A 57,671-nucleotide genomic window follows, 5' to 3' on the forward strand; every position below is an offset into this window, starting at 1 on the left:
TCCAAATTCAAACCCTCGGTCATCCTGCGCACGTGCCACGTGTTTGTTTTTAGCGATGTCGATTCCTACAATTAATGTTTCTGGTGTGATTTGCGATAGTTTGTGATTTTGATTATAATTCATAGTGGGTCCTCTCCTTGGTATTTATTAATTTCGGGGTCAATGCGCATTGACACCCTGTACTATACCAAGGGGGCTCTTTTTTGTTCAACCCTCAAATTTCTTCATTACAGGAATGCTCCTATGAAGCAGTATCTACTTTTTCTGCATCCCAATACATCTCACTAAATACGTCTGCTAGAGCATCAGCCGAACGATATAGCTCGTCCAGTTTGTTTTCTACTCCCCCGAATTCAAACAGCAATGCGTTATTAGATAAATCTTGATTAAATACTCCATTTGTTCCTTTACCTTTTCTCGGAAATACCCCTCTGCTTAAACCAGGATATTTTTCTTCTAACAGATAATGCAGCTTAGCTGCTAAGTCAAGGTTCTTCTTATAAGAGTTATGCTCAGCGCCAACAACTATCATAATGCGGGCATAGGATTTTCCGTTTATTTGCTTCGTCGTTTTTTCCTTTTTGATAGCATCACGATGTAAATCAAAAGCATATTGAATATCCTTATTAGTGGATAGTGTGTCAGCAACTACCTCCCTAGATGCATCATACGACCTGCCAAACCCCCAGCCCTTTTCATGCAATTTTTTGGTTATATCTGTATCATCAACTACAGTTCCGATTCCATTTGCCTGCAATGATTTAGCTAGTCGATTACTCACCTTTGAAATATTCACTTCCTTATGATAAGCCTTATCAGGGTCCTTTACGTCAGGTAAATAAGGAAGAAAGGACTCTCGATTATGTGAATTATAAATATAAACAACCTCTTTATTCCCTGTCGTTGGCGTATTTTTTTCTTTGTTCGTTTCTAATTGTTCTGTTGCGCTTTCCTCATCTTCAATTATTGCTTCTCTCTCTTTTAGAACTTCTTGTAGTGGTGGAGAAGATTCAATTGGTAGGTTTGTATAATTTGTACCTTCACCAGCAATTAATATGTGGTTATCAAAAACCTTAAATCCAGGTAATTCATTGCCTAACAAGCTTCTAATATCATTTGGTTTTAGACTTGTTGCAATGCGAAACAGAGTTGTAGACAAATCAAGGAATTTGTGATCTTCAGGTACAGCTTGCTGAAATGCCCGATTTTCAATTCCTAGCAAGTATAAAAAAGTAGAGCTATTAATATCAGTTGTCCATTCCGTAATTACTTCAGAAGAAAGGCGATAAGCGGGCTTTATCGTTGTTAGAATACCGATGCAAGTAAAAAGTATTAGAGCACCGATAATGTATAAGCTACTTCGCTTATATAAAAGACGAAGCCCGCTATGTTTATGCAGATCCATGGTTCCACCCTTTCTGAATTCACGCTATAGTTAACTCTATGACACAAATCCAGAAGCTAGAACCTAATCTTTTATTTTTTGGAATATTGATAGAAAGGTTAACGAGAATAAGATGCGAAATTATCTACATTGACAGTTTCATGCATAGCAGCATTAACGCCGTTTGCTATTAGGCTAGCCATATCAATCATAAAACCATCTACTTCTTTAGGTGTTACCATTAAATTATGACCAATCGGCGTTAATACTTCTGTTATTAGTTTTCGCTTTTCATCGTCAGATAGATTCCCTACTATACCAAGGAATGTTTGACGTTTTTCTTCATCTGGTAAATCTTCATCCGTTAAACGTTTCTCACCAAATGACATACCAGCAGGTGTTAATGACTTGGAGGGATCATCCTTTTCTTCCCACTCTCTACCAAAATGCTTCAATAAAAAGTCGATGGTATCACTTGTGATGGTAACAGCATCAACAACTGTCGGAACTCCAATAGCCATCACAGGAATGCCTAACGTTTCTTTACTTATTTCTTTTCGTTTATTTCCTACACCAGATCCAGGATGTATACCAGAGTCGGATAACTGAATGGTTTCATTAACTCGTTCAATGGACCTTGAGGCAAGTGCATCAATACAAATAACAAAATCTGGTTGATATTTCTCCACAATTCCGAAAATGATGTCACTTGTTTCAATACCAGTAACCCCCATTACGCCAGGTGTCACAGCAGCTACTGGCCGGTAACCTTTTGAAACCGTTTCATGTTCCATTTGGAATAAATGACTAGTTACTAGCACTTTCTCTACGGTCATCGGACCAAGTGCATCGGGTGTAACATTCCAGTTTCCTAATCCTACAATTAAACCTTTACTATCGACTGGAATATTGTTTTTAGCAATTAATTGTTCCAGTTCTTTAGCTAACACCTTTGCAGCTTGCTCCTGTCTTTTTGTATCTTGTCGTTTTACACCATCAGCATAAATGGTAATATAGGATCCCGGTTTTTTACCTAGAAGCTCAGCACCAGTATCATCGATCTCTACATAAGAAATATTAATTCCTTCATCATTTCTTTCTTTTATAGTGACTCCTTTTATTTTTTTCTGATCAGTTGCCTCTTGATTTTCAACATACATATCCTTTGCTTCAATGGCTAGATCTGTCCTAACTTGATATGGTACAATATCATTCTTTTTGTTTTCCATAGCTCGCTCATCCTTTCTTCATCTGTTAGTAATAGATTTAACAAAATAGCGAAACTCATACATTTGATAACAAAGCTATTGAAAACAAACCGTTCCTCTGGTAAAATGACTTTTGTCCATAGACAAAAAAAGCAAATACAAATCACTTTACATTTGTTGGGATGAAAACAAATACATTCATAATTGTGATGATATTTCAGGAGGTGAAAAACTTATGGCAAATATTAAATCTGCAATTAAACGTGTAGAAACAAATAATAAAAAACGCACAAACAATGTTATGCAAAAATCTGAAATGCGTTCACAAATTAAGCGTGTAGAAAAATTAGTTGAAGCTAACGATAAAGAAAACGCAATCGTTGCTTTAAAAGATGCGAATAAATCAATTGATAAAGCTGTTCAAAAAGGGATTATTCATGCTAACAACGGTAATCGCCAAAAATCACGTCTAGCTAAGAAATTAAATCAATTAGGCGCATAATAAAAAACGATCCCTTAGGATCGTTTTTTTGTTTGTTAGCTCAAGTGGATAAATATGGGCGTGTTGAGCTACGTCCAACTCCAGTTCCCAGAAACGAGGCAACTTCACGAATCACCCCTAATCTAAGTCATTATCGGCTCGCAAGCTCACCGTGCTTCCTTTATTTCCGTTAACTCGCTCCAGTCGCTACGTTTTAATCGGACGCTTACGCTTTTGTTCTAGCAATTTTTCCTTTCGTTAAATGATATAGAAGTATTTCAAATGCTAATTCTTTCTCCATAGATCCTTGCTTCATTGCTGCATCAGCATCTGCTAGTTGATCCATAATATATTCTAAAGTATCTATAGAAAATTGCTTTTCTCGTTGCATAGCTATTTTAATAACATAGGGATGCACCCCAAGTTGTTTTTGCATATGAGATTGACTGTAGCCTTTTTGCTTTAATAACTTCACTCGAAAAATCGTACGAAATTGGAAGGCAAGTAAACCAATCAATGCAATGGGTTCTTCCTTCATTTTTTCTAAATCCTTATATATAGCAATTGCCTTATGTAAATCACGATTCATGACAGCATCCACTAATTTCAATGAAGAATTTGTAGTAGTATGCGATAAGAGCGCTTCAGCAATTTCCCTTGTAATTTCACCATTCTCCCCAACATACATTGCTAATTTTTTCAATTCGCTTTCCAATAAGTGCAAATTCGTGGATAATTCCGATTCTAATAAATCATAAACATCATCACCAATTGTAACATGAAGCTGATCAGCCAATTGCGAAATCCACTTCTTTAGCTCATATTCCTTTATAGCGTTACATGCCACTACAGATGCTTGCTTTTTTAATTGTTTCGTTACTTTTTTCCGTTCGTCAATTTTTTCATATGGCGCAATCAAAACAAGTACGGAAAAATCAACTGGTGCAGACAGATAACGTTGTAGCGACTCAAGATCATGCTCAAACGAAAGTTTATCCGGTTTTGCTTTTAAGAAAACAGCGTTAGTAGCTATGATCAATTTACGCTCACCAAATAAAGGGAATGTTTCCGTATCTGCAATAACATCCTGTATAGATGTTTCTTCTAAATCATAGCTCGATAAATTATCTTTATCATCATCAAGAATGGCTTCCATTAAACGTGTTTTAAGTGATTGTATAAAATAGGGCTCGTTTCCATATAGTAAAAATACTGAGGATATTTGATTTTTTTTTATTTGTTTTACCGCTTCCAAATAGGACATGCAATTCACTCCAACCTTTTTTGCTGTACCTTTATATGGTAAAACGTTAATAGAAGAATGGCAAGGAATAATGAGAGGGAAAAGACTGGCATCTTCTTCCCTCTCCAATCTATATTAACGCTTGCATAACTGCTCTAGAAACAGTCATGTCAAACGATATTTGATCTTATCTATAGATTTTCCCGTCTAAGTAAAAGTATAGATGTTAAGTCTTTCTAAATTTGGGATCCATTCAATTCGATATAAATTTATTGCAAAAGTGGATTTTTTAAAAAATATAATTTATACTAATGGTGATATAGGAGGGGTAATTGTGAACGAATTTGAAAAAGATATTCAATCTAAAAATAATGACGTTGTTGACTCCATCAAAGGTTTTGCATTTTCTTTTATTTTCTTTCTTGTGCTATTTGCAATCGGAGTTATAATTAGTGTAGCAGGAGCCTAAATCCTCATTCGTTTACATAGGTTAGACATGTGAACGTAAGTAAAGAGACTGTGTCACAGTCTCTTTTTTGTTTGGATGAATCATGATATATTACTATGGTAAAAAACGATAAAACGTTCCCCGGTCTTTTATAAATTTAAACTGTATCGCACCATCTCTATCTGTACGCAAAACAATTGCACCACTTTCTCGTAAATTACGGATAACTTCATCTGACGGATGACCATATGAATTGTCCTCACCAACAGAAATTAATGCGTAATGAGGTGCTAATTGTGTTAAAACCTCTTTATCTGTAGATGTTTTACTGCCATGATGTGCTACTTTAAGGACATCAACGTTTATATTTGGGTATGATTTCACTATTTCTTTTTCCTCTTTTTTACTTATATCGCCTGTAAAAAGCCAATTCATTCCCCCAATATTAGTAAATAGAACAAGTGAATTGTCATTTGCTGATTTTCTATCTTCAAATGGTGCCAACACTTTAAAAAGTGTATTTCCTACTACAATTGTATCATTTCTTTTTACAGTAACTACCTCAGAATAGTTCCATACAATCTCCTTGCTATCAAAAAAATCACTTATAAATATATTATTTACTTCTATATCCTCCAGTATATAATCCACACTTCCAATATGATCCAAATCCTCATGCGACAAAAAGATAGCATCTATTTTGTGAATACCTTTTGCAAATAAATACGGCTGAATAACCTGATTATATACACTAGCCGATGGCTGCTGGTTTGTGTTTGTAACCTTTGAACCAGCATCTATAAGTATCACACCTTTACGATAAGGTAATTCAATAATAAAAGCATCACCTTGTCCGATATCGAGCATTGTTACTGTCCCTATGGGAGAAAAAAATGGTCGGCTTATATCGACTAAAATTATCATTACGATGATAACTCCGCAATAAAATGACTTTACTTGCTTTCCCCTCTCCAAGTAACCCATAAAGAAGAAGAGAAAGAGGTAATATAATATAACAGCAACAAATGACATAGAGCCTGCAACCAAAGGATAATGTAGATAGTTATCTATTTTTCCAATACCAAGCAACACCTGTTCATGAACGACAATAAACAACTGATCGATAATTGAGGATATGGTGGATATAGGAGACGTAAATAAAAGCATTAATAAAGTGGGAATAACAAAGAATGTAAAGTATGGAACAATGAAAAGGTTGAGTAAAATGGATAATGGTTGGAGTATGTGGAAGTAATGAAATAGTAGCGGAATTATCATCATTTGCGCAATGAAACTAATAAGTAGCATCTGTTTGATTGAAGATTTTGTTCGGGATAAGCATTTCCTCGAAAGCAATAATCCAAAGGTTACCATAAATGAGAGTTGAAATCCCACATGATATATAATCAGCTTATCAAATAGAATTAGCACAATAAATGTAATACTAAGTACATCTGTAACACTGATTTTCCATTTGGTTTTATGGAGGATGATAAAAAATATAGCCATGATACTGGCTCGCCATACAGAGGGTTCCCCTCCAGCCATCAGCGCATAGACAGGCAGAAATAGCAGCATTCCCCATTGCGCGTACTCTTTTGTGAAAAGGTTTGTCCTAACTAAAAGAAAATAAGTAATGGTTATCATTAATCCAACATGCAGGCCTGAGATTGCCAATAGATGACTTAATCCCCATTGTCGAAACAATTCAATCGTATCTTTAGCTAAAAAAGATTTATCTCCAAATAATAATGCAAGTATCCAGGCAGCAGTTCCATCACTTATATTTCCGTTAACGTAATCAAGCATGGATGCTCTTATTTGATATATATGATGTAAAAATCCCGTACCTTCTAGACAATCTAACTCGTCTAAACTTGTGATAATGGATTGATAAGAAATCCCTTGCTTATTCGCATATCCTTGATAATCAAATTGACCGGGATTCGTCGCTGGCTTAGGGATATCCAGTAACGTAGAAATCCGACAGGTGGATCCATATGCTATGTGCGGATAGTTGCTGGCCACATGCACTGGATTGTCTGGGAAATACAACATAGAAACTTTGCTATCTGTATTTGCAATTTGAAAGATAAATGATATTTTTTCGGGTTCTACTTGAATAGGAGTAATGATTGTACCTGTTAATTCTTTATCTTGAGGAGGCTGTTTATGGTTAATTTCAGTGGTTTCTATTCGAGGGATAAAAAAGGAAAAGAATATAAGGGAGATGAGGGATAGTACAAACGGCATTGCACATATCCTTCTCCTATAAAATAAATAAAATAACCAAACAAGAAATACTGCAGCAATAATCGGGTGATTCATCCATTTCATCAAGCTACTTACAACGACAGCCAATGCAGGAAAATGCCAGAATCCTTTCACATGATTCTCCTTTATCGTAAATTAAATAAATCAAATGCTTTATTTTTCCATTTCTGCAATTCATTACGATCAATTTCTTCATTTTCTAGCTTCTGTATTAAATTTTGAATGTAATGCTGTTTTTCCAGATAATTTGTATCAACTGTCAAATAATCAAGCTCTACCTTCTTGGTAATAACTCCAGCCTCAGCAAACAACTCGATAGCATAATCATTATTATGATAATCCTCTGCATAATAAACAGTATTGATTCCTGCTTGAATTAATTGCTTACAGCATTGCAGGCATGGGAAGTGTGTTACATAGATATCTGCATTCTCGGTAGGAACACCAAATTTAGCGCATTGCAATAATGCATTTGCCTCAGCATGAATCGTACGTACACAATGCCCGTCGACAACATAACAACCTTCATCAATACAATGAACACTTCCCGAGACACTTCCGTTATAGCCTCCAGCAATAATTCGTTTATCTCTTACAATTGTTGCCCCTACCATTAGTCTAGTACATGTACTGCGTAATGAGAGTAAATGACTTTGCGCCATAAAATATTGATTCCATGAAATTCGTTCCATCATTATTCCCCTTTATGTATTTTTTGAAATCATTCATTTTCAGTTATGGAATTTGAATCTCTTCCTGAAATACTTCAATTGTTTTCTCGCCAATTCCAGAAACGTTTAGTAGATCGTCTATTGTGGTAAATGGCCCGTTTTCTTCTCTGTATCTTACAATTGCCTCTGCCTTTGCTGGTCCAATCCCACTCAAACTCTCAATTTCTTCTACCGAGGCTTGGTTTATACGCAATTTCTCGTTCGTCTCCGTACCTGACAATGACGATGAATAATCACTTTCACTATCTGCAACTGAAATAACCATTTCGTCCTGTACTTTTTGCGCAAGGTTTACTTGGGACTCATCTGCATTTTTAGTAAACCCTCCAGCTACTTCTATTGCATCGATCACACGATCTTCCACTTCCAACTCATAGACACCTGGTTTATTTACTTCACCTTTTACATCCACAACGACAGTACTTGTGTCCTCTACCTGATTCGTACGATTACTGTTCACCGTATCTGTCGGATCAATCGGCTCGCTAGTATCAATGATTTTTGCATCTTCATCACCTGTATCTTTATCTCCGATCATAAGAAGTAAAATGATTATGACGACTGGAATACCAATAAAGAAAAGTACTTTTTTTAATATATTAGAGTACAAATGTTCACCTCCTTTTTGAGGAATAGAAGGAATTTATTTCATTTCTCCTACTTAAAATTCGACATGCTTAACTTGTTTTCCTTTTTATGAAAAAAAACCGGAAATACAGATTATTCCGGTTTCTTCTCAGCTGAAAAGAAAATTCTTGCTGTATTATTATTTAAACTATCTGCTTTTAATGAAAAATCACCATATACTTTAATATTTTCAAAACCTGACTCATTCAATATTTTTTTATAAATTTCTACAGGAAATGTTCGTTGATGATGTTCCTCTTCAAATCGATGGTATAAATTGTCCTTATCCCTTACAAAAAAAGTTAACTGATGGAACATTTCACCAGGCTGTGTTCCTTCTGCACAAAACCAAATATAAGAAGCATCTTCCGTAACATCAGCGAATGTTTCCCCAAAATAATTATCAGTAATATAGCTAAGCGCGTGAACATCAAATAAAAATAGCCCACCTGGATCGAGTGCTTCGTTTATATTTATAAATGTATCTCTTAAGGAAGCTTCTGACGTAATATAATTAATGACATCACAGTAACTGACTATAGCATCAAGCCCCTGAAGGCCTACAAGACTTCGCAAATCTTGACAAATCCACTGGATAGACATATTTTCTGTAGCAGACTTATGTGCTGCATATGTTAACATATCTGCCGCATAATCTACTCCTGTGACCTGATATCCCTTTTTTGCCAATCGGATTGCTATTTCTCCCGTACCACATCCTAAATCAGCGATCGTCCCAACTTCTCGTTGTCTTGATTTAAACTGAGCTTCCGTAAATGCTACCCATTGATCATAAGGGGCATCTTCCATTAACAGGTCATAAACATTCGCCATTTTTTCGTAAGCCATTACTATTTGTTGTCCTCCAATTGCAATGAGACTGGAGCTGCATCTCCCCAAAGACGCTCTAAATTATAGTAGCTTCTTTCATCCTTATGAAATATATGACAAACGACATCACCTATATCCACTAAAATCCATCTAGCCTGTTCAAATCCCTCTAAACGTTTCAAGGAAATATCGTTCTCTTCCATCTTATCCTTAATCCCCCTTGCTATTGCTTGCACTTGTCGTTCATTACTTCCATGGCATATTAAAAAATAGTCCGCTACTAATGATACTTCGTTCATATCAAGTGCAATAATGTCCTCAGCACGTTTATCATCACACGCTTCGGCTGCAAGTTGTATAATTGTCTTATTTTCCATTAATGGTTACCTCCGTTAACTCTTCTTATTAAATCATTGTACGTATGAAAGGTGTCAGGATAAATGGCAGTATTCTTGTTCATTAAGAATCGAATCGTATTTGCTGATGCCATTAAGCACGCATGTACCAAGTCGACCTTTGCCATCTCCCGCACCTTATCTATACCTGGAAATTTTCTACCGGGTTCTATATAATCAGCTAAAAATATTATCATTTCTAGGTTACTCATATGAGCTCTTCCTGTTGTATGGTAATGAATAGCATTTTGGATATCTATATCCTTTACACCGAATTCTTTCTCAATAAGCAATGCTGCTACTGGACCATGCCATAATTCATGATGATAATCTAATAAGTCTTTAGGTAAATAGGACGTTACTATCCATCGCGCAAGCTCATCCCTCGATCGATATTTCGCGTAATCATGGAAGACGGCTGCAAGTTCTGCTTTTTCAACTTTTTCACCATATAACAAAGCAAGCTCTTTTGCTGTTTCCGCCACGCGTAACGAATGCTCATAGCGAGCTGTTGTTAAGTGTGGCTTCACGATGTCCTTTGCTATCTCAATTTTCATATAAGTGATTCTCCTTAATATAGTTATAAACGGAGTCAGGTAGTAAATAGTGAATGGTTTCACTACGTTCTAACCGTTCCCTTAATAACGTAGAGGAAATCTCTATTAATGGGATGTCTACTTCCACTATTGGATAATGTGTTTGTAAAGAATGAGTAGACCGTTTAACACCAACAAATTGGATTAGTTGCATTAACTCATCAATTCGTTCCCATTTTGGTAAATATTCAACCATATCCGCGCCAATAATGAAATAAAATGTTTTATGAGGATGATTTTTCTTTAATTCCTTTATCGTATCAATTGTATAAGACTTTCCAACACGGTTGATTTCGACTGGATTCACCTTAAAATACCTATTATTCTCAATAGCTAAATGTACCATTTCCAGTCGATTGTTCGGGCTTGTTTTAACATCTTCTTTGTGCGGAGGTGTATAAGATGGGATAAACCACACCTCATCCAATTCAAGCGAAATCCGAACCTCTTCAGCAATGATCAAATGACCAATATGCGGTGGGTCAAACGTTCCTCCTAAGATACCAATACGCTTCATCAATAAACACCTTTTACGGAAGACGAATCTGTTTGTTTTCTGTAGATTCTTTATACAATACGATATTATTCCCAATTATTTGCACGATCTCTGCGTCCGTTCCAGTTGCTAATTGCTCAGCAACGGTGTCTTTATCATCCATACAATTTTGTAAGATACTCACTTTTAACAGTTCTCTTTTTTCTAGTGCATCCTCAATTTGATCAATCATATTTTGATTCACACCTATTTTACCAACTTGGAAAATAGGCTTCAGTTGATTTGCTTGTGCTCGTAAAAAACGTTTTTGCTTACCTGTTAACATATTATCTTCCTTCCAGTATAATTTGTAATTCTTGATCCATGCGTTCCATTGGTGGCTTTATGCCTGTCCATATTTCATAAGCATATTGTGCCTGATATAGCAACATCGTATGTCCAAAATGCAGAGAAAAACCATAACACTTTGCCTGTGTCAGCAAATTTGTTTCGATCGGTTGATAGATAATATCACTAACAATCGTGTCGTTTGGCTTTGTGTTTTTAATTTCAATGATTGATTTATCAGCATACGGTTTCATGCCTACAGAGGTGGTTTGAATAACTACATCATATTGATCAATTTGTTTTTCAACGCTTTCCAATGGCATTACCTGTGACTGCACCTGATATAATCTTATTATATCAAGCGCTTTTTCCTTTGTACGGTTTGCTATGTCTATCGTTGTAAAGCCAGCATCCTGCAATGCAGCATAAATTCCTCTTGCAGCACCACCTGCCCCTAAAATAAGCGCACGTCTATCTGCTTTAGAAAAAAGGCGTGGATATTTACTTTTAAGAGATCGTACATATCCAATACCATCCGTATTATATCCAATCCATTTCCCATTCTTATTACGTACCGTATTTACAGCACCAATTGCCTTTGCCGTATGATCCACTTCGTCAAGAAATGGGATGATTTTTTGTTTGTAAGGAACAGTAATGTTAAATCCATGTAGTTCTTTTTGTCTAAACGCATTTATTTTTTCGCTAAATGACCCTTCAGGATTAATTTCGTAAATCTCATATTCTCCATCTATATGGGTTCGTTTCATAAATTCTTTATGAATCCACGGTGATAATGAATGGGCAATTGGATAACCAATCAATCCAAACCGATACACATTATTTCTCCCCTTCCTAGTTAAACGAATTTCTAATTGATACAGATACACCCTTCGGACTATGGGCTGTTACAGAGGCACCATTTCCTTGAATAGACACCCACCCAAGCCCCGGAAACACAATATCCTTCTTATCTGCTGAAATCCGAAAATCGCTTGGTGTTAAATTAGGAAGTTTTTCTAATGTTTTTTCATTTGGTGGCGATAACAGCTCGCCTAAATGATTTTCATATAAATGCTCGGCATTTTCAAGCTTTGTACGATGAATGGGCAATTGATTGGAAAAGTAGCAAACGAATGACTGCCGCGCTCCTTTGATAAAGTCCAATCTAGCGAGTCCACCAAAAAACAATGTTTGACCGGCATTTAATTGATAAACCCTTGGTTTGATTTCTTTATTAGGAGAAATTGCTTTTAAATCAGGCGGAGATATATAGTGCGCCATCTGTTGTTTATTAACAATTCCCGGAGTATCTATTAATGTAGAATGATCATCTAATGGTATCTTAATGAATCCTAACGTTGTACCTGGAAAATAAGAGGTAGTAATAACCTCACTGTAGCCAGTAGATTGCTTTATTAAGCGATTAATAAATGTTGATTTTCCAACATTTGTTGTTCCAACAATATACACATCCTTATTTTGTCGATAGGCTTCTATTTGATTTGTCAGCTCTTCCATACCATGGCCTTTTGTAGAAGAAATCAAGAATACATCTTTTATGCGAATCCCATTCTCTTTTGCTTGTGAACGTAACCACTGCATTAATTTTCGCTTATTTACCGATTTTGGAAGTAGGTCCATTTTATTTCCAACTAAAATTATAGGGTTATCGCCAACAATACGAGGCAGGCTATTAATCAAGCTGCCATCCACATCAAATATATCAATAACATGTACGATCAGCCCATCTGTTTCTCTTATAGTACTAACCATTGATAGGAAATCATTATCTGTCATCGCGACATCCTGTATTTCATTATAGTGCTTTAAACGGAAGCATCGTTGACATAAAATATCTTCCTTTTCCAAAGAGGATTGTGGTGTATATCCAGGTTGATTCTTATCTGTTGTCTGTATCTCTGCACCACAGCCCTGACAGTATAGTGTTTCCAATCTTATTCCTCCCAGCTAATTTTTCCCTTTTTACGCATATATGAAAGAATCCGTCGTTCAATTCTACGATTAAATCTTGTTATCTTACCGTCTGTTTGCACAATAGGGACAACAAGAATTGTGTAAAACCCAGCAAAATTCCCTCCAAGTACATCAGTCAATATTTGGTCTCCTACCACTACAATCTCTTCTTTCTTTAAACCCATCTTTTTAGCAGTGGTTCTAAATGCTTTACTCAACGGTTTTCTTGCACTAAATACAAATGGTGTATCTAATGGCTCTGAAAACACCTTTACTCGTTCTTGATTATTGTTCGATATAATTGTTACTTTAATCCCATGCTCTTTCATTAGTTTAAACCACTGAACTACTTCAGATGTTGCTTCTTTAACATCCCAAGCTACCAGGGTATTATCTAAATCCGTGATGATCCCCTTAATCCCTTTTTCTTTTAATACGTCGGGATGGATATCAAAAATACTTTTTACATGTTCATTAGGCAGAAATTTTCTTAACACACTTACACCTCTTTATAGTCTATCTACTAGCAGTATTCATACGAATCTCCATTATAACCTTATCCTATAACAACTTTCTACAATAATAAAGCGAAACTTCATTCTAATGTTAAGAACAAAGGCAAAAACGTCACCTCCTGTGACAACGCCTTTGTGACCCACATCCTATAGAGCCGAGCTTATCGGACATTCACTAGCAGTTATCTCCATACCATGTGTGATTTATTATCAAGACGAAACTTTGTCGATGATAAACCCTTATCATGTAGACAAGTACAACTAGAAATCCTTGATCTATGTCATTTCATCAAGAAGTATGTATGTTCACCCGAAAATATGAATAAATCGTTCGACAAATACCTTCATTTTTTGCATTGTGGATAACTTTATTAACAATTTTCGAGTTGATGTAATAATGTTTGTAAGGATTTTTTTGAGTTTGTACACAGGTTATCTACAGTCAAATGTAGATAACTTCTGCCTTGTCCTGCTTGTTAGAACATGGTAAATTTATATTAACTTAAATCCAGAAGATTCCCACTCTTAGGAGGGCTGTATTTATGGAACATTTGTCAGACGAATTATTACTTGAATCATACTTTACAGCAAATGAATTAAATTTAAGCCCCGATTTCCTCTCCCTGATTGAAGAAGAGATTCATAGAAGACGATTATCACATAAAATAAAAAATATAAAATCAGGTTAAAAAAAATAATGTATTATAAATATGAAGAAACACGAAAACCCTTGAAGAATTTGCGAATCCTAAGGGTTTTTTATTTTTATTGATAATTTAATGTGTTAAACTATTTCTTGGATAAATGATTACATATGGTAGTATCAAAGCCATACTTATCAACCAATTTACCTACTTTTTTTAAAAAGTAGATTTAGAAAAACTAGACCCTAGCAAGATGTCATTTCCCCGATGGATATGTACCACTTTCAGTCATTCTCTAATTTCTGTAATGGAATAAGCAATAACGTACAAATTAATAACAACAGCATTGATATTTTTGAAGGAGGAATCCCGTTCGATGATCTTAGCAGTACTAGTTCCGCTTCTTATTGCATGCTTTATTCCTGCATTAAGTAAATTAAAAGCAAAAATACATACAGGAATTTTTGTATTCTTTGTTCCGTTCATTATTTTTCTTTATTTTGTTCAATTTGTAGGAAATGATTTCTCACCACAAATAGAGCAGTATAGTTGGATACCATCCTTAGGTATAAATTTAGATTTTTACTTAGATGGCCTAAGTTTATTGTTCGTACTATTAATTAGTGGTATTGGTTCATTGGTCGTACTCTATTCCATCTATTATTTACATAAGTCGGAGCGATTAGGACATTTTTATGTTTACCTTCTTATGTTCATGAGTGCAATGCTTGGTGTCGTTTTATCTGATAATATCTTTGTGCTTTATACATTTTGGGAGCTAACATCTATATCTTCCTTCTTGTTGATTGGTTATTGGCATTTCAAGGAGCGGTCACGGTATGGAGCATTAAAATCCATGCTTATCACTGTATTTGGTGGATTAAGTATGTTGGGCGGTTTCATTTTATTATATGTAGTAACTGGTACAACCAGCATCCAAGAAATGATCAGCCAGGTTGATGTCATTTTAGATAGCAATTACTTACCATTGATTTTAGGATTTATTTTATTAGGAGCATTTACAAAATCGGCTCAATTTCCATTCCATATTTGGCTACCAGATGCAATGGAAGCACCTACACCAGTAAGTGCCTATCTCCACTCGGCGACGATGGTAAAGGCTGGGATATTTTTAATAGCCAGATTTTCTCCCATATTCTCTAGCTATGAATGGTTCTTTTTGATTGTAAGTATAGTCGGGATTATCACTCTTTGTTGGGGATCGTATATGTCTGTCAGACAAACGGATTTAAAAGCTATTCTTGCTTTTTCAACAATTAGTCAGCTCGGAATGATTATGGCAATGCTTGGATTTGGTACAACAATTGCCGTTTTCGCAGCTGTGTTCCATATTTTAAATCATGCTACATTTAAAGGCAGTCTATTTATGATTGCTGGAATTGTGGATCACGAGACAGGTACAAGGGATATCCGCAAGCTCGGTGGTTTAGCTACATTTATGCCAATTACAGCAACACTAGCTATATTTGCAACATTTTCAATGGCTGGAGTTCCTTTACCTTTTCTTAATGGTTTCTACAGTAAAGAACTCTTCTTTGATGCTGGTATTCAGTTAGATAATTCAGGATTCTGGTCACAAGCCATTCCCTATTTAGCAGTTCTTGGTAGTATTTTTACATTTGTATATTCGATGTACTTATTTTTTGGAACCTTTACGGGGAAAAAGCATCTTGAACAACTGCCTAAAAAACCACATGAAGCGCCTTTTGGTATGCTTGTTTCACCTATCATCTTAGTGCTTGGCGTTATTCTGATTGGACTATTGCCTAATATGGCAAACGCTCCATTCTTGCAGCACGCTGCAGAAGCTATTAATGGCGACACAGAGTTTTATAAAGTTAAGTTTTGGCATGGTTGGGATTCTCCTGCGTTTAGAATGTCACTCGTTGTTGTTACATTAGGTATTATTCTGTTTGTAACACGAAAAAGATGGCAAGCTGTTTATCAAGTATTACCTGGAAAGGCAAGCTTTAATAAGGTGTACGATGCAATTGTAGCCAACATGGATAGCGTATCTCGATCTGTAACTAATTTCTACATGACAGGCTCATTAAAAACATATATGTCTCTAATTCTTGGAACAACACTCGTTGTCTCCTTCTTCGTTATGTTCGTAAGTAACGGCTTTACTGTTAGTACAGATCAATTAGCTGATATATCATTTATTGAAATTTCAGTTGTTCTTATTATGATTATTGCTGCTATTGGAACAATATATATGAATCATAATGTAGCGGCGGTACTTGTGCTAGGTGTTGTTGGCTTTGGAGTGGCGATTTTATTTGTCATTTATCGAGCCCCAGACATCGCTTTAACACAATTAGTCATTGAAACAGTGTCTGTAGCATTGTTCTTATTATGCTTCTACCACCTTCCAAAACTAAGGAAATCAACGGATTCAGCTAAAACAAAGACAATGAATGCGATTATTTCCATTGGGTTTGGTGCGTTGATTACGATGGTAGCTATTTCTGCTCATAGCAGCAGGTGGTTTGAATCTATATCTGATTATTTTGTGGAGAATTCCTATAAACTTGGTGGTGGAGATAATATTGTTAATGTAATTCTTGTAGACATGCGTGGGTTGGATACATTATTTGAGATCGCTGTGCTTGGAATTGCAGCACTTGCGATATTTGGCCTCATTAAAAATAAAAAGAATAAGGAGGCAGAATAAATATGGAAATTATCACTTCTATTTTAGCGGGAGTGTTATTTGCAACGGCTATCTATAATATTTTACAGAAGCAATTACTTCGGATAGTAATTGGTACGGCTTTGCTGTCTCACGGAGCACATATACTCATACTTACTATGGGTAGATTAAAAACAGGGCAGCCTCCTATTCTTACTGAAGGAATTTCCGACTATACAGATCCATTGCCACAGGCATTAATCCTAACGTCTATCGTTATTAGCTTTGGTGTCACAAGTCTGCTATTAGTATTGGCCTATCGTACGACGAAAGAAAATAATACAGACAATATGGAACAATTAAGGGGTAACGAAAATGAGTAATTTAGCAGTATTACCAATCATCATTCCATTGATATCAGCAGTGATTCTAATATTCTTTAATCAAAAAGTAAAGGTATCAAGAGCACTTTCAAAACTGTTTTCTTTAATAAGTCTAGGAACTTCTAGTTATATCACTTGGTATGTATTCACTAATGGTACGATTATCTTGGAAACAGGGGATTGGCTAGCTCCATATGGTATTATCCTTGTTATGGACGGATTAGCAGCTATATTAGTGTTAACAACTAACATTATTGCTGTTGCATGTGCATTCTATGCACCTAACGCTGGATTAGAAAAAAGGGAAACGTTTTATTTCTATCCCTTTTTCTTCTTCCTTATAACTGGAGTATCTGGAGCGTTTATTACCGGCGACCTATTTAACCTCTTTGTATTTTTCGAGGTTTTACTTATGGCTTCCTACGGCCTGATCGTTCTTGGTGGTGGAAAAGTACAGCTAAGAGAATCACTTAAATATTTATTGATTAACTTGTTTTCCTCCATGCTTTTCGTTACTGCAGTAGCGTTTCTTTATGCTGTTGTAGGTACTGTAAATATGGCTCAGATTGCTCAAAGAGTTCAAGAGGTTGAACAACAAGGGATCTTAACTACGATTGGAATATTGCTGTTCTTTGTATTTGCTACGAAAGCGGCATTATTCCCACTCTATTACTGGCTTCCTAAATCCTACATCGTACCAAATCCTGTCATTTCAGCTCTATTTGGAGCATTATTGACGAAGGTAGGAATATATTCTATTTTACGTGTATTTACTTTGATCTTTGTTCATAAAACGGATATGACACATGAGATGTTTATTTGGATCGCTGGTCTATCTATGATTTTTGGTGTAATTGGCGCACTTTCAACTTCTAATATTAAATTAATTATTGCTTATAACATCATTCCTGCTATAGGTTTTATTATCTTAGGGATTGGATTATTAAATCAGGATGGAATTAGTGGTTCTATCTACTACCTGATTAACGATATGATCATTAAATCCGTCTTATTTTTACTTGTCGGAGTAATTGCATATGTTGCAGGGACTTCTGACTTGCGAAAAATGGGTGGACTCATTCACTATTATCCATTCTTAGGATGGCTCTTGTTCGTTTCGGCGTTAGTATTAGCAGGTTTACCTCCGTTCAGTGGTTTTATTGGTAAGCTACTATTACTAAAAGGCGCATTCGAGCAAGGAGAAATCGCCATTGTTATTATCGGTCTAATTACTAGCCTGTTGATCCTCTACTCTGTTGTTAAAATATTTATTAACGGGTTTTGGGGAGATAAAGAAACGATGGCGGAACTACCTAAAAAATCTACCAAAGGGCTTCTCGCACCAGTTGTTGGCCTGCTAGCTCTTTCTGTGATATTAGGTGTTGGAGCAGAATTTTTCTATCCGCATATCGAGTCAATTGCCACTTATTTACTTGATCCGGAAATCTACATTGATTCTGTATTAAAGGAGTAATTCATTATGGCCTTTCAGATTGTAATTAACTTAATTATTGCATGCATGTGGATGTTCTTAAGTGAATCTTATTCTGTTCCTAGTTTTATAGCTGGTTATATATTAGGTATACTTCTCCTACTGCTTCTAAGACGTTTCGTACCGGATACATTCTATTTACGACGCGTTATGAAAATCCTACGATTGATTATGCTGTTTATAAAAGAGCTTTTTTCATCCAATATGGATATCGTAAAATTAGTGTATACACCTAAACCAGATATAGAGCCAGGAATCTTTGAGCTACCGACCGAGCTTAAAAGCAATTGGGAGATTACCTTACTTGCAAATTTAATCTCGCTTACACCTGGCACACTTTCCGTTGCAGTTTCACGAGATAATACAAAGCTATTTATTCATGCAATGGATATTGATGATAGTGATGAATCCATTCAGTCCATTAAGAATACCTTTGAAAAAGCAATTATGGAGGTGACAAGATGACAGATCTTTTAACTACGACAGAGCAGATACTTCATGTTGTTGTCATTATATGCTTTATCGGAATTGCAATTTCATTGGCCCTTTTATTATATCGTGTGATTGCAGGTCCCACACAACCAGATCGCGCTGTTGCACTAGACACAATTGGAATAAATCTGATGGGCCTTGCAGGATTAATGGCTATATTTATTGTCACAACAAAATTAAACGATGTTATCTTGCTAATCGGGATCTTAGCATTTCTGGGGACACTTGCCATCGCAAAATATCTAGAAAAGGGTGTTATTATTGATAGAGACTTGGATTAGCATTATCTTGAATATACTTGTTATCTTATTTGTTTTAGTTGGTACGTTCTTTATCTTATCTGCTTCGATTGGAATTGTACGATTTCCCGATGTCTACACAAGACTTCATGCAGCTACAAAAGCTTCCACATTAGGAATTGCTTGTATACTTATTGGTGCTTTTCTTTATCTATACCTAGAGCATTCAATTGTAAGTGGTAAATTACTTCTAGCTATCGTATTCATTCTTTTAACAGCGCCAGTATCTGCACATATGATTGGCAGAGCAGCACACTCATATGGAGTGAAGCCGCATCTTAAAAACCGAAGAGATGCTTATCAAGATGCTATTGATAGTTACTCTAAACAACAAAATAATTAAAATAAGAAGTGACGTCCTTGCAAAGGCAGTCACTTCTTTTTGTTTAATAAATTAGTTTTTCGTTGGGCAATATAAAAGCATTAGCAAATGAGGGAGGCATCATGTTGAAAACAACTGAGTTACTTGAGTGCCTTAAAATCAAACAGGTAATTGGACACCTTCCAAACCAAATTAAGAGTATACACCATGATTCCCGAAACGTACAAAACAAATCACTATTTGTTTGTATTTCTGGATTTACTGTTGATGAGCATGATTATTATCGTGATGCATTAAAAAAAGGAGCTCGGGTTATTGTCGCTAACCGTAGCCTTACAATTGACCTAGAAAAAAACGCGCTTATCATTGTTCCTGATACAATTAAAGCCTTGGCTAAATTAGCTAATACGTTTTATCACTTTCCCTCCAATAAGTTAAATATATTTGGAGTTACTGGCACAAATGGCAAAACAACGGTAACTAGTTTAATACATGATATGCTCCGTAAATTAAATCAAAAAACTGCTGTGGCTGGTACAAATGGTATGCTTATTAATAAGCACTATTTTCAGACAGCAAATACGACTTGTGATGTTTTAACCAACCAACAATTACTTCATCGTGCATATCAGGAAGGTGTAGATCATGTTATTATGGAGGTATCATCCCAAGGCCTATCCCAAGGGAGATTATCAGGAATTAATTTTGATGTGGCTGTCTTCACAAACCTTTCTCAGGACCATCTTGATTATCACCACACCATGGAAAACTATGGTTATGCTAAGGGAATATTGTTTGCACAGTTAGGTAACGATATGACTTCACCAAAATATGCTGTACTAAATTGTGATGATCCTTGGTGGAAGACATACAATTATTTCACATCTGCAGAAGTCATTACTTACAGCATATATACCGATGCTATTTTCAGAGCAACGAATATAAATTATCATACAGATACTACCGAATTTACCCTGCAATCACCAGAAGGAAAGCATTTGATTCAGAGCAATCTGTTAGGAGAGTTTAATGTTTATAATACATTGGCAGCCTTGGCATCCCTTTATGTAAAGGGTTATTCGATAACAACATTAGTTCCTCTATTGCGTGGTATGTCCACCATAAAAGGTAGGATGGAAAGGATAAATGTGGAAGCCCCTGTAACCATCTACATTGATTATGCTCATACGCCTGATGCAATTGAAAAATGCGTTCATGCCGTCAGGTCTTCAAAGAATAGTGAACAACAATTAATTATGGTGGTTGGTACAGGAGGAGAACGTGATAAGGAAAAACGACCACTTATGGGCGAAAAAGCCTCCCAAGCTGACACCGTAATTCTAACCATTAACGATCCACGTAATGAGGATAGCAATAAGATACTTACAGATATGGAAAAAGGGATGTTACACAACAATTATTCGTTAATTCCTGATCGCAAACTGGCTATAAAGCAAGCGATTCAACTTAGTAAACCTGGAGATATCATCGTCATCGCTGGAAAAGGTCGAGAAAACTATCAAATTATTGGAGATAAGAAATATCCACACAGTGATGCTTCATTTGCTATAGAACAAGTTAAAATAACATATCCTGATTAAACATCGAGCAGGATAAAAGTACTATATTTAATTAGAATAAAGAAATTAATGCGGACAGACACTTTCCTTCTCCATGATTCATAAAAATAAGGTATAGGCATTAGCCCAGCCTTGTATGGAGGAGGTTGATATAGTTGTCCGGGATATTAAGTGCCCTTGCGCTTCTTATTAAAGAAGCTATGTTTTTTGTGTCCTACGTTAAAAATCATGCTTTTCCTCAGCCTTTACCACCAGAAGAAGAAATGAAATATATTAAGCAGATGCAGGAGGGGGATGAAACTTCAAGGAACAAACTAATTGAACATAACCTTCGATTGGTGGCACATATTGTTAAGAAATTCGAGAATACTGGTGAAGATGCAGAGGATCTAATTTCCATTGGGACAATTGGTCTTATTAAAGGAGTTGAAAGCTACTCCACTGACAAAGGAACAAAGCTTGCAACGTATGCCGCCCGTTGTATAGAAAATGAAATACTTATGCATTTACGTGCCTTGAAAAAAGTGAAAAAGGACGTCTCCCTGCATGATCCGATCGGGCAAGATAAAGAAGGTAATGAAATCAGCTTAATCGATATTTTAGAAGCTGAAAATCAAAACATTATTGAATTTATCCAGTTAAATATGGAAATCGAGAAAATGGAAGATTATTTTTCAATACTTGATAATCGTGAGCGAGAGGTAATTGTTTACCGTTATGGGTTAAATGATCAAAAAGAAATGACACAGCGTGAGATTGCTAAAAAACTAAATATATCAAGAAGTTATGTTTCTCGAATTGAAAAGCGTGCACTAATGAAGGTATTTCATGAATATTATCGAAAAGAAAGAAGAAGGTAGTTTGACACCATCATTCAAAAAGGAGCGAACCCATAGCAGGGTTTAGCGCTCCTTTTCTAGTTCTATTTTAATTTTTCGTTGTTTAGTTGCTAGCAAAATTCCAGATAACACAGTTACAAAAGCAAGCAGCATTAATATCTTCCCATCAGTAGATGGTCTCATGAACGTATTAATAATGGCACCAAGATATAAATAGCTACTTAGTATAAGCAAAGTCCCTATAAAGCGCTGAAAGTCTTTTAATTTAGATTCCAATTCCTTTACCTTTTCATTTACCACCTATATCCCCCCATTTAGTACATATAATAACATAGAATAGATGCACGTTAGAAAGGTAAATATTGGTTGTTTCATAGATTCTTTACAGTTCTTTAACTAAGCTCATAACCATTTCAGCCGCATTAGTTGCAGCTTTTTCTAAGAATTTATCAAAGGATATGGAAGATTCCTTTCCAGCAATATCCGATAACGCACGAATTATGACAAACGGGATATTATACTGATAACAAACCTGCGCAACTGCAGCTGCTTCCATCTCGGCAGCAATCATAGTTGGGAATTTATGACGTACAAAGGCAACTCGGTCTGGATCAGACATGAAGGAATCACCTGTAGCAATTATTCCTTCCTCATAACCTATATCCATTGTATGCATTACTTTTGATGCCTTTGCCACTAAGTTAGTGTCAGCATCATACATCGCCGGCATTCCTGGAACCTGTCCATATGTGTAGTCAAACGCAGTTGCATCTACATCGTGATGAACAACCTGTGTGGAGATGATAACATCGCCCACTTCTAGATTCTTGGAAAACCCACCAGCAGAACCAGTATTTATTACGAACTTTGGTGTAAATCGTTCGTGCATAATAGTCGTAGCCATTGCAGCATTAACTTTACCTATACCAGATTTCAATAGAACAACTTCTCTATCAAATAATTTACCACGGGTAAATATACAATTCGCAACTTTCAATTGTTCTTTGTCAGTCATCTTAGACTGTAATAGAGCAACTTCTTCATCCATTGCTCCAATAATTCCAATTGTCATACCTTTTCCTCCATCATCTTGATTATATTAAATATCGACCTCTTGCAACACTTCAACCTTTGTCGGCTGCCAACCTTTATTATCAACCCATGATAAATATACACGGTAAATCTCTGTATTGTCAGGGTTTGATACAGTTGCCTCTACCTTTTGATCTCCTCCATTACCAACCCAATGTGTCGTCATATTATTCTCAGCTAATCCCGTAGCCATTGCTACTGCTCTACTAATTTCAATTCTATCTTGTGAGCCATCATCATAATTTGTTGTATGTGGACCTTGTTGCTCTGTTCCAATTGGCTCCCAATTGGCTGTATAAGCCTCTACAACATTGTCACCAGAAGGCTCTAGCTGCTCTATTTGTACATCTTCATTTGCATTTTCCGAGTCTTCCTCGTTTGATGCTTCATTCTCATCATTTTCAGAAGCATTGTTTTGATCCGTATCATTTGTGGAGTCTTCTTCTTCAACTTTAGTGAAGTGATCGCCACTCTCATCATTGCCATCTTTTTCAGTGTCATTTTGCTCTGTCTCGTTACCAGACTTACTCTCTTCTTCTTTAGCAGCCTCATCGTCACCACCGAACATCCAAAAACCAATTAATACAATAAGTAAAACTGCACCAAGCACAAGCAAAAGTGAGATAGACTTTGTATTTTTTCTGCGCTTTTCAAATTTATCTACTCTTGATACTCTATCAAATTCACTCATGTTTTCAGCCCTCCCATATTTACTCTACTATGATATCATATTTATGTTATAGAATTATATGATAGAGACATTACAAAATATTAGTAGTCATAATTTCCTACCAACAGAACGACCGATTACTGATCCCCAGTCGATCATCCATTAACCTCTTATTGAAGGAATTTAAAATGAAAAAACCCCCCTTTTTCAAGTAAGTGTAACACCAACTATTTTACACTACTACATAAGGGGGGAATATTACACCATGATCTTTTTATACAACAACCATATAGATATAAAAATTAATCTACATTTACAATTTTAACTTGAATCTCTCCACCAGGTGTAGCTACAGTTACTTCAGAACCAATTTCTTGTCCAAGTAAACTTTGAGCCATTGGGGAATCATTTGAAATTTTCCCTTCAAACGGATCAGCTTCAGCGCTCCCTACTATCGTGTATGTTTCTTCTTCACCATCTGGAAGCTCTTGAAACGTTACCGATTTCCCTAGTGATACAATATTCGGATTATCATTATCGTTTTCAATGATTACTGCATTACGAATCATTTTTTCCACTTGTGCAATACGTGATTCGACAAATGCCTGATCATCCTTCGCAGCATCATACTCCGAATTCTCGGAAAGATCTCCAAAATCACGAGCAACTTTTATACGTTCAACAACTTCTTGTCGTCTATCCGTTTTTAAATAATGTAGTTCTTCTTCTAACTTTTCTTTCCCCTCTTGTGTCATATAGTAACTTTTCTCTGTAGCCATTCTAAACACTCCTTTTTATTCCTTCAGCATCTAAAGAGAATTTTCACTTTTGGAGTCTCATAATAACCCCCAGTTAATAAAAAACATTGAGCTGAGCTTATATCAATAACGGAGCCAATGTAAACGCTCCATTATACCAAAATTGTACTAATCATTACTATGGCAGACTTTGTACAAATTTTCAATACTTTTCCTAAATTTGTTTATGTTGATTTTTATAAAGTATCGTTTCTATTTTCGTAGCCATAATGTCGATTGCTACGTGATTTTGTCCGCCTTCTGGGATAATAATATCGGCATATCGCTTGGTTGGTTCAATAAATTGTAAGTGCGATGGCCTTACATTGTTAATATATTGATCGATGACAGAGTCTAGAGATCTTCCGCGTTCATTTATATCCCGCATCAATCTGCGAATAATACGTAAATCTGCATCTGTATCAACATATACTTTTATATCCATTAAATCAACAAGACGAGGATCCTCTAATATCAGGATGCCTTCTAAAATAATAACATCTTTCGGCTTTACCTTTATTACTTCTTTCGATCGTGTATGAACCTTGTAATCATACACTGGCTTTTCGATTTCTTTTCCATTTAATAGATCGTATATATGACTAATTAATAAATCATTATCAAATGCTAAAGGATGATCGTAGTTCGTATTTAATCGCTCCTCAAATGGCAAATGACTTTGATCTTTATAATAATAATCCTGTTCAATAACAAGAATGGTTTGATCTGAAAAACGTTGACATATGGAACGAGTAACAGAAGTTTTACCACTACCACTCCCCCCAGCAACGCCAATAACCACTGGTTTATCTTGCATAGATACGGTACCCCCTTCTAGTGTTTCTTTAAACTAATAGCAACACCGTCTCCGATAGGTACAATAGTGGTTGTAAAATCAGGATGATGCATAAGCCATTCGTTGTAATGATGAATTTTTTTGACCATATTTTTAAATCTTGCTGGAGCTAATTCTGGTTGTGCAACATACCCTCTAAACAAGACATTATCCGTAATAATTAGTCCATCCCTTGCAAGTAAAGGAACCGATTGCTCAAAAAACTTTTGATACTGCCCTTTAGCTGCATCGATAAATATTACATCAAAAAATGAATCATTTTGCAACTCATTTAGTTTATCGATGGCATCTCCTAGGATAACATCTATTGTACTAGACTTCCCTTGCTTTTCTATGTTCATAACAGCTTCCTGGTAACGCTGTTCATTTTTTTCAATTGTTATTATTTCACAATCTGGTGCTACTTCTGCCATTCTTAAAGCAGAATATCCAATTGCTGCTCCAATCTCCAATATTCTCTTCGGTTTCTTTAATTGAAGTATGTGCAGCATAAAATCCATACTTAGAGGCTCCATAATAGGTACATGATTTTGCTTTGCTTCCTTTTCTAATTGCTGAACAAATGAAGTTGTAGCAGGTAAAATGTTCAATAAGTAGTGTATTACTTGTTCGTTCATAAAATGACCTCTTTTTCAGAATGAAATCTCGATACCAAGATTACATATTTTATCATAAATTAAATGAAGGGTAAATATATCGGAAGCATCCCCCTTCTCAGCTTATGAGATAGGGGGATGAGGCTTTAATCGATATACTTCTGTTTATTTTCATTATGTTCATCTAATGTTTTTGCATAATAAATATTTCCTTCTCCATCATGGAGGAAATATAAGAAATCTGATTGCTCTGGATTAAGCACTGCCTTTAAGGAGCTTTCGGCATAGCTTCCAATTGGCCCAATCGGTAAGCCCTCCGCATAGTAAGTGTTATAAGGAGACTCTACTTCTAAATCCTCATATAATACACGATCCTTATGTTTTCCTAAAGCGTACAATACGGTTGGATCTGTTTGTAGCTTCATTCCTTCCTCTATACGATTATAAAACACACCGGCAATTTTTTTCCGCTGTTTTGCAGTGCTCGCTTCTTTTTCAACAACCGAGGCAAAGGTAACAGCTTCATGAACCGAATAATCAGTTTCACTAATTTCGTTTAAATAATCGGATAACACAGCATCTGTTTTCTTCAACATTTCATTGATAACTGCTTCTACGCTTGGCTTCTCTTCATAGAAATCATATGTTGATGCAAATAAATACCCTTCTAATGGATGACGAATCTCAGTATTTAGAATTTCCTCTGACAATATAGATGGATATCTTTTGATTAACTGACTAATATAATCTTTGTCGTCTACTTTCTTCAAAAAATCTTCTTTCGAAAAACTCATTTTCTTTGCAAAGATTCCTGCCATTTGCTCAATGGTTTTTCCTTCTGGAATGGTAATTGTATGAACTGCTTCAGCCATAATCTTTCCATTTTTCAGTGATTCAATTATTTCATCTAATTCCATATCTGGCGTGAATGTGTATTTTCCAGCTTGAAAATCTGATTCATTATTAAATTTTATGTAAAAACGAAATATAAGGGCATTTTTAATAACCCCCTTTTCTTCTAATAAAGAAGCAATCTCTGAAGATGATGAACCAATTGGAATTGTTACTTTTATCTCTTCCTTGCTATCTGGATCAACTGGTTTTAGGGCTGACTTGACGTACAAAAAACCAGATAAGCCACCAATAATCAAAATTAAAAGTAATGCGATAATAATAATTGACACAATCTTACGCACTGTCTTGGCTTCTTCGCTTCGAGCAATGAGGTTGTCCCTAAAATTACCATTCTTTTTCTCTTTGGACATAGTTATCCCCCTCTCATCCGGTATATTATACTAAAATTCGATGTTATATTCCATTAATTTTATGCAAAAAACAAAAAGCTGATGCCGTATTTCGACATCAGCTTTTTGTTTTTTGAGATAACCCTATGCCTCATTTTCTTGATCTGCTAGTGTATGAAGCATTTCTTCAACCATTTCCCATTCTTTATCAGATTCAATTGGAAACAGCGATAAATCGTCATCATCTTTTTCCTTTTCTTCGTAACGGAATGCATAAACTTCGACTTCCTCATCCTCTGATTGCTCTACAGGAATAACTGCGATATAGGATTGACTTGTCTCATCTACATCAAAGGTAAACAGAACTTCAAATAAATGTTCTTCTCCATTTTCATCAGGTATTATAATTCGTTCCTTTTCCTCAAGTGCCATTCTTTCACTCCTTTATTTCTGGTCTAAATAATTTTGTAGAATCATTACAGCTGCCATCTTATCAATGACTTTCTTACGTTTCTTTCTACTCATATCCGCTTCTAGTAGAACTCTTTCAGCAGCCATCGTAGTTAAACGCTCATCCCATAGCACTGTTTCAATTCCGTGGACTTTTTCTAGATGCTCTGCGTAGAGCTTAGATGCTTCTCCACGCTCTCCGATCGTACCATTCATATTCTTCGGAAGTCCAACAATAGCTTTCCCAACTTGATGTTCTACTATAATGGATTTTAATGCTTCATCGGCAGAGGTAATCTCTTCTTCGTTCCATTTGATTGTTTTTATTCCTTGTGCAGTCCAACCAAAGGCATCACTAACAGCAACACCTATTGTTTTGGATCCTACATCTAATCCCATTACTTTCATTTATTTTCCTTTTGCTGTTGTTCTAAATAGAACTTGACAAGCTCTTCAATTACTTCGTCACGTTCGATTTTACGAATTAAGTTACGTGCGTCATTGTACCTTGGAATATAAGCAGGATCACCAGAAAGCAAGTAACCTACAATCTGATTTATCGGATTATACCCTTTTTCCTTTAAAGCTGCATGCACTGTGAAAAGTATTTCCTTAATATCCTGGTCAAAAGGCTCTTCCGAAAAATTAAATTTCATCGTTTTATCAATTGAACTCATCGTGACACCTCGATCTTAGAATCATTTGGTAAAGCCATCTGCTAAACCGAATGTAAGCTTCTTCTATTATCTTAACATGATTATAGAATTAATTATATCTTTTTCACTAGATGATATTCAAATTAGTTGCTATTCATATGCTCTAAAATATATTCTTTAGCTGCATTTAAGGCTTGATCAATTTTGGATGGATCCTTACCTCCTGCTTGGGCCATGTCTGGACGACCTCCTCCGCCACCGCCACAAGCATGCGCAGCCTGTTTAATTAATTTCCCTGCATGGAATCCTTGTTCCATTAAGTCTTTTGAAACTCCTGCTGCTAATTGAACCTTTCCGTTATTCTCTATTGCTAATAGAATAATTCCAGATTCTAGTTTTTGTTTTAAGTCATCCAGCATATTTCGCAACTGATTCATATCATTTACATCGACTTTTTCACTTAATAAAGAGATACCTTCAATGTTTTGTACATTATCTAAAATTGAAGAAGCTTCTACATTTGCAAGTTTTGCACGAAGTGATTCTTTTTCCTTCTGCAACTCTTTAATATCCTGAAATAAGCCCTCTATTCTTTCTGGAAGTGCTTCCTCTTTCGATTTAACTAATTGAGCAGATTGCTGTAATAGACCTACCTTATTTGCTAAATATTGATAGGCTTCTTTACTAGTAACAGCCTCAATTCTTCTTGTTCCAGCTCCGATTCCACTTTCCGAAACGATCTTGAATAGACCAATTTCAGATGTATTCACAACGTGACAGCCACCACAAAGCTCTAAACTATAATCACCAATTCTAACTACTCGAACTACATCGCCATACTTCTCGCCGAATAAGGCCATTGCTCCCATTTTTTTAGCATCCTCAATATTTTCATTGGTAATGACTAGGGACATTGCCTCCCATATCTTTGTATTAACAATTTCTTCAATTTGTTGTAGCTCAGCTTTGGTTACAGCATTAAAATGAGAGAAATCAAATCGGAGGCGTTCATGCGTAACAAGTGATCCAGCTTGATTAACATGACTACCAAGCACATCCTTTAATGCCTGATGTAATAAATGAGTTGCTGTATGGTTTTTGACAATAAAAGAGCGAGCCGACTTTTCAACTATGGCATGAACCGCTTCTCCTATACGTAAAGAACCTTGTTGAATGCTTACACGATGAATATGCTGCCCAATTGGCGATTTTTGTACGTCTTTTACATATGCAGTAGCTTGCTCGGTAGAAATGAAACCTTTGTCAGCAATTTGCCCGCCACTTTCGGCATAGAATGGTGTTTGCTCTAGGAATACATATATGTCGTCACCTGCTTCTGCTACTTCCACCTGTTCATTACCAGCAATCATTGCCACAATGGAAGTATCTACTTCCATTTGGGTATACCCTACAAACGCACTATCGATATTAATCTCACTGAAAACAGCATCTTGTACTTGCATAGAATCAACTTTTTGTCGAGCGTTACGTGCACGCTCACGTTGTTTTTCCATTTCTCGTTGGAAACCTTCTTCATCAATCGTAAAACCTTGTGCTTCCACATATTCCTCTGTTAATTCTTTAGGGAACCCATAGGTATCATATAAGCGAAATACTTCCACTCCTGGGAATAAGGTGCTTCCTTTCTCCTTTTCGCTGTTCAAGATTGCTGTTAATATTTCTAAGCCATCGTGCAGTGTCTCATGAAACCGCTCTTCTTCCACTTTCACCATATTTTTAATAAATTCTTTTTTCTTCACTACTTCATGGTAGAAATCCTTCATAATGTCTGCTACCGTATCTACTAATTCATACATGAACGGCTTTTCAATACCAATTTCTTTGGCAAATCGAACAGCTCTTCTAATTAATCTTCTTAATACATAACCTCTTCCTTCATTCGAAGGAACAGCACCATCTCCTACCGCAAAGCTAACCGTACGAATATGATCAGCAATCACTTTAAAAGCTGTATCTCCTTCTTGACTAGCTCCATACTTTGTAGAGGCTAACTCTTCTGTCTTTTTAATAATTGGCATAAATAGGTCTGTTTCAAAGTTTGTTGGTGCGTCTTGAATGACACATACCATCCGTTCTAAGCCCATACCAGTATCTATATTCTTTTTAGGTAAAGGCGTGTACGTGTCATCTGGATTATGATTAAACTGGGAGAAGACAAGGTTCCATATTTCCAAGTATCTTTCGTTTTCTCCCCCAGGATAAAGTTCAGGATCACTTGGATCGTTTCCATAGTGTTCGCCACGATCATAAAAGATTTCTGTATTCGGTCCACTTGGGCCTTCACCAATATCCCAAAAATTCTCTTCTAAACGAATAATTCTTTCCTTTGGAATACCTATATTCTTTAACCATATATCATAGGCCTCATCATCCTCTGGATGCACTGTAACGGATAACCGTTCTTGATCAAACCCAATCCATTGATCACTCGTTAGAAATTCCCAAGCCCAATCGATAGCTTCTTTTTTAAAGTAGTCACCTATTGAAAAGTTACCGAGCATTTCAAAGAACGTATGATGTCTTGCGGTAAAACCGACATTTTCTATATCATTCGTACGAATTGATTTTTGGGCATTTACGATTCGAGGATTATCAGGGATTACCCGACCATCAAAATATTTTTTTAATGTTGCAACACCACTGTTGATCCATAGTAGCGTCGGATCATCCTTCGGAACTAGAGAAGCACTTGGCTCAACACGATGGCCTTTTTCTTTAAAGAAATCTAAAAACATTTGCCTAACTTCTGCTGATGATAATTGTTTCATCTTAAACTTCCTCCCAATCTAAAAATAGTTGAATAGAACATCAAGTCATTAATCATTGACATCACTTTTTCGTCAGGAAAGACTAACTGAGCGCAGTAAATGGATTATTTATTTCCTGAAAAGAATAAAAGCGCAAGCGCCCGATTAGAAACGTAGCGAACTGAAGCGAGTCAACGGAGATAAAGGAATCACGGTGTACATGCAAGCCGATGATAACTTAGATTAGGGCAATTCGTGAAGTCGCCTCCGCTGGAACAGCTCAACACGCCCATTTTTATCCACAGGTTCAAATTTTACAATTACCTAGACAATAAAAAAATCCCTTCTCTGCATTTGCAGGGACGAGATTTGATCGCGGTACCACCCTAATTATGAACTATTGTTCATCACTTTATCATTATAACGGTATGACACCGACGGGAATTAACCGTACTCCAGCTTAGCTTTCCATGATTCTACCTTAGGATTTCTTTCAGCCAACGGAAATCCTTCTCTTAAAAGCGATTGTCATGTACTCAAAACTTTCAACGTATTCTACATGTATAGTTGTTAGCGTAATTATAAAAAACATCGAGCGGAATGTCAACGCCGATGCATACCTATGAGACAGAATCTTTCTTTGAAATTTCCTTTAATCCCTCTAGGTGATTTTTCGGATAAAGGCAGCGCTATACCTACTATAATTGCAGTAAAAGGAAAACCTCCTGATTCTGAGAGCCATTCAATAATTGATATAGGTGCATAAATGATATAGATAAATAACATTAAATACAGATAGAACCTTCTCCAGCTTTTTTCTGACATAAAAACTTCTTACACCTTCTCTTGATGTAATACACAGATATATTGCTTATTCTATTTCCCTATAGCGAAATGATGTTGAAAATAATACATCCTATCATCAGTTTGAAAAGAATATTGATTCCATATACTTGATTGTTGATTGGTTTCCTCCGTTTTTACCATTTGTAACTCATTCGCACCGACCTCCATGATCTTCGAGTCAATAACTTTTAATTCTTGTTGATCCTTGTCTAGTGCGCGTATCTTGATTTGTATTTCTTTTGGCTCATCCATATTGTTCTTCACATAAATCACATTGTGAAACTGTTCATTCGAACAATTTCTTTTTGTAAGACAATTACTTTCTGATTTAACTAGTGAAAGTGTAATTTCTTCTGAACCATTAGCATTTTCTGTTGCATTCATTGCTTGCTCTAAAGCCATCACATATGATAGCTTTTGTCCAAAGGGCATAAACCAAATAAACAGGAATCCTAAAACAGTGCCATCCCACCAATTAATTTCCATATCACTCTCGGATTATGAAATTGCTTAGAAACATTTTTATTCCGTAATGATAATGTTACAAATACATTAATAAGGGCAATGATTCCTAAAAACACAGCTGCTACGATTAGCCAGATCATACTTTCCATCGAGGTTTGCAAGAAAGGAATCGTATAAGTGGAAGATAGATAGACATTTCCAATTATCGATAACAAGATTAATAACAGAAAAAGGAGGATAGGATACTTCCATTTCACCTTTTCCCTTTTATTATTTTTTACGTTTATAAATGACCAAAGCACCCAAATAAACGGGACACTATATAAAATTATAACTAACAATATAAAAATCAATTTGTCACCTCTTTACTTCATTAAAACAGATCCCTACTGGATAATATTTCGTTATAATACGTAACTATACCATTTAGAATGGTTGGTCTAATGATACCTCCGTGCTCCAATCCCACACAACGTTAATAAAATCAATTTTTGGACCAGCTGATTCTTGGTACACATTCTCTTTTAAATTATCCATCATAGGACACTGCCTCTATTTCATTTGCTGCCCTTACAAATAGACGGTCTTCACTGATCTTTAATTTCGCATTTTCTAATACGCCACCGTTATCAATAATAATCTCTTTAACCTTTGCAACCACTTGACTTTCAATATCTACATCTTGGAGTAACTCTATCAGTTTTGGTCTTATCATTTCATGTTGTAAAGCTTCATTCACTACTTGGTCCAACGCTTCTAGATGTATTTCATTTGCTGACCAATCACGATAATAATTTCTACTTGCTAATTGCTCAGTTCGTTCTTGAAGATTTTCATCAAAATCTTCAAAGAAGCTAAGCAGCTCTCCTTCTAACGTCTCATACTCATACGTTTCAATGATTTTCTGTACTTCCTCATAGATTATACTAGATCCTGCCATGCTTGCTTGTTGAACCGTCGTACTAGATTTTTCTTTCGTGGCTAAAACGCCTCCCATATTTACTACTAGCAAAAACAGGATCATAATAATACTTAACATACCTAAAACGAATAAAGCTATGTTCCCTTCTTCTTGTTGGATAAACTGCTTCATTCTATCACCCTACCATGTGCACTTGCTGTATATGGAATGGAAGGTACATGATATCCGAATATTTCCTTAGGTAAAAATACCATCCGGATATTGACTTTAACCTTTGCAGTAAATTCTTTATTTCCAGAACTACTTATCGAATTTTTTTGTAAGTAACTCCCTGTCGTAGCTAATATATCATTCGCGGCATCTCTGGCACTCCCAGCGTTTTTGGTAATAGAATATACTTTTACATATTAGTTTGCAGCCGATTGTGTAATAAGAACCCCATTAATTCGGTTGAAAGCTTTAAGTGATGCTAATTAAAAAGAAGTTACAAATAGCTTCGATATCCACAAAGTTACAAATGAAAGGGATAGAAAAATCACTCGATTGTTTAACAACTTATCCAAAGTCGCTATTGATTTAAAAAATGAAGAAATCATAAATAGTAATCAATTAGACTCATTTAACAAGAAACGAAATGAAATAGATGAAGAGTTAAAGAATATTAGTGTAAAACAAGTTGAAGAATTGAAAAAATCTATTAACGAAAAATACAATAAACAAACGCAGGATTAACTGAGATAAAGTTGTTATTTGTATTAACTTTTGATAACCCAGACTTGCCAGATTCGAAATTTCATTTTAAAGACCAGATACTACTGCTAATACTAGTGCGATAAGAAATAAAATAATTGCTTTACGCTTTGACTCCAGCATTCTTAGACCTATTCTTTATCTGGGACTTTATTCCATCTTTTCATACTTTGTTTGATCATGTCAATTTTGTGTCTATATACAAAACGGTTCTAAAGTTAGCATTTTTGTTACTTATTTCATGAAATCATTAAACATCTTGAATTCTAAATATTTTTCTCGTACTTTTAACCTATTAAATGAAGCAAATAAGTTATCTCATTTTTATACTAGGTATTTATAATCGTTTTTTCCATTTAGCAGTACGAGTTGCATTTCGATAATGTTTTCGATATAATTTCTCTTTTTTACCCACAACAAAACGTACCATTTCTAGCTTGCTAAACTAAAAATGATACGTTTTTTAGGAATCCCTGCTTATAAAGTGAAAATTCAATAAGTAGGGATTTGGTTTTTCTCCCACTGATTGTTAGTCAAACCAATCGGACATTTACTGGCAGTCGATCCCCACTTACCCATATTGGTTTCACTTTGTTTCTTGAAGTGGGGGACTTCAGTTATATGCAGGTTAAAATACTACTCCAAATTACCCCTCTTGCTCCTTGCTACGAAATTGTCTCCAGTGAATGACATGCTTAATAATTACTTTGGCAATCGTCATCGTTGGTACAGCTATAATCATGCCAACAATTCCAAAAAGCTGTCCACCCAGTAATAAAGCAAAGATGATTGCTATTGGGTGTATATTAATACTTTTTCCAACAATGTATGGGGACAATAGGTTACTCTCAATTAATTGAATAATAAATACAGCTACTATTACAAATATAACTAATTTCCCTGAGACTGTAAGGGCAATCGCTACAGCAGGTGCTGCTCCAATAATTGGGCCAAAATATGGGATTAGATTTGTAATCCCCATAAGAATAGCAAGTAGCAAAGCAAAATCCATTCCAAGTAGCTTAAAAATAATAAGTGAGGTTAGGCTTACAAATAGGCAGACGAGTAATTGACCACGAATGTAATCACCTAACGTTTCATCAATAGCATGGACCATTTTACTTGATTGACTACGATATTTCTTTGGTATAAACCGCTTAAAATAAGCCTTAATTTTGTCATAATCCTTTAAAAAGTAAAACACTAATACAGGAATAACCGTAATAAAAATAATAAAATCGAATACTTTTGTAAATCCGTTTACAAGTCTTGCGAGTAATCGATCCAAGCCATTTTCTACCCTCGCGATTAGGTGATCAAATTTATCATGAACGGTTTCTGGTAAAAATGATGTATATTCGTACATTTGGTATATCAGTTTTTCATACATATTAATGAATTGAGGCAGTTGTTCATTAAGCTCTCTAACTTGCGTGACGATCATCGGGTAGACACGATAGATTAAATATGCGGTACCTCCAAAAAATAACAAATAGATGAGTAAAACAGCTATTCCCCTTGGAATATTATAGCTATGGAGTTTATTTACCACTGGATATAATAAATACGCTATAAGACAGGAAATAAGAAATGGAGCTAAGAGATGCCATAGAAATAAAAAAACTGTTTTGTAAAATGGAAACAGTTTTATCAGTAAGAAAATGAAAAGGAATAGAAAAATGCCAATCAATAACCAGTAAAGGAAGTTCAAACGCTTATTGTTTTTAAACATGATGACACTTCATCCTACTGAAGTAATTATCAGCATAGTTAAGGATTTTCATAGATCGTTCTTTCGTCTTCACTGAATAGATCGTTAAGTGAACTTAACGATCCATCTGCCTCAACCTGATGGACAGTTAATTTATCATTGATTACTGACATTTCAATAAAGCAATTCCAGCAATAAAACTGTTGTGTGCCTATCTTTCCAATATCCTTACCACGGCAATTTGGGCATCGCATTATCTATAGAGCTCCTTCTGTCTCAAATCTTACTCTCATGCTAACCCAAATTAACCAAAAATATACGTTTTGTCACATGAAATCGTATGGTGAAAGCTGGTCCTCATCCTCCACTTCAGGTTCAATCACTTTGCTGTCTAATTTAGCGATAAGACTCTCCTTTAGGCTGGTATAGCGCTGATTTGTATCAACTGTTGTTACTCCTTTTACAAACGCCTGCTGTTCTCCACAAATAATTAATGATTGTTTGCTTCTCGTAATTGCAGTATAAAGAAGGTTCTTTTTTAGCATCCGATGATAGGTTCTGACTACAGGTAATATGACAATTGGAAATTCACTACCTTGTGATTTATGTATAGAAATACAGTAAGCATGCATGATATTTCGGTAATCCTTCGGCTCATAGACGACTTCTTTATCATCATAAGCAATAACAAGCTGCTCCACATTTTCAGTATTTTCTTCTTCTCGAAAAATCGCAACTACTTCACCTATATCTCCATTATAAACACCGTCTTCAGGTTGATTTACCAGCTGAATAACCTTATCACCCTTACGATACACAGCATCCTGTGTTTTCACTTCTCTTTTTTGCTCTGTCTTCGGATTGATGATTTGCTGTAAAGCTTGATTTATTTTCGTGATACCAGCTTCCGATCGATACATAGGAGCTAACACTTGTACATCTCGAACATCAAACCCCTTATCCATAGCTTTTGTAAATATTTTCGTAATCACATCCACCATTTGCAGCTCATTACAAGGAATAAAGCTAAAGTCTTGATCATTTTGTAATTGAACTGGAGCGTCATTTTTAATCTCATGAGCAATTTGAATAATTCTCGAACCTTCTTTTTGACGATAAACTTCTGTAAGACGTACAAACGGTATGCAATCACTTCCAAGTAAATCTGATAACACCTGACCAGGTCCTACAGATGGTAACTGATCCTCATCTCCAACAATTAATACTTGCATATCATCAGGAATAGCCTTAAATAGATGATTAGCTAACCAACTATCGACCATTGAAAATTCATCAATAATTAAAAATCTACCAGCTAATGGTTCATGTTCATTTTTATCAAAACCACTATTACCATCCCAACCTAGTAATCGATGAATGGTTTGTGCAGGAAGGCCGGCAGATTCTGTTAATCGTTTCGCTGCTCTTCCAGTAGGAGCAGTTAAAATAAACGGGAATTCATGCTCATTATCATAATCTTTCGGGTTTAGGGATAATTGATGAATCGTAGCGTACGCATTTAATATTCCTTTCACTACAGTAGTCTTTCCCGTACCAGGACCACCTGTTAAGATCATGAGTTTTGAATGAATCGACTGATTAATCGCAGTGAATTGCTCTTTTCCGTACGATAGAACTTCGGACTCCTCGATGTCACCGATTATCTTCATTAATTCAGCCATCGGGGTTTGATGTTCAATTGGCTTTGTTAGAATTCTTTTAATATGTGTACTAAATCCATCTTCTGCATAATACAAAGAAGGTAGATAGACATGACCATCCTGAATAATAATCGTTTTATCACGATTCAATTCTGTTAAGCGTTCTGTAATAATAACTTCAGAAAGGTCTATTGTTGCTAGCAGCTCCATTACCAAATTTATACACTTATCCATAGGCAAAAACACATGGCCATCTTGAACAGATCGTTGTAACACATAAATACACCCTGCTCCAATTCGATTCGGATGCGACGTAGAAAGTCCCATTTGGTTTGCTATTTCATCCGCTGTCCGAAACCCAAATCCCTCAATATCAAATACAAACTGATAAGGATCCTCCTCAATCAAATGGATAGCTTCATCCTTATAATTCTGATATATTTTTTGTGCCATTTTCAGACCAATATGATAATTAGCTAAATAGACAGCAACATGTTCAAATCCTTGATTCTCTTGAAGCGCAGTCCGCAAAGATTCTGCTGTTGCTTGCTTTAATCCTGCTACATTAGCTAGAGCCTTAGGATCGTTTATAATCTTTGTAATTGCGTTTTCACCAAGTTGATCAACGATCTTCTCCGCCGTTTTCTTGCCTACACCGTAAAAGAGATCACTCGAAAGATAAGCAACAAGCCCATCCTTCGAATTAGGAATAAACGTCTGATAAGAAGTTACGTTATATTGAGTGCCGAAACGAGGATGCTTTTCAAACGTTCCATAAAAATAGTAGCTAGTTTCCTCTTGCAGATTTGAAAAATATCCTTTTATGACAATATCTTTCTCTTTAAATGCTTCATTCGTTTCCAGTACTTTAATTTTTGCAATCGAAAACTGCTCAGCTTGATTGTGAAAAATAGTATAAACAAGTTCCCCTTTGATATACCCTTGATCCTCCACTGCATATTTGTCTCGTTCCATCTCAAACACTCCACTATTTTCTTACTTCTTCAACAATCCCTCTGTTTTTTCCTTGCCATTTGCAGCTAAGATATGCTCAGGTTGAATGCGTAACGCTTCTTCAAAGAACGCTAATGCCTGCTCTAACCGATCTTCAAATAGGGCAATAACACCTAGGTTGTAATTAGCATCACTGTGATTAGTCTCTATTGTTAATACTTTTCGAAAGATTTCTTCTGCATCTTTTAAATGATCGCTCTGTGCCAACGTTAATCCATATTGAAACAAGCTATCAGCATCTTCTGGGTCTAGCTCTGTAGCTCGTAATAAATACGGAAGAGCTAATTTATAATGCTCCTGGTGTTGAAAAGTCATTCCTAGTAAAAAATAAACGTCTGCTTCCTCTAAGCCCAGCTCTACAGCTTTCTGAAAGTTTTCTTGTGCTTTAGGGTAGAGTGCTTGCTCATAAAATAGATTACCTAATCCATAGTAAGCTGTTGCTGCGTGCTCATCCAACTCGATCGCTTTCTCAAAAAAGCGCTGTGCTCTAGGAAGATCATTGACATGAAATAGCAAGTTCCCAAAGTTGATGTAACCAACTGGGTCGTTTGGATTTTCTTCGATTACTTCTGTAAACAATGCAGCAGCCTCTTCGAATTTATTCTCCTGCATGTGCGCTATTGCTTGTTTGTTCTTATCCATAGTAAAACTCCTTATTAACCAACATAATCTAATCTATGGTCCGCTTTTCTAATCTCATCAATTGTTCCTCCACCAAGGCAAACATCTCCATTGTAAAATACGACAGCTTGACCTGGGGTAATAGCCCGTTGGCTTTCCATAAAGTCAACCCTGACATGGTCATCATCCAAAATGGTTACCTTTACTTCACTATCTTGTTGACGGTAGCGGAATTTAGCTGTACAAGTAAAACTCTCCTCCACTTTATCCGCATGAATCCAATTCACATCTGATGCAATAAGAGCATCTGAATATAGCTTGTCATTTGCATAGCCTTGCTCCACATAAAGGACGTTATCTTCTAGATTTTTACCTACGACAAACCACGGGTCTCCAGCTCCACCGATTCCCAGTCCTTGCCGTTGACCGATTGTGTAATACATAAGACCATCATGTTTTCCTTTCACTTCCCCTTCTAACGTTTGCATTTGTCCTGGCTGTGCAGGTAAATATTCACTTAGAAACGTTTTGAAGTTTCGTTCTCCAATAAAGCAAATTCCTGTGCTATCTTTCTTTTCAGCAGTTGCTAATCCATGCTCTTTAGCTATTTTTCTAACTTCTGATTTTGGTAGATGCCCAAGTGGAAACATCACTTTCCCCAAAATATCTTCGGTTAATTGATTTAAAAAATAGGTTTGATCCTTATTGTCATCCACTCCACGAAGCATTTCGTATCTATCATTTTGAGATCGGACTTGTGCATAATGCCCTGTTGCTAAATAATCTGCACCTAGAGACATGGCATGCTCTAAGAATGCTTTAAATTTAATCTCTTTATTACACATTACGTCTGGATTTGGTGTTCTTCCTGCTTTATATTCATCTAGAAAATACGTAAATACCTTATCCCAATATTGCTTTTCGAAATTAACCGCATAATAAGGAATTTCCAATTGATTACAGACACGTACAACATCATCAAAATCTTCTGTCGCCGTACAAACACCAAATTCATCTGTATCATCCCAGTTTTTCATAAAGATTCCGACTACATCATATCCTTGTTGTTTTAATAATAGAGCAGCAACGGAAGAATCAACGCCTCCACTCATTCCAACTACAACTCTTGTGTCCTTATTACTTTTCATGATTTATCCATCCTTTTTAACGAGCTAATCGCTTCACAATTTTTGCAACACGTAATGCAGCTTGCTCTACATTTTCCTCTGTATTGAAAATTCCAAAGCTAAACCGAATTGAGTTTGTTGTACATTCATGTTCTTTACCAAACATCGCTGTTAATACATGAGAAGGCTCTACAGATCCCGCTGTACAAGCACTACCACTTGAAGCAGCTATGCCTTCTAAATCAAAATTCGTCAAAAGCGCTTCTACTTTTGTACCTGGAAAGCTAATATTAACAATCGATGCAATCGTGGACTTAACATCCCCATTTACTTGAAACTCAACACCATTTTCTTCTAACAGGCGAAGAAACAGATTTTTATAGGAGCTATACAATTCATTACGTTCAACTTTATTTTCCATAGCAAGCTCAACGGCTTTTTGAAATCCAACTATGCCAGCAATATTTTCTGTCCCAGCCCGACGTTTTCTTTCTTGCTCACCGCCAAATTGTAAAGACTGAAGCTGTACATTCTCTTGAACATATAAAAAACCTATCCCTTTAGGTCCATTTATTTTATGTGAAGATACTGTCAGCAGATCAATGCCTAGCAAATTTACGTCAATATCGATTAGTCCATAAGCCTGGACAGCATCCGTATGAAAATAAGCCTGGTGTTCGTGTAGCAATTGTCCAATCTCTTGGATCGGCTGAATAACCCCAGTTTCATTATTTACAAACATTATCGAAACTAAAATAGTTTCATCCGTTAGTGCACGTCGTACATCTTCTGTAGAAACCAAACCATCTTGATCAACAGGTAAATAGGTCACGCTAAAACCCTCTGCTTCTAATTTCTCAATGGTATGCAGGACAGCATGATGCTCTTGTACTGTCGTAATAATATGGTTACCTTTATCTCGATTACCTAAAGCAGCACCTATTAATGCAAGATTATCAGCTTCCGTTCCCCCACTTGTAAAAACAATTTCTCTTTCCTTAGCTTGTATACTTCTAGCCATTACGAGTCTTGCTTCATCAAGCAGGTGCCTTGCTTTCCTACCAAATGAATGAACACTTGATGGATTACCAAACACTTCTTTTTCTACGTTATACATGGTATCCAAGACATCTTGATGAATCGGCGTTGTTGCTGCATGATCTAAATAAATTTGTTCCATGTTTATCTTTCCTTCCTGCTTGCATTAAATATAGAACATATATGCTTCTTGCGGCTGTTCATTATTATGTTCGGATAAATCCTTTAAAGTCGTGGTATCTAAGACATCCTTAACAGCATCACGAATTCGTAGCCAAAGCGCCTGCTTGGCAGGTTCTTCATCCTCTATTCCCTCTACAGGTGTAATAGGGCCTTCTAATACCCGAATAATGTCACCAGCTTTTATATCAATTGGTTCTTTCGCTAATATATAACCACCATAAGCACCACGAATACTTTTTATTAACCCTGCATTACGTAGTGGGCTAGCAAGCTGCTCTAAATAATGTTCCGATAAGTTATTCTCTTTAGCTATTTGTTTTAAAGAAGTCGGTCCTTTTCCATGCTGCTTAGCTAAATGAATCATAATTGTTAATCCATATCTTCCCTTTGTAGAAATCTTCATTTATTACACCTCAATTTAAATTACGTTCCATTAATACTAATACATGATATTATAGCATGGAACGCATTCTTCATGCATGTTATCGAATTGAATTGTATGGTAGTGTATGTAATCATTATATCGTAGCATTACTTCTATTTTAATCATGCTACCTCGCATATCTCTTTATGAACAATCTTCTTGAAACAATGTTTTATTATATTATAAAGGAAGGTATAAATGAAATTAAAACCACTTGCATTTCGTATGAGACCCGGACATATTGACGAGATTATTGGACAAGAGCACTTAGTTGGGGAAGGTAAAATCATTCGACGTATGGTAACTGCTGAGCGATTAGCATCGATGATTTTATTCGGGCCACCGGGAACTGGTAAGACGTCCATGGCATTTGCTCTAGCAAAAAGTTTAGGAAAGACGGTTAAATCACTGAATGCAGTGACAGATAAAAAGAAAGATATGGAGATCGTTGTCGAAGAAGCTAAAATGTTAGGTCAGGTTGTGCTCATACTCGATGAAGTTCATCGTTTAGATAAAGGAAAACAAGATTTTCTGCTGCCTCATTTAGAGAGCAATCTTATCATTCTGATTGGTTGTACCACTAGTAATCCTTATCATTCCATTAATCCCGCTATTCGTAGCCGGTGTCATTTATTCGAATTGCAGCCCTTAACAACAGAGCATGTGAAACAAGCGATCAATCGAGCAATAGCAGATCAAGAAAACGGGCTGGGTAAGCAGCAAGTAAAGCTTTCTGATGATGCACTCGAGCATTTCGCTAGAAGTGCAAACGGTGATATGCGCGCTGCACTGAATGGACTGGAACTAGCAGTTTCATCAACCCCTGAAAACGAACAGCATGAGATTGCTATTGCTTTAGATACCGCTGAAGAGTGTATGCAAAAAAAGAGCTTTTCCCATGATAAGGATGGAGACGCTCATTACGATGTACTTTCTGCTTTTCAAAAGTCAATTCGTGGTAGCGACGTTGATGCTGCCCTTCACTATTTAGGTAGATTAATTGAGGCTGGTGATCTAGATAGTATTGCTCGACGAATGATCGTAACAGCGTATGAAGATATTGGGCTTGCAAACCCACAAGCTGGTCCTCGAGCAATTTATGCCGTACAGGCCGCAGAGCGATTAGGCTTTCCTGAGGCAAGAATACCACTTGCAGTAGCTATTGTAGAATTGTGTTTGTCCCCTAAATCCAATACTGCATATAAAGCACTTGATGCAGCTTTGGCAGATATTCGCCAAGGTAAGAGCGGTGATATACCGTTACATCTAAAAGATTCACATTATCAAGGTGCGAATTCATTAGGCAGGGGCAATGAATACAAATACCCCCATAATTATGATAATGGGTGGATTGATCAGCAGTACTTACCTGATTCTATAAAAAACAAACAGTATTATCATCCAAGAGCGACAGGTAAATTTGAGCAGGCTATGAAACAAGTTTATGAAAAAATACAACAAGATAAAAAGATTTGACGTATAAGATAAACCTCCTGCGGCAACAATAAATGTAAAAATAGCTAAATCTATTATTTATTGAAGCTGTTATTACTAAAGGAGTTGAACATAATGGTAAAGGTAAGACAAGACGCATGGTCACATGAAGATGATTTATTATTGGCTGAAACCGTATTGCGCCATATCAGAGAGGGGAGCACCCAATTAAATGCTTTTGAAGAAGTCGGTGATAAATTGAACCGTACATCAGCAGCATGCGGCTTTCGCTGGAATGCTGAGATTCGGATGAAATATGTGAATGCTATTGATCTGGCAAAGCGTCAACGTAAAGAGAAGAAACGTGCCATGGCTAAAAGCGGCCAAACAATCAGAAAGCCTGTAGTTTCTTTACCTCAGAATCACGTACAAGAGGAAGATACACAGCAAAACGACGTCCCAGCTGTACAAGCTGATTCATCGATGACAATGGATATGGTAATACGCTATTTAAAGGACGTTAAAAAACAAACAATTTCTTCCAACCAATCAAAAGCAAATCTGGAGCAAGTGGAAAACGAGAATAAAAAATTAAGAGAACAAGTAGATACATTGAATAAAGAATTAGAACAAACTAAAACACAGTTGTCTACTATTCAAGAGGACTATCAAGCATTTATTCAAATTATGGAAAGAGCACGTAAAATGACCGTTTTGGATGATCAAGGTTCCATGCCTGCACCGGCATTTCGCATGGATAAAAATGGAAACTTGCAGCAATTAGCACAAGGGTCAAATTAACAGATTCTGGCTATCTTGCTAGCAAAAAACCCTAAATTGCCAAAGGAGGTAATCCTTTTTGCAATTTAGGGTTTTTTTTACACAATCCCGATCGTGCCGTCCAGTATGAAGCTTTGATCCCGCTCACGGCAGGTGGGCGCTCTGTCCTATATTTATTGTACTTCCTAATTCAAGGCACGTACGCAACATAGGAACTACTTCGAGCTCCCAAGTATACAGTTGTTCGGTCAAAACACTTTTCATGGACGCACACATCAGGATTGCGTTAAATACTATTATTCATCAAACCTTGCATAAGCTTTGATGTTATTTTAACACGTGTATTCTTCAAAAAGCAATAATGAGATAACTTTCAATTACTTATCTTTACGGTTTAACTGGATGGATAATTCATCTAACTGTGCCTTTTCTACTTCACTTGGTGCATTTGTTAACAAATCGGAAGCAGATGCAGTCTTTGGAAACAAAATCGTATCTCTAAGATTCGTTCTTCCTGCTAATAGCATAACAATTCGGTCTAGTCCTAATGCAACACCGCCATGGGGAGGAGTTCCATAATCAAGTGCTTCAAATAAAAATCCAAATTGTTCTTTTGCTTCTTCTTCAGAAAAACCTAAGACATCAAACATTTCCTTCTGTAGGTCTGTTTTATGAATCCTAATCGAACCTCCACCTAATTCAAAGCCGTTGAGAACAAGATCATATGCATTTGCTCGAACACTAGCTGGGTCAGATTTTAATTTATCTATATCAGCCTCTGCTGGAGAAGTAAACGGATGATGTGCTGCAAAATATCTTTTTAACTCCTCATCATATTCTAATAGCGGCCAATCTGTTACCCAAAGAAAATGAAATGCTGATTCATCGATTAATTTTAGTTCCTTCCCTAACTTCAATCGAAGTGCACCTAAGCTGTCATGAACTACATTGCTTTTATCAGCTACAAACAACAGTAAATCGCCGTCTTCTGCACTTGCATTTGCTAATAACCCCGCTTTTTCATCTTCCGAAATAAATTTAGCAATCGGACCTTTGACATCCGCACCTTCCACTTTTAACCATGCAAGTCCTTTAGCTCCATACACCTTAACAAAATCTGTTAGTTTATCAATATCTTTTCTTGAATAATTTGCGGCCTGCTCTTTTACATTTAATAAAGCAACGCTACCTCCAGATTCAATGGCACTTTGGAAAACCTTAAAGGTTGAATCTTTAAGCACCTCTGATACATGAATTAATTCCATACCAAATCTTGTGTCAGGCTTATCTGAACCATATCGAGACATTGCTTCATCATACGCCATTCTTGGTAGCGGTAAGGAGATATCTATACCTTTTACTTCCTTCATCACATATTTCATCATTTCCTCAGTCATCTGCATAATTTCATCGCTTGATAGAAACGATGTTTCAATATCAATCTGAGTAAATTCAGGCTGTCGATCAGCTCGTAAATCCTCATCTCGGAAGCAACGAGCAATTTGGTAATACCTCTCAAATCCGCCCATCATAATGAGCTGTTTAAATAACTGAGGTGATTGAGGTAATGCATAAAATTCCCCATCATGAACACGACTTGGTACTAAATAATCCCTAGCACCTTCTGGTGTGCTTTTTGTCAGAATAGGTGTTTCCATTTCCAAAAAATCACGTTGGTTAAGGAAGTTACGTACCGCTTGTGTTGTTTGATGACGAAGTTTAAATGTTTCCTGCAGAGGTTTGCGTCTTAAATCAATATAACGGTATTTTAAGCGCAGATCCTCTGCAACATCAGTCTCATCCTGGATCGTAAAAGGCGGTGTTTTTGCCTTATTTAAAATGGCAATTTCTGCAACAATTATTTCAATGGTACCAGTAGTCATTAATGGATTAATCGTTGAAACGTCCCGTTTTACTACTTTCCCTTTTACCTCTACCACATATTCACTTCGAATTGTTTCGGCAATTTCCATAGCTGTCGCCGAATGATCAGGGTTAAATACAATTTGTACAATACCTGATTTATCACGAAGATCAACAAAGATTAAACCGCCTAAGTCACGACGCTTTTGCACCCATCCCTTTAATAATACCGTTTCACCGACATTTGCTTCTCCAAGCGTTCCTGCCATTATACGTTGATGTTCACTCATTACTATTTCCTCCTCAAAGCTTTTCCTTTATAACTTCTTCCAACTCTGCCAGTGGAACATTCTCTTGATTACCTGTACGCATTTCGCGAACAGCGATATGCTGTTGTTGCAGCTCATCCTCTCCCAAAATTAATACGTACTTTGCTTGATAACGATCTGCAGCTTTAAATTGCCCTTTCATTTTCTTCCCTTGATAATCCTTATCTACTTGAATACCTTGCTTACGAAGATTGTGCATAATACGTACAGCTTCTTTTTCAGGTCTTTCTCCAACTGCAACTAGATAGCAATCCAATGTATCATCTACAGGTATTTCTTTTTCTTCTACCTCAAGAGCCATTAATAGGCGCTCAAGTCCCATTGCAAAACCAATACCAGGTGTCGCAGGTCCACCTAGTTCTTCAACCAGACCATTATATCTGCCGCCACCAGCCAACGTAGTAATAGCGCCAAATCCCTCCGCTTCACTCATAATTTCAAATGTCGTGTGATTATAATAATCAAGACCACGGACCATATTTTTATCCACTTCAAATTCAATACCCATTAGCGTTAAATAATCTTTCACACGATTAAAATAATCTGTTGATTCATTATTCAAATATTCTAAGATCGATGGAGCTGTTTTCATAGATGGGTGCTCGCGATCTTTCTTACAATCCAATACACGTAATGGATTCTTTTCTAATCGTGATTGGCAATCACCACATAGCTCCTCTTTATGTGGAGCAAAATGATTAATTAATGCTTGACGGTGAGCAGTTCGACTTTCTTTATCACCTAAAGAGTTGATTACTAACTTTAATGATTTCAATCCCATTTCTCTATAACAGTTCATAGCCAAATCGATAACTTCAGCATCAATTGCAGGATCAGCACTTCCAAGTACTTCCACTCCGAATTGATGTAATTGACGCATGCGGCCTTTTTGTGGTCGTTCATAACGAAACATTTGCGCAAAATAATACAATTTTACTGGTTGGTTAGCTGAACCAAACAGCTTATGTTCAACAAATGAACGAACAACTGGAGCAGTTCCTTCAGGGCGAAGTGTTATGCTTCTACCACCACGGTCTTCGAATGTATACATTTCTTTTTGCACAATATCTGTTGAATCACCAACACCACGTTGAAATACTTCTGTATGTTCAAACAAGGGTGTCCGTATTTCATGAAAGTGGTATCTATTACATACCTCTTTTATTTTTCGTTCGATAAACTGCCATTTACTTGCATCCTGTGGTAGAACATCAACTGTTCCCCTAGGTGCTTTATAACTCATACCAAAACCCCCTGCTTTTAATTTTTGCTTTGCGATGACTATGTATATACAAGTCCTCTTTAAAATATAAAAACTCCCGACCCTTATAATAAAATAAGGGACGAGAGTTTACCCGCGTTGCCACCCTAGTTGATGTATTACATACATCCGCTTTACACAGTTAACGCCTGCAAAACGTTTATATCTACTATTATTTCGATATAAAACCTCAGGAATGTCTTTCATTGGACCAACTGTAAAAATGCTTTCAGCCTAAGGCATTTTCTCTCTATCCAATTGGGTTTCAATTACTTTTTCCCTCATCGGCATATTTTTTAACGATCGAATTCGTAATCATGAATGTATATTATATTAATCTTTCCAACCACTTCTGTCAAGCACGAGTTATTTTTTTCTTTAACATTTTTACTTCTCCTAAAGAAATGCCTAATTCCTGAGCAATTTCCATGTGATTCGCATGCCCTTCCATCTCCATAAACTTATGGAGATTTACACCGAACACTTCATTTTGGTGATGTGAATGCCATTGTTTATCTGCCGATCGCATCATCTACACTCCTCCTATCCATTACCATTAGCTTTGCCTAGAAAGAGTGTTTTTATTATACTAAAGTAAAACATAACAAGGAGGTTGTTATGTATTTACGTAAAGTTCGTATAACGGTTTGTTCCATCATGATTTGGTTATTTTTAACTCCAATGGTTAGCTATGCTGACACAGCTATCATCAAAGGCGATAATGTTAACATTCGAAATGGTCCGGGAACCAATTATCAAACGATTGGACAAGCCGGAACCAATGATACTTTTTCCATTATACAGCGACAAGGAGAATGGATTCAAGTTCAATTAGAGAATGACACAGGCTGGATTATCGAGACATATTTAAGCATTATAGAGAATAATGAGCAGTCTACAGTTGATACACCCCCAGAATCCATAACGATCCCCAATGACCATACACAAATTCGTAACGGACCTTCAACAGAGTATAAGATTGCATATTTTGCTGAAAAAGGTAGCTCCTTTCAAGTTATTTCTGTAGAAGGACAATGGTATGAAATACAGAACAAGAACATTCATGGATATGTATATAAACCACTTATTGACAAAGTAGAAGTACCCTCTTCAAGTACGTTCAAGAATAAAACGATTGTGATTGATGCTGGACACGGAGGTAGAGATGTTGGGGCTATTGGTTCATCAAATATCTTTGAGAAAGATATTGCTTTTTTAACAGCACAAGAATTAGCACAAGAGCTAACCATACTTGGTTCTGATGTAAGAATAACAAGACCACGTGATGAGTTCGTATCATTAGGTAGTAGAGTCAGCTTTAGCAATATGGTGAAGACAGATGTATTTATAAGCATTCACTATAACAGTGTGCCTGAATTGCCCGAGGTTACCGGAATTGAGTCATATTACTACCAGGAAGCAAATAATCAATTAGCAGCTTCTATCCAATCAGAGTTGATAAAAGCTACAGACTCGAAAGACCGAGGAACAACCCATGGTGACTTCTTAGTGCTTCGGCAGAATTTACAAGCATCTGTTCTAGTAGAGCTTGGGTTTATTTCCAACCCTGAACAAGAATCCTCACTCCGAACAACTATATATCAAAAAGAGTTGGTATCAGGAATAGTTAATGGTCTCGCAAAATATTTTGCAAGTAAATAGCTATCGCAATCAGCTAACAAAGTGAAACTTCAATCCGAGTTTGTTTATCCTTCATGGATTGTTAGTACCACAAGGGTATGACCTAGAGTCCCTTAAGCCAACTAGACTGGCAGTCGATTTCCTACTTACTAAGATTGATTTCACTTTATTGCTTGAAGTGGGGAACTTACTGCCAGTTATATACACGATAAAAACTACAAGTTTTTCCTTGACTGAACCTCTTGTAAGGATAACACAATAGCATGCCATAACGCTCTTTCGCATAGCTTAGACAGGCAAGTATAGGAGATAACCTTCTTTTCGTCCGGACAAGCTACTGACATGGCTGCTTGTTTTCCTGCTCCTTCTTTTATGGATATGATGTATAAACTTTGTAAAACTGTTTTAGGACGCTTTTACATTCTTTGAAGCTTGAACAAAGCTAATATCCCATAGAACAAAAGCGCAAGCGAGTCAACGGAGATAAAGGTGAGCTTGCGAGCCGATAATGATTCATCGTAGGGCAATTCGTGAAGTCGCCTAGTTTCTGGACACTAGACGTGGCTCAACACGCCCGTATTTATCCATATGGGCTAAATCTTTTAATGTCCTAGACTATAAAAATAACTGCCGAGAAAAAGTTTCTCGACAGCCTGAAATAATACAACCATTTCCGATTACTTATCTTTACTGTCTATAATTAATGTAACTGGGCCAGAATTCGTGAATTGCACATCCATCATTTCTCCAAATTTGCCTGTCTCCACTTGAATACCTTCTTGTTGAATTAATTCATTGAATTGATGGTAGAGTTTCGATGCCTCACTCGGTTTTGCTGCATTCATAAAATTTGGTCGTCTACCCTTTCGAGTATCGCCATATAAGGTGAACTGAGAGATCGATAGTATACTTCCACCGACATCTTTTAAAGATACATTCATTTTTTGATGATCATCTTCAAAAATGCGCAAATTTATAATTTTGTTTACTAAGTAAGCCGCATCATCTATCGTATCTCCATGCGTTATACCTAGTAATACGACAAAACCAAAGTCTATTTCTCCAATAATTTCATCGTTTACAGCTACACTTGCTTGCTTTGCGCGTTGGATGACTGCTTTCACTTTTGATACCCCTTTTGCGATTTTATTTCGTGAATGTTCAGCGTCTACTGTAACGTTCGTGTTACTGTATAAACATCAGTAATTTGCTTTATACGTTCAACTATTTTTCGGAGATGCCCCGTATTATGAATAAGGATTGTGATTTGAACAACAGCCATTTTATTGCGATCCGATCTGCCGTTTACATAGGTTATATTTGTTTTTGTTTCGTTTACCGCTTGTAATACTTCATTTACTAGTCCACGTCTATCATAGCCAGAGATTTCAAGATCTACATGGTATTGCTTTTGATCTGTACGATCATTTTCCCATTCAACATGAAGAAACCGCTGCTTCGCTTCCTCTGTTTGCACATTTGGACAATCCGTGCGATGCACAGAAACGCCTCTACCTTTGGTAATATAGCCAATAATATTGTCTCCTGGTACAGGATTACAGCATTTGGATAATCGAACCAAAAGGTTATCTATTCCTTCTACCTTAACACCAGAATCTCTTTTATGAGCTTTAGATTGTTTTACCTCTGATTTTACTTCTTCAATAGTTTGAGCTAGGTCTTGCTCTTTTTCTTTGGATTGCCTTATTTTATCGGTTAATCTTGTAGCAATTAATGCAGCCGTTATCCCTTGATAACCAACAGCCGCATACATATCGTCTTCACTAGAAAAATTAAACTTTTCATAAATACGCTGCAGGTTATCCTGTGTCAAAACATCCTTTGGCTCGATCGATAGGTTACGGATTTCTTTGTCAACCGCTTCTTTTCCTTTTATAATATTTTCTTCTCTACGTTGCTTTTTGAAGAACTGCTTTATTTTATTTTTAGCTTGCGATGTCTGTGTGATCTTTAACCAATCCTGCGACGGACCATAAGAATGCTTCGAAGTCATCACTTCAATAATGTCACCGTTTTTCAGTTTATAATCAAGCGGCTCCATCTTCCCATTTACTTTTGCACCAATAGTTTTATTACCTATTTCTGTGTGAATTTTATAGGCAAAATCTAATGGAATGGATCCTGACGGTAGTTCAATGACATCCCCTTTTGGTGTAAAGACATATACCATATCCGAAAATAAATCAACCTTCAAAGATTCCATAAATTCTTCTGCATCATGTGTATCATTTTGCCAATCTAAAATTTCTCTAAACCACGTTAGCTTCTCTTCAAATGATTTTTTGTCGTTATTAACTCGTTTTCCTTCCTTATAAGCCCAATGTGCAGCTATTCCATATTCAGCAATTTCATGCATTTCTTTCGTACGGATTTGCACTTCAAGAGGGTCGCCTTTCGGACCAATAACGGTTGTATGAAGGGATTGATATAGGTTGGGCTTTGGCATTGCGATATAATCCTTAAATCTTCCAGGCATTGGCTTCCAGCATGTATGAATAATCCCTAACACTGCATAGCAATCTTTAATGCTATTAACAAGAATACGTACTGCAAGTAGGTCATATATTTCATTAAATTGCTTATTCTGCTTTACCATTTTGCGATAAATACTATATAGATGCTTTGGTCTTCCTGACAATTCTGCATCAATATTCATATCCTTAAGTTGATTGGAAACTTCATCCATCACTTCTTCAATATAGGATTCTCGCTGATCCCTTTTTTGCTTCATCAGCTGTACAATTCGATAATATTGCTGTGGATTTAGATAACGTAAGGCAGTATCCTCAAGCTCCCATTTAATAGTTGAAATCCCAAGTCGATGTGCCAATGGTGCAAAGATTTCTAACGTTTCATTGGATATCCTTCGTTGTTTTTCTGGAGGTAAGTGCTTTAATGTTCGCATATTATGCAATCGATCTGCTAATTTTATTAATATGACTCGAATATCTTTCGCCATTGCTACAAACATTTTTCGATGATTCTCTGCTTGTAGAGCTTCCTTTGATTTATATTTAATTTTACCTAATTTAGTTACCCCGTCTACTAGCATAGCGACCTCATGATTAAATGCTTCTTCAATTGCTTCAAGAGTGACATCCGTATCCTCTACTACATCATGAAGAAAGCCTCCGGCAATTGTTTCTGGATCCATTTCAAGTTCCGTTAATATCCCTGCCACTTGAACTGGATGGATAATATAAGGCTCACCAGATTTCCGAAACTGATCGGCATGCGCCTGTTCAGCAAATTCATATGCCCGGCGAATAAAATCAGTATCTCCTGATGTTAAATACTGACCAGCCATTTCCAAAATGTCATCAATTGTCATAATATCGCTTTTTGCCATTCAAATCACCTTTATTCGCTGTCTCAAGTTTCAAATTATACCTTAAATTGATATTATTATTAAATATATCAATTATATGCTTTTCCTTTGTATGTGTCCATCGTTAAAATTTGTAAAGTTTTATATATGTAATTCCGTCTAAAATAAGTATGTATTAATACATAAATAGGCCTAACGATCTATATCATCGTCAGACCTATCTCCTGCTTAATAACTCATAAGTGTCAGGACGTCATAACCTTGCAATTTCTCTAATCCATCTAAATAGCTTAATTCAATGATGAAAGCACAACCTACTACAATTCCACCTAGTTCTTCAACTAGCTTAATTGTCGCTTCAATTGTGCCACCTGTAGCAAGTAAATCATCTGTAATCAACACACGCTGTCCAGGTTTTATAGCATCCTTGTGGATGGTTAAAATATTAGATCCATATTCTAAACCGTAGTTCACCTTCACAACTTCGCGAGGAAGCTTACCTTCCTTTCTAACTGGTGCAAATCCTACCCCGAGTGCATAAGAAACAGGGCAGCCAATAATAAATCCTCTTGCTTCTGGACCAACTACTATATCTATTTCTTTTTCTTTTGCATATTCAACGATCTCATCAACTGCTGAACGAAAAGCATCACCATCTGCCATCAAAGGCGTTATATCTTTGAATTTTATTCCTTCCTTTGGCCAATCTTCTACAATTTTTACATGCTTTTTATAATCCATAACTAAGTTCCTCCTTGGGACGTCCCAAATAATCCATACATTCTTCCGTAAACCACTTTCTCAATTCCTCATAACTAGAATAATAAAGTATCTTCTCAATCTCAGCCTGCTGTAATCGATCTTGATAAATCATTGAAGATTGTAAGTCTTGTTTTAATGGCTTTGCTTGTAGCCTCAGCATACCATTATCAATTAAGGCAAATTCCAATTCATGGAACACATTTAGCATAAACAAAACTTTATCTTTATTCCAACCTCTAGATTGCATGATACCTGAAATTGCTTGTTTTAAATCGATTTCCCTCTGTTTCATGAGAAGTGCATAGAGCCATTTAAATTCTTCTCTTGTTGGAAATGCTCGCAAATACGTACTATCCTCCACATAATAACACACATGAATATTAGTAGGCTTTGTCATTTGAATTAACTGTTTTAACGCAGTAAGTTCATTTGGTAAATCATAAATAAACAACGTCTCTACTTCTTGCAGTTGCTCTAAATTACATTGATAGGTTATTTGTGGAATAGCATCATCGAATGATTGCTGATTACCATTACGTACGATAAGAAAATCATCTTCAAATTCCATAAAATTTAACTTATTGACATTTCTTTTACCTCGATGATCAAACAATTGCCATTCCGCTATGCTTAAATCTTGAATCATCATTTGAGGTTTACGAACTCCATTCCACTCATTTATACCTAACTCTCCTACTACATTTATTTCAGTATGAGGTGTTAAATAATCATAAAGTTCTCCCATGCCAAAGCCAATACCGTCTAATACTGTATTCTCTTCCTTAAATTGTAGCTTTAGATGATTTTTCATACTACCAATTTGCCTTGCTTGAGTAGGAAGATTTTTAATATGAAAAACAGGTTTTGGATTATCCATACCAAAAGGAGCTAATTGATTAATTTCATGAATCAGCTCTTCTGAAATTTCTGGAATCGTAATGGTCTGACTTACATGAATGACTTGCTTAAAATCTTCTTCCGTTAACTTACTCTGTATTAGTTCATCTAATGCAGATTGTACTGCAGAAAGCTGGTCAAGCTGAATGGTCATTCCGGCAGCCTGTGAATGACCACCAAAACTGGAAAACAACTGCTTTATCGTCATACAATTTTGAAACAAATCAAACGCAGGTATACTTCTTGCAGACCCCTTAGCTACACCACTGTCTGGTTTTATAGCCAGAACAATAGCTGGCCTATCAAATTTCCGAACTAATTTGGATGCAACAATACCTAATACACCCTCATTCCAGCCTTCTTTAGCAACAATGATAACTCCTTGATTATCAGTGTTATCTACCATTTGCTCTGCTTCTTTTACAATACGACTGACAATTTGTTGTCTTTCTTGGTTAATAGCATTTATTTCCTCAGCCATTTCCTGTGCTAGTTGTTTATTTTCTGTCATTAGCAAATGTACAGCCATATCCGCGTCCTGAAGTCGCCCAACAGCATTAATTCTAGGACCTATTAAAAAACCTACATCTTCCTCAGTTACTTCGCCTTCTATTTTGCATACAGCCTTTAATGCTTTCAACCCATAGTTATCCGTAGCTGTTAATGCTTTTAACCCGTAATAAGCAAGAATTCGATTTTCATTCACCAATGGAACTAGATCTGCAATGGTACCAATTGCCGCAAAAGCTAATAAATGGTTTGGAAAATAGCCTAGTAAGCTTTCTGCAAACTTAAACGCGACCCCTACTCCCGCTAACTCTTGAAATTTATAATCAGGTGAACACTTTGGATGTATAATCGCATAGCAATCTGGCAGTTCTTCTTGAATCTCATGATGGTCTGTAATGATCAAGTCGATGCCAAGTTCTTTTGCTATTTTTGCTTCATGAATCGCAGCAATGCCAGTATCAACTGTTATAATTAATCGGTAGCCTTCTTCAAAAGCCTGACGAAATGCTTGTTCATTCGGTCCATAACCCTCTGTGAAACGATTGGGAATATAAAAGTCACATGTAGCTCCTAATTCCTGCAACGCTTTTAATAGGACTGTCGTTGAACTGACACCATCAGCATCATAGTCACCAAAAACTAGAATCTTATCTTGTTGTTCAATTGCTTGATGAACACGACGTGTTGCCTTATCCATAGATAAGAGTCCATCTGGATTATGTAAATCGGATAAATCAGGTGCAAGAAATTTAGAGGCAGCATCTTCGGTTGTTATTCCTCTTTGTAGTAAAAGCTCTTGAATAACAGGGGATAAGTGATGTAAATTGTCCATCCAATGTATGGCATCATCCTCTATATTTGTAAAATTCCATTTTGCTTTACTTTTTAACATTTTTTCACCCCTGACTAATCTATTATACATAAATAAAGTCAGGGGTAGCAACTAGAAATACAATATTTCATTATCCTTTACTATCTTCTTGCTCACCGCTTGATTGCATCGCTTTTGAATCAATATTAGTAGAGACACCAGCGTCTTCAAGTTTGTTTACTAATTCTTTATTTTTGGCTTTGATTTGTTTCATTTCACGTTGCAACCGAAAAATTTTTAATGTACCAGCAGCTGCTGTAATAATAACTCCCATTAAAACAGAAAACAAAATAATTAAAATAAGCGGCGATTCTCCAGTCCAAAATAAATAATTAACTTCAACAGATTCCACATTTGTGACTGCAAAAACCGCAACAATAATAGTAAATAAAATAGCAAAAATCACATATGTTTGACCCTTCATTTAATCCCTCCTATCATTTCCCTTTATACAACCGTTTCCCATTTATTTCAAGGATGAAACAATTCTATGATGGATTATCTACATGGAATGCGTTTAGATTTCCCTTATATAACACCCTTTATGCTAGTTTACATTACGAACAGAAGCTCCCAATTAGAAACATAAAGGAGATTTTTCTGTTACAACTCTACAAGTTGAATTCTCACACAGGCAGAGCCTGTGGTTTAAAAACATCAAATCAAATAACTATCCGCCCGTAAAACGGGCGGTTTTAGTTTCGCCCTATAAGGGCACTTTACCAACGAGACCCCTAAAGGGGCTTCTGAATTGACCGTCAACCGTTTATCTTCCTACCTATTTTTAAATGGATCGACGTATTCACGTTTACTCATGTTGTCTCGTAGTCTATCCTCCGATTCTTGTTCACGAATGTATTTTGCCACAGTTTTTTATTGAGCCCTACTGTACTGACATAGTAACCTTTAGCCCAAAATGTGCGGTTTCCATGATTGTATTTTAAGTTGGCATGTCTATCATGGATCATTAAAGAGCTTTTACCTTTTAAGTAGCCCATAAAGTAAGACACTGACATTTTTGGTGGTATTTTAACCAGCATATGGATGTGGTCAGTCATGGCATGAGCCTCAATAATTTCTACATCTTTCATCTCACATAAACGTCTTAAGATCACCCCGATGTCTCTTCTGAACTTGCCATAAATTTCTTTCCTTCTGTACTTGGGTATAAAGACTATGTGATACTTACAATTCCATCGGGTGTGTGATAAACTATTGTCACTCGACATGAGTAGATCTCCTTTCTATATATAGAGTCGGTTTGACGGCCAACTCTATTATATCGAAAGGAGATTTTTCTGTTACAACTCTACAAGTTTAATTCTCACACAGGCAGAGCCTGTGGTTTAAAAAACATCAATTAAAAAACCTCTGTTACGCTGTTCGTAACAGAGGTTATCAATAGTTATACCTGAGGTCCTTCAACACGTTTTTTCTTCGTAAAGTCTACAGGCTTTTTCTTAATCATTTTCCCGCGCCACACTAACCATAATTGGGCAGCTAAGAATAGTGAAGAATACGTTCCAGCTATTAACCCTACTGCAAGCGCAATGGCAAATCCACCAATGGATTGAGCACCAAGGAATAAAAATGCTAATACCGCAATTAATGTCGTTATAGAAGTATTAATACTTCGGACAAATGTTTGCACCAAGCTTCTGTTCACAATCACAGCAAGCTCTTTGAACGACTTGACTTTTTTCTTCTTACGGAGATTTTCCCTAATTCTATCAAAAGTAACAATCGTATCGTTAATGGAATAACCAACAATTGTTAAAATAGCAGCCACTATGGTTACATCAAATTCTATTTGCGTCATACTAAAAATCGCCACGGTAAAGAA

Annotated in this window: 59 protein-coding genes, 1 other RNA gene, 1 pseudogene and 2 other annotated features (1 of these 63 running past the window's edge); of the genes and pseudogenes, 15 read left to right on the plus strand and 46 right to left on the minus strand. The window is 36.3% G+C overall.

Features of this window, described 5'->3' with window-relative positions; genetic code table 11:
- Nucleotides 1–241: 241 nt before the first annotated feature.
- Complete coding sequence (gene spoIIP, locus RVS70_RS10240) at nucleotides 242–1,405, minus strand: stage II sporulation protein P (protein WP_321133187.1); 1,164 nt, start codon at nucleotides 1,403–1,405, stop codon at nucleotides 242–244.
- 98 nt (nucleotides 1,406–1,503) lie between these two features.
- Complete coding sequence (gene gpr / locus RVS70_RS10245) at nucleotides 1,504–2,613, minus strand: GPR endopeptidase (protein WP_121605284.1); 1,110 nt, start codon at nucleotides 2,611–2,613, stop codon at nucleotides 1,504–1,506.
- 214 nt (nucleotides 2,614–2,827) lie between these two features.
- On the opposite strand from gpr, the gene rpsT reads away from it, so the two are divergent.
- Entirely contained in the window at nucleotides 2,828–3,094 is a 267-nt protein-coding gene (rpsT, locus tag RVS70_RS10250; RefSeq protein ID WP_026681203.1) for a 30S ribosomal protein S20, read from the plus strand.
- Between the two features lie 205 nt (nucleotides 3,095–3,299).
- Here rpsT and holA read toward each other — a convergent pair whose 3' ends face one another.
- Entirely contained in the window at nucleotides 3,300–4,337 is a 1,038-nt protein-coding gene (gene holA, locus RVS70_RS10255; RefSeq protein WP_026681204.1) for a DNA polymerase III subunit delta, read from the minus strand.
- A gap of 313 nt (nucleotides 4,338–4,650) precedes the next feature.
- Here holA and RVS70_RS10260 point away from each other — a divergent pair, with 313 nt between their 5' ends.
- Nucleotides 4,651–4,785, plus strand: coding sequence for a YqzM family protein (locus RVS70_RS10260; RefSeq protein ID WP_026681205.1), 135 nt, complete (start codon nucleotides 4,651–4,653; stop codon nucleotides 4,783–4,785).
- Between the two features lie 93 nt (nucleotides 4,786–4,878).
- Here RVS70_RS10260 and RVS70_RS10265 read toward each other — a convergent pair whose 3' ends face one another.
- The 11 genes from RVS70_RS10265 to RVS70_RS10315 all read right to left on the minus strand — a co-directional run bounded on the left by RVS70_RS10265 (nucleotide 4,879) and on the right by RVS70_RS10315 (nucleotide 13,515).
- Entirely contained in the window at nucleotides 4,879–7,152 is a 2,274-nt protein-coding gene (locus RVS70_RS10265) for a DNA internalization-related competence protein ComEC/Rec2 (RefSeq protein ID WP_121605285.1), read from the minus strand.
- An 11-nt stretch (nucleotides 7,153–7,163) separates the two neighbouring features.
- A complete protein-coding gene (locus tag RVS70_RS10270; protein WP_026681207.1) occupies nucleotides 7,164–7,730 on the minus strand; it encodes a ComE operon protein 2 in 567 nt (188 codons plus the stop codon).
- A 43-nt stretch (nucleotides 7,731–7,773) separates the two neighbouring features.
- Nucleotides 7,774–8,379: a helix-hairpin-helix domain-containing protein gene (locus RVS70_RS10275; protein WP_026681208.1), complete on the minus strand. Its 606-nt coding sequence runs from the start codon at nucleotides 8,377–8,379 to the stop codon at nucleotides 7,774–7,776.
- 110 nt (nucleotides 8,380–8,489) lie between these two features.
- Nucleotides 8,490–9,245, minus strand: a complete 756-nt coding sequence (locus RVS70_RS10280) for a class I SAM-dependent DNA methyltransferase (protein ID WP_034678976.1) — start codon at nucleotides 9,243–9,245, stop codon at nucleotides 8,490–8,492.
- A gap of 2 nt (nucleotides 9,246–9,247) precedes the next feature.
- A complete protein-coding gene (gene rsfS / locus RVS70_RS10285; protein ID WP_026681210.1) occupies nucleotides 9,248–9,604 on the minus strand; it encodes a ribosome silencing factor in 357 nt (118 codons plus the stop codon).
- Nucleotides 9,604–10,179 carry a bis(5'-nucleosyl)-tetraphosphatase (symmetrical) YqeK gene (yqeK, locus tag RVS70_RS10290; RefSeq protein WP_026681211.1) on the minus strand — a complete coding sequence of 192 codons (576 nt, stop codon included), beginning with the start codon at nucleotides 10,177–10,179 and terminating at the stop codon, nucleotides 9,604–9,606. The genes rsfS and yqeK overlap by 1 nt, the downstream gene beginning before the upstream one ends.
- On the minus strand, nucleotides 10,169–10,735 hold the full coding sequence (locus tag RVS70_RS10295) for a nicotinate-nucleotide adenylyltransferase (RefSeq protein WP_026681212.1): 567 nt from the start codon (nucleotides 10,733–10,735) through the stop codon (nucleotides 10,169–10,171). The genes yqeK and RVS70_RS10295 overlap by 11 nt, the downstream gene beginning before the upstream one ends.
- 13 nt (nucleotides 10,736–10,748) lie before the next feature.
- On the minus strand, nucleotides 10,749–11,039 hold the full coding sequence (gene yhbY / locus RVS70_RS10300; RefSeq protein ID WP_026681213.1) for a ribosome assembly RNA-binding protein YhbY: 291 nt from the start codon (nucleotides 11,037–11,039) through the stop codon (nucleotides 10,749–10,751).
- 1 nt (nucleotide 11,040) lies between these two features.
- Nucleotides 11,041–11,880, minus strand: coding sequence for a shikimate dehydrogenase (aroE, locus tag RVS70_RS10305; RefSeq protein ID WP_321133195.1), 840 nt, complete (start codon nucleotides 11,878–11,880; stop codon nucleotides 11,041–11,043).
- Nucleotides 11,881–11,896: 16 nt separating this feature from the next.
- Nucleotides 11,897–12,997 carry a ribosome biogenesis GTPase YqeH gene (yqeH, locus tag RVS70_RS10310; protein ID WP_026681215.1) on the minus strand — a complete coding sequence of 367 codons (1,101 nt, stop codon included), beginning with the start codon at nucleotides 12,995–12,997 and terminating at the stop codon, nucleotides 11,897–11,899.
- 2 nt (nucleotides 12,998–12,999) lie between these two features.
- Nucleotides 13,000–13,515, minus strand: a complete 516-nt coding sequence (locus RVS70_RS10315; protein WP_026681216.1) for a YqeG family HAD IIIA-type phosphatase — start codon at nucleotides 13,513–13,515, stop codon at nucleotides 13,000–13,002.
- Nucleotides 13,516–14,075: 560 nt separating this feature from the next.
- Here RVS70_RS10315 and RVS70_RS10320 point away from each other — a divergent pair.
- The 9 genes from RVS70_RS10320 (at nucleotide 14,076) to sigK (ending at nucleotide 22,261) form a co-directional block, all read left to right on the plus strand.
- On the plus strand, nucleotides 14,076–14,222 hold the full coding sequence (locus RVS70_RS10320) for a sporulation histidine kinase inhibitor Sda (RefSeq protein ID WP_026681217.1): 147 nt from the start codon (nucleotides 14,076–14,078) through the stop codon (nucleotides 14,220–14,222).
- A gap of 331 nt (nucleotides 14,223–14,553) precedes the next feature.
- The gene (locus RVS70_RS10325) at nucleotides 14,554–16,875 is read left to right on the plus strand and encodes a Na+/H+ antiporter subunit A (RefSeq protein ID WP_321133198.1); all 2,322 of its coding nucleotides are present in this window, start codon (nucleotides 14,554–14,556) and stop codon (nucleotides 16,873–16,875) included.
- A gap of 2 nt (nucleotides 16,876–16,877) precedes the next feature.
- On the plus strand, nucleotides 16,878–17,216 hold the full coding sequence (locus tag RVS70_RS10330; RefSeq protein WP_026681219.1) for a Na(+)/H(+) antiporter subunit C: 339 nt from the start codon (nucleotides 16,878–16,880) through the stop codon (nucleotides 17,214–17,216).
- Nucleotides 17,209–18,690 (plus strand): Na+/H+ antiporter subunit D, encoded by a 1,482-nt coding sequence (locus tag RVS70_RS10335; protein ID WP_205388633.1) that lies wholly within the window; start codon nucleotides 17,209–17,211, stop codon nucleotides 18,688–18,690. The genes RVS70_RS10330 and RVS70_RS10335 overlap by 8 nt, the downstream gene beginning before the upstream one ends.
- Nucleotides 18,691–18,696: 6 nt before the next feature.
- Nucleotides 18,697–19,173 carry a Na+/H+ antiporter subunit E gene (locus RVS70_RS10340; RefSeq protein WP_026681221.1) on the plus strand — a complete coding sequence of 159 codons (477 nt, stop codon included), beginning with the start codon at nucleotides 18,697–18,699 and terminating at the stop codon, nucleotides 19,171–19,173.
- Entirely contained in the window at nucleotides 19,170–19,481 is a 312-nt protein-coding gene (locus RVS70_RS10345; RefSeq protein WP_026681222.1) for a Na(+)/H(+) antiporter subunit F1, read from the plus strand. The genes RVS70_RS10340 and RVS70_RS10345 overlap by 4 nt, the downstream gene beginning before the upstream one ends.
- Entirely contained in the window at nucleotides 19,462–19,842 is a 381-nt protein-coding gene (mnhG, locus tag RVS70_RS10350) for a monovalent cation/H(+) antiporter subunit G (RefSeq protein WP_034678979.1), read from the plus strand. Before RVS70_RS10345 ends, mnhG begins: the two co-directional genes overlap by 20 nt.
- Nucleotides 19,843–19,946: 104 nt before the next feature.
- Nucleotides 19,947–21,422, plus strand: a complete 1,476-nt coding sequence (locus RVS70_RS10355; protein WP_321133202.1) for a UDP-N-acetylmuramoyl-L-alanyl-D-glutamate--2,6-diaminopimelate ligase — start codon at nucleotides 19,947–19,949, stop codon at nucleotides 21,420–21,422.
- A gap of 134 nt (nucleotides 21,423–21,556) precedes the next feature.
- Nucleotides 21,557–22,261 carry an RNA polymerase sporulation sigma factor SigK gene (sigK, locus tag RVS70_RS10360; RefSeq protein ID WP_026681224.1) on the plus strand — a complete coding sequence of 235 codons (705 nt, stop codon included), beginning with the start codon at nucleotides 21,557–21,559 and terminating at the stop codon, nucleotides 22,259–22,261.
- A gap of 42 nt (nucleotides 22,262–22,303) precedes the next feature.
- Here sigK and RVS70_RS10365 read toward each other — a convergent pair whose 3' ends face one another.
- From RVS70_RS10365 to RVS70_RS10430, 14 genes are all read right to left on the minus strand, one after another.
- Nucleotides 22,304–22,540, minus strand: a complete 237-nt coding sequence (locus tag RVS70_RS10365; protein WP_034678980.1) for a YrhC family protein — start codon at nucleotides 22,538–22,540, stop codon at nucleotides 22,304–22,306.
- Nucleotides 22,541–22,622: 82 nt separating this feature from the next.
- Complete coding sequence (mtnN, locus tag RVS70_RS10370; protein WP_026681225.1) at nucleotides 22,623–23,312, minus strand: 5'-methylthioadenosine/S-adenosylhomocysteine nucleosidase; 690 nt, start codon at nucleotides 23,310–23,312, stop codon at nucleotides 22,623–22,625.
- Nucleotides 23,313–23,339: 27 nt separating this feature from the next.
- A complete protein-coding gene (locus RVS70_RS10375) occupies nucleotides 23,340–24,023 on the minus strand; it encodes a YrrS family protein (RefSeq protein WP_026681226.1) in 684 nt (227 codons plus the stop codon).
- Nucleotides 24,024–24,304: 281 nt separating this feature from the next.
- Nucleotides 24,305–24,781 (minus strand): transcription elongation factor GreA, encoded by a 477-nt coding sequence (gene greA / locus RVS70_RS10380; protein WP_026681227.1) that lies wholly within the window; start codon nucleotides 24,779–24,781, stop codon nucleotides 24,305–24,307.
- Between the two features lie 193 nt (nucleotides 24,782–24,974).
- Nucleotides 24,975–25,616 carry a uridine kinase gene (udk, locus tag RVS70_RS10385; protein ID WP_026681228.1) on the minus strand — a complete coding sequence of 214 codons (642 nt, stop codon included), beginning with the start codon at nucleotides 25,614–25,616 and terminating at the stop codon, nucleotides 24,975–24,977.
- A 17-nt stretch (nucleotides 25,617–25,633) separates the two neighbouring features.
- A complete protein-coding gene (locus RVS70_RS10390; protein WP_026681229.1) occupies nucleotides 25,634–26,272 on the minus strand; it encodes an O-methyltransferase in 639 nt (212 codons plus the stop codon).
- A gap of 125 nt (nucleotides 26,273–26,397) precedes the next feature.
- Nucleotides 26,398–27,516 (minus strand): endolytic transglycosylase MltG, encoded by a 1,119-nt coding sequence (gene mltG, locus RVS70_RS10395; RefSeq protein WP_026681230.1) that lies wholly within the window; start codon nucleotides 27,514–27,516, stop codon nucleotides 26,398–26,400.
- A 123-nt stretch (nucleotides 27,517–27,639) separates the two neighbouring features.
- The gene (locus RVS70_RS10400; protein WP_026681231.1) at nucleotides 27,640–27,927 is read right to left on the minus strand and encodes a DUF1292 domain-containing protein; all 288 of its coding nucleotides are present in this window, start codon (nucleotides 27,925–27,927) and stop codon (nucleotides 27,640–27,642) included.
- 12 nt (nucleotides 27,928–27,939) lie between these two features.
- Entirely contained in the window at nucleotides 27,940–28,353 is a 414-nt protein-coding gene (gene ruvX, locus RVS70_RS10405; protein WP_026681232.1) for a Holliday junction resolvase RuvX, read from the minus strand.
- Nucleotides 28,350–28,622 carry an IreB family regulatory phosphoprotein gene (locus RVS70_RS10410; RefSeq protein ID WP_026681233.1) on the minus strand — a complete coding sequence of 91 codons (273 nt, stop codon included), beginning with the start codon at nucleotides 28,620–28,622 and terminating at the stop codon, nucleotides 28,350–28,352. Before RVS70_RS10410 ends, ruvX begins: the two co-directional genes overlap by 4 nt.
- A 122-nt stretch (nucleotides 28,623–28,744) precedes the next feature.
- Nucleotides 28,745–31,390, minus strand: a complete 2,646-nt coding sequence (gene alaS / locus RVS70_RS10415; protein WP_121605363.1) for an alanine--tRNA ligase — start codon at nucleotides 31,388–31,390, stop codon at nucleotides 28,745–28,747.
- A 334-nt stretch (nucleotides 31,391–31,724) separates the two neighbouring features.
- Nucleotides 31,725–31,927, minus strand: a binding site (T-box leader).
- 318 nt (nucleotides 31,928–32,245) lie between these two features.
- A complete protein-coding gene (locus RVS70_RS10420; RefSeq protein WP_321133209.1) occupies nucleotides 32,246–32,701 on the minus strand; it encodes a hypothetical protein in 456 nt (151 codons plus the stop codon).
- Nucleotides 32,668–33,033, minus strand: coding sequence for a hypothetical protein (locus tag RVS70_RS10425; protein ID WP_026681237.1), 366 nt, complete (start codon nucleotides 33,031–33,033; stop codon nucleotides 32,668–32,670). Before RVS70_RS10425 ends, RVS70_RS10420 begins: the two co-directional genes overlap by 34 nt.
- A gap of 176 nt (nucleotides 33,034–33,209) precedes the next feature.
- A complete protein-coding gene (locus RVS70_RS10430) occupies nucleotides 33,210–33,773 on the minus strand; it encodes a Tad domain-containing protein (RefSeq protein WP_026681238.1) in 564 nt (187 codons plus the stop codon).
- 372 nt (nucleotides 33,774–34,145) lie between these two features.
- Here RVS70_RS10430 and RVS70_RS10435 point away from each other — a divergent pair, with 372 nt between their 5' ends.
- Nucleotides 34,146–34,334 carry a hypothetical protein gene (locus RVS70_RS10435; protein ID WP_026681239.1) on the plus strand — a complete coding sequence of 63 codons (189 nt, stop codon included), beginning with the start codon at nucleotides 34,146–34,148 and terminating at the stop codon, nucleotides 34,332–34,334.
- A 664-nt stretch (nucleotides 34,335–34,998) separates the two neighbouring features.
- Here the strand turns inward: RVS70_RS10435 and RVS70_RS10440 are convergent.
- The 7 genes from RVS70_RS10440 to cymR form a co-directional block, all read right to left on the minus strand.
- Nucleotides 34,999–36,084: an AI-2E family transporter gene (locus RVS70_RS10440; RefSeq protein ID WP_026681240.1), complete on the minus strand. Its 1,086-nt coding sequence runs from the start codon at nucleotides 36,082–36,084 to the stop codon at nucleotides 34,999–35,001.
- A gap of 38 nt (nucleotides 36,085–36,122) precedes the next feature.
- Nucleotides 36,123–36,317 (minus strand): hypothetical protein, encoded by a 195-nt coding sequence (locus tag RVS70_RS10445; protein ID WP_034678985.1) that lies wholly within the window; start codon nucleotides 36,315–36,317, stop codon nucleotides 36,123–36,125.
- A 72-nt stretch (nucleotides 36,318–36,389) separates the two neighbouring features.
- Nucleotides 36,390–38,699: an ATP-dependent RecD-like DNA helicase gene (locus tag RVS70_RS10450; protein WP_026681242.1), complete on the minus strand. Its 2,310-nt coding sequence runs from the start codon at nucleotides 38,697–38,699 to the stop codon at nucleotides 36,390–36,392.
- Nucleotides 38,700–38,720: 21 nt separating this feature from the next.
- Complete coding sequence (locus RVS70_RS10455; RefSeq protein ID WP_205388648.1) at nucleotides 38,721–39,380, minus strand: tetratricopeptide repeat protein; 660 nt, start codon at nucleotides 39,378–39,380, stop codon at nucleotides 38,721–38,723.
- A gap of 14 nt (nucleotides 39,381–39,394) precedes the next feature.
- Nucleotides 39,395–40,507, minus strand: a complete 1,113-nt coding sequence (gene mnmA, locus RVS70_RS10460; RefSeq protein WP_026681244.1) for a tRNA 2-thiouridine(34) synthase MnmA — start codon at nucleotides 40,505–40,507, stop codon at nucleotides 39,395–39,397.
- A 16-nt stretch (nucleotides 40,508–40,523) separates the two neighbouring features.
- Nucleotides 40,524–41,666 carry a cysteine desulfurase family protein gene (locus RVS70_RS10465; RefSeq protein ID WP_026681245.1) on the minus strand — a complete coding sequence of 381 codons (1,143 nt, stop codon included), beginning with the start codon at nucleotides 41,664–41,666 and terminating at the stop codon, nucleotides 40,524–40,526.
- 24 nt (nucleotides 41,667–41,690) lie between these two features.
- Nucleotides 41,691–42,110 (minus strand): cysteine metabolism transcriptional regulator CymR, encoded by a 420-nt coding sequence (gene cymR, locus RVS70_RS10470; RefSeq protein WP_026681246.1) that lies wholly within the window; start codon nucleotides 42,108–42,110, stop codon nucleotides 41,691–41,693.
- Nucleotides 42,111–42,329: 219 nt separating this feature from the next.
- Here cymR and RVS70_RS10475 point away from each other — a divergent pair, with 219 nt between their 5' ends.
- Nucleotides 42,330–43,607: a replication-associated recombination protein A gene (locus tag RVS70_RS10475; protein WP_205388649.1), complete on the plus strand. Its 1,278-nt coding sequence runs from the start codon at nucleotides 42,330–42,332 to the stop codon at nucleotides 43,605–43,607.
- Between the two features lie 93 nt (nucleotides 43,608–43,700).
- Nucleotides 43,701–44,366 carry an RsfA family transcriptional regulator gene (locus RVS70_RS10480; protein WP_026681248.1) on the plus strand — a complete coding sequence of 222 codons (666 nt, stop codon included), beginning with the start codon at nucleotides 43,701–43,703 and terminating at the stop codon, nucleotides 44,364–44,366.
- 80 nt (nucleotides 44,367–44,446) lie between these two features.
- Here the strand turns inward: RVS70_RS10480 and ssrS are convergent.
- From ssrS to RVS70_RS10500, 4 genes are all read right to left on the minus strand, one after another.
- Nucleotides 44,447–44,630, minus strand: a non-coding RNA gene (gene ssrS / locus RVS70_RS10485) — 6S RNA.
- A gap of 92 nt (nucleotides 44,631–44,722) precedes the next feature.
- Nucleotides 44,723–46,498 (minus strand): aspartate--tRNA ligase, encoded by a 1,776-nt coding sequence (aspS, locus tag RVS70_RS10490; RefSeq protein ID WP_205388650.1) that lies wholly within the window; start codon nucleotides 46,496–46,498, stop codon nucleotides 44,723–44,725.
- A 13-nt stretch (nucleotides 46,499–46,511) separates the two neighbouring features.
- Nucleotides 46,512–47,780 carry a histidine--tRNA ligase gene (gene hisS, locus RVS70_RS10495; protein ID WP_321133219.1) on the minus strand — a complete coding sequence of 423 codons (1,269 nt, stop codon included), beginning with the start codon at nucleotides 47,778–47,780 and terminating at the stop codon, nucleotides 46,512–46,514.
- 93 nt (nucleotides 47,781–47,873) lie between these two features.
- Nucleotides 47,874–48,092: a binding site (T-box leader), on the minus strand.
- A 61-nt stretch (nucleotides 48,093–48,153) separates the two neighbouring features.
- Nucleotides 48,154–48,330 carry a hypothetical protein gene (locus RVS70_RS10500; protein ID WP_162986289.1) on the minus strand — a complete coding sequence of 59 codons (177 nt, stop codon included), beginning with the start codon at nucleotides 48,328–48,330 and terminating at the stop codon, nucleotides 48,154–48,156.
- A gap of 86 nt (nucleotides 48,331–48,416) precedes the next feature.
- Here RVS70_RS10500 and RVS70_RS10505 point away from each other — a divergent pair, with 86 nt between their 5' ends.
- On the plus strand, nucleotides 48,417–49,460 hold the full coding sequence (locus RVS70_RS10505; RefSeq protein WP_026681251.1) for an N-acetylmuramoyl-L-alanine amidase: 1,044 nt from the start codon (nucleotides 48,417–48,419) through the stop codon (nucleotides 49,458–49,460).
- A 656-nt stretch (nucleotides 49,461–50,116) separates the two neighbouring features.
- Here the strand turns inward: RVS70_RS10505 and dtd are convergent.
- From dtd to secDF, 7 genes and pseudogenes are all read right to left on the minus strand, one after another.
- Nucleotides 50,117–50,563, minus strand: coding sequence for a D-aminoacyl-tRNA deacylase (gene dtd, locus RVS70_RS10510; protein ID WP_026681252.1), 447 nt, complete (start codon nucleotides 50,561–50,563; stop codon nucleotides 50,117–50,119).
- Nucleotides 50,564–50,607: 44 nt separating this feature from the next.
- Entirely contained in the window at nucleotides 50,608–52,809 is a 2,202-nt protein-coding gene (locus RVS70_RS10515; protein WP_121605368.1) for a RelA/SpoT family protein, read from the minus strand.
- A 207-nt stretch (nucleotides 52,810–53,016) separates the two neighbouring features.
- A complete protein-coding gene (locus RVS70_RS10520) occupies nucleotides 53,017–53,529 on the minus strand; it encodes an adenine phosphoribosyltransferase (RefSeq protein WP_026681254.1) in 513 nt (170 codons plus the stop codon).
- Nucleotides 53,519–55,849: a single-stranded-DNA-specific exonuclease RecJ gene (gene recJ, locus RVS70_RS10525; RefSeq protein ID WP_026681255.1), complete on the minus strand. Its 2,331-nt coding sequence runs from the start codon at nucleotides 55,847–55,849 to the stop codon at nucleotides 53,519–53,521. Before recJ ends, RVS70_RS10520 begins: the two co-directional genes overlap by 11 nt.
- A 70-nt stretch (nucleotides 55,850–55,919) precedes the next feature.
- Nucleotides 55,920–56,252, minus strand: coding sequence for a lipopolysaccharide assembly LapA domain-containing protein (locus RVS70_RS10530; protein WP_026681256.1), 333 nt, complete (start codon nucleotides 56,250–56,252; stop codon nucleotides 55,920–55,922).
- Nucleotides 56,253–56,602: 350 nt separating this feature from the next.
- Nucleotides 56,603–57,057: pseudogene (gene tnpA, locus RVS70_RS10535) on the minus strand (IS200/IS605 family transposase).
- Between the two features lie 176 nt (nucleotides 57,058–57,233).
- A protein-coding gene (gene secDF, locus RVS70_RS10540; RefSeq protein WP_205388655.1) for a protein translocase subunit SecDF crosses the window boundary here: on the minus strand, nucleotides 57,234–57,671 show its end. Its footprint extends 1,833 nt past the window's final position; 438 of the gene's 2,271 nt are visible here — the last part of the coding sequence; the start codon falls outside the window, past its right edge — the gene reads right to left on this strand; its stop codon occupies nucleotides 57,234–57,236.

Origin of the sequence: Virgibacillus sp. M23, assembly GCF_034190895.1 — a bacterium.
Taxonomy (GTDB): domain Bacteria; phylum Bacillota; class Bacilli; order Bacillales; family Amphibacillaceae; genus Virgibacillus; species Virgibacillus salarius.

Excerpts from the sequence above, each read along its gene's own strand:
- yqeK (WP_026681211.1), bottom strand. The coding sequence starts at position 10,179 with ATGAAAATTGAGATAGCAAAGGACATCGTGAAGCCACACTTAACAACA.
- RVS70_RS10330 (WP_026681219.1), top strand. The coding sequence starts at position 16,878 with ATGGAAATTATCACTTCTATTTTAGCGGGAGTGTTATTTGCAACGGCT.
- RVS70_RS10480 (WP_026681248.1), top strand. The coding sequence starts at position 43,701 with ATGGTAAAGGTAAGACAAGACGCATGGTCACATGAAGATGATTTATTA.
- RVS70_RS10335 (WP_205388633.1), top strand. The coding sequence starts at position 17,209 with ATGAGTAATTTAGCAGTATTACCAATCATCATTCCATTGATATCAGCA.
- RVS70_RS10515 (WP_121605368.1), bottom strand. The coding sequence starts at position 52,809 with ATGGCAAAAAGCGATATTATGACAATTGATGACATTTTGGAAATGGCT.
- RVS70_RS10445 (WP_034678985.1), bottom strand. The coding sequence starts at position 36,317 with ATGCGATGCCCAAATTGCCGTGGTAAGGATATTGGAAAGATAGGCACA.
- RVS70_RS10450 (WP_026681242.1), bottom strand. The coding sequence starts at position 38,699 with ATGGAACGAGACAAATATGCAGTGGAGGATCAAGGGTATATCAAAGGG.
- rsfS (WP_026681210.1), bottom strand. The coding sequence starts at position 9,604 with ATGGAAAATAAGACAATTATACAACTTGCAGCCGAAGCGTGTGATGAT.
- RVS70_RS10400 (WP_026681231.1), bottom strand. The coding sequence starts at position 27,927 with ATGGCACTTGAGGAAAAGGAACGAATTATAATACCTGATGAAAATGGA.
- cymR (WP_026681246.1), bottom strand. The coding sequence starts at position 42,110 with ATGAAGATTTCTACAAAGGGAAGATATGGATTAACAATTATGATTCAT.
- RVS70_RS10345 (WP_026681222.1), top strand. The coding sequence starts at position 19,170 with ATGACAGATCTTTTAACTACGACAGAGCAGATACTTCATGTTGTTGTC.
- RVS70_RS10280 (WP_034678976.1), bottom strand. The coding sequence starts at position 9,245 with ATGGCTTACGAAAAAATGGCGAATGTTTATGACCTGTTAATGGAAGAT.
- hisS (WP_321133219.1), bottom strand. The coding sequence starts at position 47,780 with ATGAGTTATAAAGCACCTAGGGGAACAGTTGATGTTCTACCACAGGAT.
- RVS70_RS10455 (WP_205388648.1), bottom strand. The coding sequence starts at position 39,380 with ATGGATAAGAACAAACAAGCAATAGCGCACATGCAGGAGAATAAATTC.
- RVS70_RS10320 (WP_026681217.1), top strand. The coding sequence starts at position 14,076 with ATGGAACATTTGTCAGACGAATTATTACTTGAATCATACTTTACAGCA.
- RVS70_RS10270 (WP_026681207.1), bottom strand. The coding sequence starts at position 7,730 with ATGGAACGAATTTCATGGAATCAATATTTTATGGCGCAAAGTCATTTA.
- RVS70_RS10530 (WP_026681256.1), bottom strand. The coding sequence starts at position 56,252 with ATGAAGGGTCAAACATATGTGATTTTTGCTATTTTATTTACTATTATT.
- spoIIP (WP_321133187.1), bottom strand. The coding sequence starts at position 1,405 with ATGGATCTGCATAAACATAGCGGGCTTCGTCTTTTATATAAGCGAAGT.
- RVS70_RS10505 (WP_026681251.1), top strand. The coding sequence starts at position 48,417 with ATGTATTTACGTAAAGTTCGTATAACGGTTTGTTCCATCATGATTTGG.
- mltG (WP_026681230.1), bottom strand. The coding sequence starts at position 27,516 with ATGTCCAAAGAGAAAAAGAATGGTAATTTTAGGGACAACCTCATTGCT.
- alaS (WP_121605363.1), bottom strand. The coding sequence starts at position 31,390 with ATGAAACAATTATCATCAGCAGAAGTTAGGCAAATGTTTTTAGATTTC.
- greA (WP_026681227.1), bottom strand. The coding sequence starts at position 24,781 with ATGGCTACAGAGAAAAGTTACTATATGACACAAGAGGGGAAAGAAAAG.
- RVS70_RS10475 (WP_205388649.1), top strand. The coding sequence starts at position 42,330 with ATGAAATTAAAACCACTTGCATTTCGTATGAGACCCGGACATATTGAC.
- RVS70_RS10410 (WP_026681233.1), bottom strand. The coding sequence starts at position 28,622 with ATGAGTTCAATTGATAAAACGATGAAATTTAATTTTTCGGAAGAGCCT.
- RVS70_RS10520 (WP_026681254.1), bottom strand. The coding sequence starts at position 53,529 with ATGGATTATAAAAAGCATGTAAAAATTGTAGAAGATTGGCCAAAGGAA.
- holA (WP_026681204.1), bottom strand. The coding sequence starts at position 4,337 with ATGTCCTATTTGGAAGCGGTAAAACAAATAAAAAAAAATCAAATATCC.
- RVS70_RS10430 (WP_026681238.1), bottom strand. The coding sequence starts at position 33,773 with ATGAAGCAGTTTATCCAACAAGAAGAAGGGAACATAGCTTTATTCGTT.
- recJ (WP_026681255.1), bottom strand. The coding sequence starts at position 55,849 with ATGTTAAAAAGTAAAGCAAAATGGAATTTTACAAATATAGAGGATGAT.
- udk (WP_026681228.1), bottom strand. The coding sequence starts at position 25,616 with ATGCAAGATAAACCAGTGGTTATTGGCGTTGCTGGGGGGAGTGGTAGT.
- mtnN (WP_026681225.1), bottom strand. The coding sequence starts at position 23,312 with ATGACAATTGGAATTATTGGAGCAATGGATGAAGAAGTTGCTCTATTA.
- RVS70_RS10340 (WP_026681221.1), top strand. The coding sequence starts at position 18,697 with ATGGCCTTTCAGATTGTAATTAACTTAATTATTGCATGCATGTGGATG.
- RVS70_RS10295 (WP_026681212.1), bottom strand. The coding sequence starts at position 10,735 with ATGAAGCGTATTGGTATCTTAGGAGGAACGTTTGACCCACCGCATATT.
- RVS70_RS10390 (WP_026681229.1), bottom strand. The coding sequence starts at position 26,272 with ATGAACGAACAAGTAATACACTACTTATTGAACATTTTACCTGCTACA.
- ruvX (WP_026681232.1), bottom strand. The coding sequence starts at position 28,353 with ATGAAAGTAATGGGATTAGATGTAGGATCCAAAACAATAGGTGTTGCT.
- RVS70_RS10440 (WP_026681240.1), bottom strand. The coding sequence starts at position 36,084 with ATGTTTAAAAACAATAAGCGTTTGAACTTCCTTTACTGGTTATTGATT.
- RVS70_RS10325 (WP_321133198.1), top strand. The coding sequence starts at position 14,554 with ATGATCTTAGCAGTACTAGTTCCGCTTCTTATTGCATGCTTTATTCCT.
- RVS70_RS10420 (WP_321133209.1), bottom strand. The coding sequence starts at position 32,701 with ATGGAAATTAATTGGTGGGATGGCACTGTTTTAGGATTCCTGTTTATT.
- RVS70_RS10375 (WP_026681226.1), bottom strand. The coding sequence starts at position 24,023 with ATGAGTGAATTTGATAGAGTATCAAGAGTAGATAAATTTGAAAAGCGC.
- RVS70_RS10500 (WP_162986289.1), bottom strand. The coding sequence starts at position 48,330 with ATGATGCGATCGGCAGATAAACAATGGCATTCACATCACCAAAATGAA.
- mnmA (WP_026681244.1), bottom strand. The coding sequence starts at position 40,507 with ATGAAAAGTAATAAGGACACAAGAGTTGTAGTTGGAATGAGTGGAGGC.
- aspS (WP_205388650.1), bottom strand. The coding sequence starts at position 46,498 with ATGAGTGAACATCAACGTATAATGGCAGGAACGCTTGGAGAAGCAAAT.
- yhbY (WP_026681213.1), bottom strand. The coding sequence starts at position 11,039 with ATGTTAACAGGTAAGCAAAAACGTTTTTTACGAGCACAAGCAAATCAA.
- gpr (WP_121605284.1), bottom strand. The coding sequence starts at position 2,613 with ATGGAAAACAAAAAGAATGATATTGTACCATATCAAGTTAGGACAGAT.
- RVS70_RS10465 (WP_026681245.1), bottom strand. The coding sequence starts at position 41,666 with ATGGAACAAATTTATTTAGATCATGCAGCAACAACGCCGATTCATCAA.
- rpsT (WP_026681203.1), top strand. The coding sequence starts at position 2,828 with ATGGCAAATATTAAATCTGCAATTAAACGTGTAGAAACAAATAATAAA.